The sequence below is a fragment of the Methylobacterium frigidaeris genome (assembly GCF_022179185.1).
Lineage (GTDB): Bacteria > Pseudomonadota > Alphaproteobacteria > Rhizobiales > Beijerinckiaceae > Methylobacterium > Methylobacterium frigidaeris.
Map to the genome: position 1 here is coordinate 56,463 of NZ_BPQJ01000007.1, position 56,779 is coordinate 113,241.

Consider the following 56,779-nt stretch of genomic DNA (forward strand, 5'->3'; position numbering starts at 1 on the left):
GCCACAAGCCCGAATGCATCACCAGCCGGGTGCGACCCGCCTTGCTGGGCGTGGCGCTCATCGTGCTGGTGATCGCCCTCCTGGTCTATGCGGGTGTGTTCGGCCCGCGCTGATACCGGATCGAGGAGGTGACGATGCCCTACTACGATCAAGCATCCCTTCGTGAGAAGCCCACCACGTCCGGCGATTGCGTCCTGGCGGTGGCCGTCGGCCTGGGCGGCATTCGGTGGCCGTCCTGTTCGCGCAGCGTTCAGGTGTCACGCGTGGCGTCGAAGCGCTGCGCGGACGGGACGAGCGCGGCATGGGCTGGGGGCAGCCGCGGTCCGATCTCGCCGCTGCCGCCCCGGCCGGCCCGGGGAGAGCCCGCGCGCACGGCAGGAGCGCCTGATGGACGAGGCGATCGAGGAGACCTTCCCGGCGAGAGATCCGGTTTCGCCGCACCAGATCACCCGATAGGCACCCGGACGGTCGTCGTGCCGCAGGGCGCCGGCGGTCCCACCCCGAACTTCGCCCCTCCGCGAGCGTAGTACCGCTACACTCGCCCCTCTCGAGAACCATGACCATGAGCTACGACACCGACGTTCCTCCGCACTTGTCGGCGCAGCGCGCCGATCCGCCGGCCCCGGTCGATGCCCCGAATCCCAACACGGCGATGCTCAAGGGCGACATCGATTCCGGTCGCAGCGGCGACAAGGTCGAGGTGTTCGATCCCGGCATGGCGATGCTCGGCACCTGCGAGGAAGCGGGCGGCAACGCTCTCTCGCCGAAGGACATCGCCCGGGCCCGCTTCGCCGAGATCAAAGAGCGGTGGCGCCTGTCTCCCCGCAAGCCGGGCTACGCGCACGATCATGTCGACCCGACGCTGGCCCTGTATGTCGGGTTCATCGGCGTCGCAGGCGTCTGCCTCTCCGCCGCAATCTGGTTCGTCCGAGCCGGCGTATGATGGGTTGAGGGGACGCGCCGAGCATCGCCGCGTCGCGACCCCGCCGCGATCACACAGGCCTGGCCTGAACGCTTGGCCCTGATCGCTCGGGGCAACCCGCGCCGAATCAGGGAGTCGCGGTGTCAGGCCCGCCGGAACGCCAGGGCCGCCCGGACCGGCGCCGCCACCAGGGTGAATACGGCCCCCACCGTTAGGACGAGGACGACGGAGAGAAGAGCGCCGAAGATGCCGATGAAACGCATACTGCCGCCTCGTTGGGTGGTGTCGAGCCGCATCGTCGGCGGCCGGGTCGCGAGCCAGAAGGCACTGCAAACAAGGCGGGAGTGAGGACTCGCAGCCACGCTCAAGCTTGAAACGCCAGGATCGCGACCGTCAGCCTCAGCCTCCTTCGAACGGATCAGCCTGTTCCGGTCGCCTGACGGTGGGAACGCGCTATCGCCCCACGACGTGCCTCTCCCGGATGCGTCTCCCGCGACACGCAGAGCGCCCGCCGGAGGGTTAGGACCTCGGCGGGCGCTCTGTCGAATCGGGGATTGGGGAATCCGCTGCTGGTCCCGGAAACGTGCGGCCCGGGGGACTGGTTCCGGCGGCCGGGAAAGAAGGGCGCGACGGGCCTCTCAAACAACCCGACGCTCTGACGGGAGCGGCCGCGACTCCGCGGGAAACACGAACGGCCGCTGGACGTCCATCGGCACGGCCCCTGCCGCGACGGAGAGTCAGGCGCGTTCGATGCTGGTGCCGTGGGAGGCTCGAGGCCCGCGGCGCTCTGCCGCCTGTCCGCATCGTCCCATAAAATGTCCGGAGCGTCCCATAAGTCGAAATACCGCAGCCGCCTGATCCTGCGCCCGTTGCTGACTCTGTTTCGTCAGAGCATATGGGCCACCTCATGGTTGCCGAGGCATTCCCGACTTATGCCGTGCTATCGCTTCAGGTTGAGCATCGACGGTCAGGTTCTCGAGGAGGGAGGCTGGCTCGAGCTGGCAGATCGATACGCTGCGTTAGAGAAGGCACACCAGCTCGCCCATGCGCTTCTCACCTTCGGTGATGGCAGGGTGCCGTGGGCAGACGGCGTTCTGGTCGTCGAAAGCAGCGACGGCAGCGAGCCATTCACCGTGCCCATCATCGACATGGCCGCGGGTGAGGTGAAAGCAACGCGCCACTGAGCGGCATGCTTCGCCCGGCGTCACCGAAGAGGCGGCAGCCCGGCACCCGGAGGGGGCGAAACGCGGGTATCAGGCTGCCGCCGAGCCGGGGCAGGCCGGAGCCTGCGGGCGTGCTCGCGGTCTAGCTGGGAGTTGCGCTCCAGTGATGTGCGATGGCGCACCGGGGGGACTGGCAAGGGTTTCCGAGAGGCCCTCCCTTCCGAGAGGATGGAGCCGTGACGGAGGAACAGATCCGTTTGCGTGTGATGTGCGCGAGCGCGGTCCGGATGGTTCGCGACCATGAGAGCAGGCGCGGTTGATGATCGGCCGGTCGGAGGAAGACGACACCGCGCCGCAAGCCCGGCTGGGCAGGGTCTTCACCGCTGGCTGCGCGGTGTCCTCGAAACCCGCGAGGCAGCGGGGGCGGGCAGGACAGGCGTTGACGATCGGAACGATCAGATCCCGTGCCGGATCGCGCGGGACGTCATTCATCAAGCCATGAGTCGTCTGCACGAGACGAGAGCGGCCCGTAGCGCCTCGGACTGCACGAAAAAATCAGGCCCAACAGGGACTTGGCAAGGTGTGGCGTCCCCGGCAGGGCTCGAACCTGCGACCCCAGGTTTCATACCACTTCGGCTTTCGCCGCCGCCGCGAGGCGTTCGTGGTCTGGACTATCCCTTCACCGTAGGCCTGCAAGGTGCCTTGCAGGAGCCCTTAGGTGCCGCCCGTCTAGTCTCTACACCTTCCCGGCCTCGCGACCGGGCTTGGCTCGGGATCGGCGTGAGGCCTGATGCGGCTCGACGCTTTCCCCGACTTTGAGCGGATCCGCCGCGCGGTTTCCCGGCGCGACGCCCAATTCGGTTTAGGAAACCTGTGCTCTGTCCAGCTGAGCTACGGAGACCCACGAGGAGCCTCTTACCATCTCGGCCGGTTTCCGCCAACCTTGCCGATGACGGATCGGCCAAGTCTCCGCCACGGGCCTCCGCCACGGGGTTCCACCATGAGAGGACGGATCGCGGCGGGCCTCCGCCACGCGCTCTTCGCCGGCGCCTTGGCCGGTACGGTGGAGGCGGCGAGCCCGCGCGGGCGCGAGCCGCCGGCCTGCCGGGGCCGAATCACCGGGCAGGACCGGATCGCGGCGGTGGCCGCGCGGGGTGAGCTTGTCCTCGCCTCCGGCCGGCGGGCGCGCCTCGACGGCCTGCGCTGGCCCGACGACCCGGCGGCGGCCGAGGCGGCGCGTGCCTGGCTCGCCGGGCTCGCCGGCCGGCCGCTCGCCACCCGCGAGGCGGCGGAGCCGGACCGCTGGGGCCGAATCACCCTGGACGCCGCCACCCGGGACGAGGCGCCGGTCGACCTCGCCGGCGGCCTCGTGGCGGCCGGGCTCGTCCAGGTCGATGCCGGGGAGGGCGACAGCCTGTGCCGTCCGGCTCTGCTGGCCCTGGAGGACGCGGCCCGCCGCGCCGGGCACGGGCTCTGGGCCGGGACGATGCCGGTGCCGACGGAGGAGGTGACCCGCCTCAAGGAGATGGTGGGCCGGTTCGCGGTAGTGGAGGGGCGGGTGCGCAACGTGGGCGAGCGCGAGCGCCGGACCTATCTCAACTTCGCCCCCTTCGGCGCGGAAGGTGTTACCGTCACGGTGTCGAAACGCACTTGGCGGATCATGCTCGAACGTGGTTTCTCTTCCGTCGCGCTTCGGGGGCGGCGCGTGCGGGCTCGCGGCATCGTCGAGCTGTGGCGCGGGCCGACCCTGGATATCGGCGCGGCCGAGATGATCGAGTTGCTGGACGAGGAGCAGGCGCCGCGGCGCTGATCGCCATGGGGTGGTCTTTCACGCGAACACAGTCGGGCGGGCGCGCGGCGGTCATACGGCCTGCGGCGGCCGTCGTGCCTGCGGTGGCTCTGACCCTGCTCGCCGCCGCCTGCACGGCCGACCAGACCGGCGCGCTGGCGCCGGTGGCGGCCGTCGTGCCGCCGGAGGCGCCGCGCACCACCGGCCGCGACCGGCCGGCCAACGACGCCGATCACGCCAAGCTCGTCGCCTCGTTCGGCGGCGAGTACCGGGCTCCGTCAGCGCTGCGCCTCGTCAGCGACGTCACCGACCGCTTGGTCAAGGCGACGGAGCGCCCGGACGAGACCTACGCGGTGACGCTGCTCGATTCGCCGGTGGTGAACGCCTTCGCGCTGCCGACGGGCCGTCTCTACGTCACCCGCGGGCTCCTGGCGCTCGCCGATGACACCTCCGAGCTCGCCGCGGTCCTGGCGCACGAGATCGCCCACGTGACCCTGCGCCACGCCAGCGCCCGCACCGAGATGGCGCTCCGCTCCGAACTCGTCAGCAAGGTCGTGGCCGACGTGCTCAACGACCCGGCGACCGGAGCGCTGTTGCAGGACCAGTCCCGCTTCGTGCTGGCCCGCTTCTCGCGAACCCAGGAATTCGAGGCCGACCAGACCGGGGTGCGCACGCTCGCCCGCGCCGGCTACGACCCGTTCGGTGCTGCGCGCTTCCTCACCGCGCTCAACCGCACCACGGCGCTGCGCGCCGGGGCCGGGCTCGCCTCCGAGCCCGACATGCTGGCGACCCATCCGAGCACGCCCGAGCGCATCACCCAGGTGACGCAGGCCGCGCGCCGCATCGGCGCCCCCGGCCTCGGCGTCGACGACCGCAACCGCTATCTCGCGGCGATCGACGGCATCGCCTACGGCGACAACCCCGCTGACGGGCTGATCCGTGGTCGCCGCTTCATCCATCCGCGCCTCGGGGTCGCCTTCGAGGCGCCGGAGGGCTTCGGGCTCGACAACACCGCCCGCGCGGTGCTGGGCACCACCCCGGACGGCAACCGCCGCCTCCTGTTCGACGCCGTCGAGACCAATGCCGGCCAAGGCCTCGAGGAGGTGCTGAAGGCGACCTGGAACGACGCGATCGAGACCGGCAGCTTCGAGAACCGAATGCTGAACGGCTTCCCGGCGGTCACTGCGGTCTCGAAGGGCAAGGAGTGGTTCTTCCGCCTCGCCGCGGTCCGGATCGGCACCAACACCTTCCGGATGATCATGGCGGCCAAGGGTACCACCGATCCGGAGCCCGCCTTCGGCCGCTGGCTTGCCAGCATCGCCCAGGTGACGCCGGACGAGGCCCGCAGCCTCAAGCCCCTGCGCATCCAGATCGTCACCGCCGCCCCCGGCGACACCGCCGAGAGCCTGGCCCAGCGCATGACCGCGGTGGACCGGCCGCTGGAGCGCTTCCAGGTCCTCAACGGGCTCGACAGGGGCGTGCCGGTGCGGGCCGGACTGCCCTACAAGCTGGTGGCGGAGTAGGGTAGGCGGTGAGCTGGTGCGAGTGGGCCGATTCTCCCACCGCCCTGCTTCTCAACCCGGACTGACCGTGCTATCTGGACGGCCGCCGCGGGTGTAGCTCAATGGTAGAGCAGCAGCCTTCCAAGCTGAATACGAGGGTTCGATTCCCTTCACCCGCTCCAGCATTTTCAGGCCGGAAAGCTTCTCCCTTACAGGGGTTTATCTCTCCGGCCGTACTCCTGGCTGGTATCGCCCCGTTGGAGTGATACCAGCCTGATACCAGTTTTAGCCCTTAGGAGCGCGGACGTAGCCAAGGGCGGCGCACCGGAGCTCCCGCCTGAGCGGGCCGCGGTTTGAGAACAGTCGGATGCGAGAGGTGTCCGAGGCCTCCTGGTCCCTCGCTACAGCGGTGCCGATATGCCTGCATCGCCAGGTGTAGCCACCGTTCCCGACCTCGCGCGGCGACCTAACGGGTGATAGGTATTCGAGCATGGCCGATGTAACCGCCTGAACCGCTCCGGGTTTTTCGGAGGCTGTTTGTCTTGGGTCAGGCGGCCAAGGCTTGGTCGCCGACGTGAGCATGATAGCGCGCTTCGGCCTCGGCGGGAGGGACGTTGCCGATGGGCGAGAGCAGGCGGCGGTGATTGTACCAGTCGACCCACTCCAGGGTGGCGTACTCGACCGCCTCGAAGGAGCGCCAGGGTCCGCGTCGGTGGATGACCTCTGCCTTGAACGAGCCGTTGATCGTCTCCGCCACGGCGTTGTCGTAAGAGTCGCCGACGCTGCCGACCGACGGCTCAATCCCTGCTCCGGCCAGGCGCTCGGTGTACCGTAGAGCTAAGTATTGCTTGGCAAGCGGTCGTCGCAACACCATCTTGTACGGCTGCGAGAACAGCGTCGAGTGCCTCCGTCGGCGTCTTCCAGTTCAGCGTTTTGCGCGGTCTGCTGCTGAGGGCTGCGGCCACAGCGGCAAGATCGTCCACGCCGTGAGCGCTCAGATCCGTTCCTTTCGGGAAGTACTGTCGCAGCAAACCGTTCGTATTCTCGTTCGTCACCCGCTGCCAGGGTGAGCGTGGATCGCAGAAGTACACCTGCAGACCCGCGTCGATCCGTAAGCGCGCATGCTCGGCCATCTCGGCCCCCTGGTCCCAGGTCAATGAGCGCCGCAGATGCTCCGGCAAGCGCGCGATCGTGCCGGTGATCGCCTCGCGGACCGCCGCGGGGGGCCTGTCGCACAGTCGGCTTCAGGCCGCAGAAGGGGGCTGCCCGCCCCCGCTTTCACGCTTTGTTCGCGACGGGAAGACCGAAGCAGGTGGCGAGCAATTGGTTCTGCTCCCGCACAGCCCATGCGCCCGCGAACCCGAAGCCCTTGCGCAACCACAGCATCGCCTCGAAGCCACAGATCGTGCGCCGGGCCGTGTTGAACGAGCGAAAGCCGCCAACCCGCGGCATGGCCCGTTTCACCCGGAAGTGGTCGCTCTCAATCCCTTGCTGCAGGTGCTTGGTGACGTGGTGGATGGGCGTGCGCGGCTGCAGCCCCTCCTTGCAGCTCTCGATGATCGCCGGCGGGTACGGGCCAGCGCCATCCGTGCCGATCCGGTCTGGAGCGAGGAGCGGCTCGGCCACGAGCAACTTACGGAAGAAGCGCTTGGCGCCATCGAGGTCGCGGTTGGCCGTGAGCAGGAAGTCGACCGCCTGCCCATGCTTGTCGATGGCCCGGTACAGGTAGCGCCACTGGCCCCGCACCTTGATGTATGTCTCGTCGACGCGCACCGAGCCGCAATGCGGTCTGCGGAACTGGCGCAGGGGGCGCTCGACGGCGGGCGCGTAGGACAGCACCCACGGGTTAATGGTGGAGTGATCGACCTCCATGCCTCTCTCCAGGAGCACCCCTTCGATGTCGCGGTAGCTGAGGGCGTCGCGCAGGTACCAGGAGACGGCCTAGACGATCAGGATGGCCTCAAAGTGCCGGCCCCGGAAGTCGCCGCGGACTTGCCGCTCCAGCTTGAGGGCGAGGGCGTTGAGGATCATGGGCCGGCTCCAGAGGGAGGCGGCGGGCTGGGCAGGTATGGTTAACGAGCCGTAAGCGGGGATCCGTTCGCGTTTGCGACAGGCCCCATTGGCCTGGGGGCGGGACCCGTTCACCTCGCGAGCTTCTCGAGGACGAGGTTTCCACTTCGGTTCAAGCCCGTGGGGATACTTCACTATCCTCTCACCAAGGCACGCCGCCGAGTGGAACGATGCAGCGCAGCACGAGTTGTTGCATTGCAGCATCGCGGCTCTTCCGTGGTGCTGCTGCCCTCCTAGGGCGTTTCCTCCCTGACTGAAGCCGCTCGCGAGGGCGGCTTCCTTTTTGGGCCGGAGATCGGCCAGGCCCCATCCCACATCGGCCGAACGGGACTTACGGTGACCGTGCGGTCAGGTCACGGTACCGCGGCGCCCGATTTCGCGCTATGGGCTGCGACGCGCGACCGGTCCCGGTCGATTTCCTCACGCTTGCCGCTCCCGGTATCATGGCGCACGAAGGCCCTCCCGTTCAGGGAACCCCGCTCCAAGTCGAGTTGGAGGAAGTCACACCGGGCGAGTTCATCATCTCGGTTGTCTGGCGAGAGAAGAAGCTCGGATCGTTGTATCTCAGGGGCGACCGCGACGACGCGGCGGCCTTCCTCGAGGCGGCCCGCGAGCGCATCGTGCTGGCGATCACCGGCGATGCGCCGAACGACGTCGGCGGGCAGGTGCAGCGGGAACTGGTCAACCTGAGCCGCATCATGCAGCAGCCGGGCGGCTGATCGTCGGCCCGGAGCCTCGGGTCGGCATTCGCTTCGTCGGAAAATGCTCGATGTCCGACTTGTCCTCGCAGGCATGACGAGCGACGGGCCCGCGGAGCGGCGCATGGCGGTGTCGCCGTGCGGGATGTGTTGGGCCGGGGCGCGTGCCGCAGGCGTCCCTCGACTCGACGATGTCGCCGGAGGCGCGACCGACGCGCCCCTGATGTCGCCCGTCCGCCGGGCCGGCCTCCCGCTGCGCCGTCATTTCCCATCCTCTCGCCGCTTGCGCTTGTCATCGATGGTCCTGCAAACGACTCCGCCGACCAGCAGGGTCGCGGGGGAAAGCCCGTGCCAAGCGCCGCCGTCACCCAGATCGCTGCCGCGGTGGTGAGGCCGGGCACCCGGCCGCCGCTCTCTCGTGTCACGGTCGCGTCCGGCGCCGGGAAAGCCGCTCCTCGTGATGATACCCTGGATCGCCCGGCTGGCATTCGCGTCGGTCCCATCGCCGGAAACGCCGGAGCCGGCCAGGGTCACCAGGGTCGCGCCGAGGATGGCGAAGTGCAGGGCTGTGACGGCGTGATCGGCGGATGCGGCGAAGGCGGCCGGGATCACCGCGTAAGCGCCCGCGCTCGCCGACCAGCACGGCAAATGCGTCTCGTCCCGGCGCCCGGCCCGGAGCACCGGAATGCCGCCCGAGAAGGCGCTGGTGGCGAAGGGGCTGCACAGAACCGGCTGGCGGGATCGGCTCCGGAAAGGGAGCGGTCTTTCCTGTCCCGTCAGCGGTCAAGGCCGGGTATGGGCCTGCACCGGACGCCGACACCCCTGCCTCGCCCGATCCGATGTATGCACAGCCATCCGCTATGACGAATGAAGCGTTCGCCGAAAGCGCGGGCATTTACGCGATTGCAACGGTCGGGAATCAACAATCGTCACGTCGCCTTCAACGCCGCGGCGCGACGCGCGGGCAGCCCTGCGAGCCGGGAGATGGCCGGGAAACCTGCGGATTACCGAGACGTCCATATCGGCAGCCTCATCGAGGAGCGGCGCCTGCGCGCCGGCCTGAGCCGGGAGGCCCTCGCCACCCCGCTCGACGTCTCGCTCTCACAGCTCGGCAAATACCTGAAGGGCGCCAACCGGCTGAGTGCCACCGACCTCGACATCCTCGCGCGCGTTCTCGGCGTGCCAGTCGGGTTCTTCTTCGAGAGCATGCCGGGTCGCGACCCGCCGCAGCCCGGGCTCAGCGACCGCCCGCAGGCGCGGCTGGAGGCGCTTGCGGATTGGACCGGCTTCGCTCAAGCCGTGGCACGGGCCGCCGATACCCATCTCGACGAGGATCGCCGCCAGGCCCTCGGCAGCCTCGTGCGCGCGGTTGACCATGCGCTCTCTGGGCAACAACCGTTCGATAAAGCGAACGACTCCGGTCCATCGGATTGACGTTCGGATTGCCGGCTGCCAGAACCCCGCGATCGAAGTGTCGGGCTCATTCGGCGGGTGCGCCGCGCTCGACGTGACCTGAGGGCTTCGCACGCCATGCCGCGTTCCAACTACCTGTTCACGAGCGAGTCGGTCTCCGAGGGCCATCCGGACAAGGTCTGCGACCGCATTTCCGACACCGTGGTCGACGCCTACTTGGCGGTGATGCCCGAAGCCCGCCTGGGCGTCGAGACCCTGGCGACCACGAACCGCATCGTCATCGCGGGCGAGGTGCGCGGCCCCGATTCGGTCACCTTCAAGGATCTGGAGGAGCTGACCCGCGAGGCCGTCAAGGACATCGGCTACGAGCAGGACGGCTTCCACTGGAAGAACAACGACGTCGCCATTCACCTGCACGCCCAGTCCGCCGACATCGCCGTCGGCGTAGACGCCGCGGGCAACAAGGACGAGGGCGCGGGCGACCAGGGCATCATGTTCGGTTACGCGACCGACGAGACGCCCGCCCTGATGCCGGCGCCGATCTATTATGCCCACAAGATCCTCAAGGACCTGGCCGACGCCCGCAAGGGCAAGCAGGGCGCGGCGGCGAAGCTCGGACCCGACGCCAAGAGCCAGGTCACCGTGCGCTACGCCGACGGCCGCCCGGTCGAGGCGACCCAGATCGTGCTCTCGACCCAGCACCTCGACGAGTCGCTCGACTCCGGTGCCGTGCGCGAGATCGTCGAGCCCTACATCCGGGCGGCTCTCCCGGAGTCGTGGATCACCGACGGCACCGTGTGGCACGTCAATCCGACCGGCAAGTTCGTGATCGGCGGTCCCGATGGCGATTGCGGCCTCACCGGGCGCAAGATCATCGTCGACACCTACGGTGGTGCTGCGCCCCACGGCGGCGGCGCCTTCTCGGGCAAGGATCCGACCAAGGTCGACCGCTCGGCCGCCTACGCGGCGCGCTACCTCGCCAAGAACGTCGTCGCCGCCGGTCTCGCCCGCAAGGCCACCATCCAGCTCGCCTACGCCATCGGCGTCGCCAAGCCGCTGTCGATCTACGTCGACCTGCACGGTACCGGAGAGGTCGACGAGGCGAAGCTCGAGTCGGTCCTGGGCCAGCTCGTCGATCTGTCGCCCCGCGGCATCCGCACCCATCTCGGCCTCAACAAGCCGATCTACGCCCGCACCTCGGCCTACGGCCATTTCGGCCGCGAGCCGGACGCGGATGGCGGCTTCTCGTGGGAGCGGACCGACCTCATCGGTCAGCTCAAGAGCGCCCTGGCCTGATCCCGTGCCCCGGTGCTAACGGGGTGCGAACACGCCCCCCTCTCGGCACCGGGATACCATGGACGACCACGACACCGACGCAGGCAGCGAGCGGAGCCGCGCCTTCTACGGCCGGCGCAAGGGCAAGCGCCTGCGTCCCGGCCAGGAGGAACGCCTCGCCGGCCTGCTGCCGCGCCTGCGCCTTCCCGAGACCGGTCGCCTCGACCCCCCGTCCCTGTTTCCCCGCCCGGTGGCTGAGACCTGGCTCGAGATCGGCTTCGGCGGCGGCGAGCACCTCGCCGCGCAGGCCCGGCTCAATCCCGGTACCGGGATCATCGGCTGCGAGCCCTTCGTCAACGGCGTGGTGAAGCTGCTGCGCACCCTCGACGACGAGGCGATCGACACCGTCCGGCTGTGGGACCGGGACGCCATGGAACTGCTGCCGCGCCTGCCCGACGCCAGCATCGGGCGCGTGTTCCTGCTCTATCCCGATCCGTGGCCGAAGCGCCGGCAGCGCAAGCGCCGCTTCGTCTCGGATGAGTCCCTGCGCGAGATCGCCCGGGTGCTCGTGCCCGGCGGCGAGTTCCGCTTCGCCTCCGACATCGACGATTACGTCGGCTGGACCCTGGTGCGCGCGGCCCGCTGCCCCTCCTTGCGCTGGACCGCCAACCGCGGCCCCGACTGGACCACGCCCTGGCCGGAGTGGCCCGGCACCCGCTACGAGGCCAAGACCACGGCGGAGGGCCGCAAGCCTACCTACCTGACCTTCGCGCGGGTATAGGGACCGAAGGACAACCTGGGGCTCATGTCGCGGCGCCCAGGCCCGTGCTAGGCTCAAGGCCATGACCGCCGTCGCCTCCGACACCCTGAAATTCGCCCGTGTCCTTCGGGAACGGGCCCACCTCTCCGCCGAGCAGGCGGAGGGACTGTCCGAGGTGTTCGCCGAGGCGGTCCAGGGCGGGATGCCAACCCGGGCTGACCTGCAGAGCCTCGAAGGCTCGGTGAAGGCCGAGTTCGTGGACGTCCGTTCCGAGATCGCAGCCTTCCAGTCTGAGGCCAGGAGCGAGTTCGCCGCCGTCCGGTCGGACGTCGCAGCCTTCAAGGTGGAGACTCGGAACGAGTTCGCCGCCGTTCGGCAGGAAATGAAGATCGAGTTCGCTGCCGTCCGGACCGAGATGGCAGCCTTCAAGTCGGACGCCAAGAGCGAGTTCGCCTCCGTTCGGTCCGAGATGAAGCTCCTCGAGCAGCGGATGACGATCAAGCTCGGCGCCATGCTGGTGGCGCTCGGCGGCATCCTGAGCGCGGCGATCGGGTACATGCCGGCCCGCTGAGGCGGGGCCTCATCCCGTCCCGCCGAGACGTGCTCCGGCGCACCGCGCGTGAGGCGCGAACGGCTGACCTTGCCGCCACGCGCGCAGAGAGGCATGGTTTCTCCGCGAAACCGCCAAGCCGGGCCGGGCGGGGCATGTCGGCTCGGGACGTCGCGCGGGGGAACGGGTGCGCTCCGCCCTCCGTCACCCCGTTCACCAGGATTGCGCCGCCTTGGACCAGAGGCCCGACGCCGCCACCGGCCTGCCGGACGAACTCTTCCCCCGCTTCGCGTTCGAGGGCGCGCCGGTCGGCCTCGCCTGCCTGGGCGGGCCGGACCGGCGCATCGTCGCCGCCAACCCGGCCCTCGGCGTGCTGCTGGGCACGAGCCCGGAGGCGTTAAATGGCCGCCGCCTCGCCGATCTCGACCACCCACACGGTCCCGCGACCGGCCAGGATGTCGCGGGCGAGGCCTGGTGGCGCCGGGCCGACGGGTCGCCCGTCCGGGTGCGCCTCCGGACGGGGCCGGAGCAGGACGGATGCCGGATCGTCGCGGTCGAGGCCATCGCGGAGGGCGCCGCCGCGGCCAAAGCCCAGCAGACCCATCTGGCGCTCGCCTCCGCCGGCCTCGGGGAGTGGAGCTGGAGCCCGGCCGACGGCCGCGTCACCCTATCGGACCGGGCCGCCGCGATCCTGGGCTACCCCGCTGGCGCGACGCCGAGCTGGGCGGAACTGCAGGACGCGGTCGGCCGCGACGACCTCGACCGGATCCGCGCCACGGTGCAGGACGCCGTCGCCAAGGCGATCCCCTACGCGATCGAGATGCGCTTCCGCCGGGCCAAGGACGGCCAGGAGGCCTGGATCTCTGCCCGCGGCCAGGCGAGCCTGTCCCCCGACGGGACGCCCACCGGCATGATCGGCGTGCTGCAGGACGTGACCGCCCGGGAGGAGGCGCGGCGCGCCCTGCACGACCGCGAGCAGCGGTTGCGGGTGGCGACGACGGTGGCGGCCCTCGGCATCTTCGAGTGGCACGTGCTCGACGACCAGTCGCTCTGGGAGAACGAGCGCATGTGGGAGATCTTCGGCCGCCGGCCGCAGGACGGCACCATCAGCATGCGCGAGTTCTTCCGCACGGTGGTCCATCCGGAAGACAAGGTAGCCTTCCGCCAAGCGGTCGCCGCGGCGCTCCACGGCGACGGGGTGCTGCACGCGACGACGCGCATCCGCCGCCCCGACGAGGGCGGCGGCGAGGTCTGGCGCACGATCGAGATGGCCGGCCGCTTCGAGCGCGACGGGCCGGCCGGCCTGCCGCGGCGCCTGATCGGCGTCGTCGCCGACATCACCGGCCGGCGGCTGGCCGAGGAGCGCCAGTCGCTGCTGATCCGCGAGTTGCACCATCGGGTGAAGAACACCCTGGCGACGGTGCAGGCCATCGTCGGCTCGACCGCCCGCACGGCGTCGAGCATCGACAGCTTCTACGAGGCCTTCGTCGGCCGCATCATGTCCCTCGCCCACACCCATTCGGTGCTGACCGAGGACGTGTGGCAGACGGCCTCCCTGCGCGGCCTTCTGGAGAACGAGCTGCGTCCCTACGCCGACGGCGAGATGCGGCCCGGCACCGGCGGGCGGGTGGAGCTCGACGGGCCGGCGGTCGACCTGCCCTCCGAGATCGCGGTGCCGATCGGCATGGCGATCCACGAATTGACCACCAACGCTGCCAAGTACGGCGCGCTGTCGAACCGCACCGGCCGGGTGCGGATCCGCTGGAGCGTCGAGCCGGGGGCGGACCGGCCGCGCCTGCGCTTCCACTGGCAGGAATCCGGCGGTCCCGCGGTGGCGCCGCCGACCCGCCAGGGCTTCGGCTCGCGCCTGCTGCAGCGGGTGCTGACGGCCCAGGTCCAGGCCGAGGTTGCCATCGATTACGCGCCCGGCGGCCTCACCCTGACCATGCTGGCGCCGCTGCCGGCACGCAACGCCGCACTCAACCCCTTGGCGACGCTGTAGAGAACGGTCCGGCCCTTCAGGCCCCGCGGGCCACGCCCTCACCGCCGGCGCCGCGGAACGCCTTCAGTTCCTCGATCGACGCGAAATGGAAGCGCCCGGCCGGCGTTTCGGCGTCGATCGTGCCGTCGGCATACATCGTGTAGGTGTTGCCGCCGGAGTCGTAGGTGCCGATCACCGTCTTGCCGGGCGGCTCCTCGGGGGGAAGCTCCTGATGAGGAGGCTCCTCGTGGGAAGGCTCCTCGTGGGAAGGCTCCTCGTGGGAGGGCTCCTGTGGCAAGGGCGCCTCTGCCACGGGCTCGGCGGCCGGGGGCTCCTGAGCCGGAGGGGAAGGCGGCGCGGCCTCGCGCGTCTCGCCGGCCCCGGGCCGGGGCTCCTCGACGGTCGGTTGCGGCTCGGATTCGTGCGGCAAGGATTCAGGCAAGACGGGATCGTGCGGGACGGGCTGGTGCGGGACAGGCTCCTGCCGCCCCGCCGGTGGGTCCGCGTCCTCGGCTCGGGTCAGGCGCAGCTCGCTCGCCGCAAGTCCGGCAGCCGCCACGGCGGCGCCGGCCGCCAGCGCCGCACCGCCGTCGAAGCCGGTCGGCTCGGCCGGGCGCGGCTCGGATGCGGGCGGCGGAGCGGCCGGGAATGGGATCGGCGGCAGGACGGGCTCGCTGCGGGCCGCCCGGACCGGCGCGGTCCCGATCTCGGCCGAAGGCTCGGCCACGGGGCGCGCCGCCAAGGCGCGGTCACCGAGACCGCGCTCGCCGAGGGCGCGCTCGATGCGCGCGAGCCGCGCCACCGCGGCAGTGATCCCGAGCAGCACCGCCCCGCCGCTCGACCCGACGGCGCCGGCGATCACCATGGTCCAGCCGACCTCGAGCCGCACGAAGGGGATGCCCTGCACCATCGCGGCGAGACCGCCGATCAGCATCAGGAGGGCGAGCACGGTCAACGCGACGATCATCGGACTCTCGGGCTGGCGATACGACGTAGGCTGCTCGGCGGATGGCGTGAGCAGCCGAACGGGCGGTCCGGGGCCATCGCCCCGCCCGCTACGGCCCAGATTTAGGCGCACCGCCCGCTTTTGCAAAATCGCCGCGCGTCCAGGGCTGCCAAAGCCCGGGATGCGGGCGCCGCAGCGGGTCGGCGGCGTTGCCGCGAGCGGGCGGCCGACTTAGGTAGACGCGGGTGCCGCGGCGGTGCCTCGTCGGAATCGCCGCGTCGAGCCCAAGCGATCCGGAGACACGCCGATGGCCTTCACGCTCCCCGAACTCCCCTACGCCTACGACGCGCTGCAGCCCTACATGTCGAAGGAGACCCTGGAGTTCCACCACGACAAGCATCACAAGGCGTATGTCGACACCGGCAACAAGCTCCTCGAGGGCTCGGAGCTCGCTGGCAAGAGCGTCGAGGAGGTGGTGAAGGCCTCCTACGGCCAGAACCAGGCCCTCTTCAACAACGCCGGCCAGCACTACAACCACATCCACTTCTGGCAGTGGATGAAGCCGAATGGCGGCGGCGCGATCCCGGGCGCGCTGGAGAAGAAGATCGCCGAGGACCTCGGCGGCACCGACAAGTTCAAGGCCGACTTCATCCAGGCCGGCGTGTCGCAGTTCGGCTCCGGCTGGGCCTGGCTCGCCGTGAAGAACGGCAAGCTCGAGATCATGAAGACTCCCAACGGCGAGAACCCGCTGGTGCACGGCGCCAAGCCGATCCTCGGCGTCGACGTGTGGGAGCACTCCTACTACATCGACTACCGCAACCGCCGTCCCGACTACCTCAAGGCGTTCATCGAGAACCTGGTGAACTGGGAGCACGTCGAGAAGATGTACGGCGAGGCGATCGCCTGACCGGCGTCGCAGACCGGTTGATCGAGAGCCCCCTCCCCGCCCGGGCGAGGGGGCTTTTCTATGCCGCGGGCCCCGGCACCAGCCGCAGGCCCTCGCGCTCCAGGAAGTCCGCGAACCGCGCCGACCCGAGATAAGCCAGCTCCAACGGCCGGCTCGCCACCACCGGGTCGAGGCTCCTCAGACCGTCGTCGATCTCCCCCGGATGGCACATCACAACCGGGGCCGGCCCGAGCGCCCGGAAGCTCCGCTCGAAGGCTTCCGCGAACCCCTCCCCATCCGCGAAGTCCGAGAAGCCGGAGAAGCCGCGATTGATGGAGAAGCCCGCCCGCCGGGCCGCGGGACCGAAGCCGAGGCCGAGCCCCGCCACCACGATCGCCTTGCCGGCCTCTGGCCGGGCGCGGATCGCGCCCAAGCGGTCGACCGGGTCGCGCAGCCAGCCCCGCCAGCCCCGCCCTGCCAGCGCCGCGAGGAGCGCCCCCCGCACCCCGGGCAGGACGTGGACGTGCTGGTGACCGTCGACGAAGTCCGGCAGGCGGCCCGTCGCCGCCGCGAAGGCGTCGAGCTGGCGCTCGATCTCGGGGCGGACATCCGCGGGCTTCAGCCCGCCCGACAAGGCGAGCCGCAGCAAACGCCCGAGGGGCGGCAGGCGCCCAATCGGCGCGAGGCGCGGCAGGGGGCCGAGCGGCGCGCCCGTCGTCAGGGTGAGGTGGAGGCCGAGGCCGACCGTGCCGCGAAGCTCCGCCAAGGCCGGCCCCGCGTCCCGGAACGCCGGGATATTGGTCATCGAGCCGGCGGCTGATATGCGCTCTCTCCGCGCCAGAGAGAGAATGCCCCGGCTGACGCCCGGGCTCAGGCCGTAATCGTCGGCGCAGAGCACGACCGGGCGCCGTTCAGGAAGCATGGCTTAGATCTCGCGCTCGAACCGCCGGTGCGTGCACCGGTCTGATCACCGAAAGCCGCCGGCTCCGCGCCGGGGGCGCGACACCGAAACGAGGGACAGCGCCGTGGAGCTGTTCAGACACCCCGAGCCGGTCGACCTGAGCGTCGTCATACCGGTCTTCAACGAGAGCGCCAACGTCGCCCCGCTGCTCGCCCGTCTCACGCCGGTGCTGGAGCGCCTGACGCCGGCCTGGGAGGTGGTGTTCGTCGACGACGGCAGCCACGACGACACCGCCGCGGTGGTGGCCGCCCACCACGCCGCGGAGCCCCGCATCGGCGCGGTCTCGTTCAGCCGCAACTTCGGCAAGGAGATCGCGATCGCGGCCGGGCTCGACCACGCGGAGGGCCGCGCGGTGGTGATCATGGATGCCGACCTCCAGCACCCGCCCGAGCTGATCGCGACCTTCTGGGAGCGCTGGCGCGAGGGCAACGTGATGGTCTACGCCCAGCGCACCGACCGCGACGACGAGAGCGCGATGCGGCGCGGCTTCGCGCGGCTGTTCTACCGGCTCTTCGCCCGCTTCGGCGAGATGCCGCTGCCCGAAGGAGCCGGCGATTTCCGCCTGATCGACCGCAAGGGCGTCGAGGTGCTGCGCTCCCTGCCCGAGCGGGCGCGATTCTCGAAGGGCCTGTATTCCTGGATCGGCTTCCGGTCGGTCGGCGTGCCCTACCAGGTCGAGGAACGCCAGCACGGCAGCTCGAAATGGAGCTTCCGCAAGCTGTTCCGCTTCGCCTTCGACGGCATCACCTCCTTCTCCACCGTTCCGTTGCGGGTCTGGACCTATCTCGGCGGCGCGATCGCGGGCGTGGCCTTCCTGACGGCCCTCTACTTCGTCGCCGACACCCTGCTGCGCGGCCCCGACGTGCCGGGCTACGCCTCGCTGATCGTCTCGGTGATGTTCTTCTCCGGCGTGCAGCTGATGTCGCTCGGCATCATCGGCGAGTATATCGGCCGCATCTTCGCCGAGGTGAAGCGGCGCCCGCTCTACGTCGTCGCCGAGCGGATCGGCCCGGCGGCCGCGGGCTACGACCGGCCGGTCCGGGACGATCGCCGGAGCGGACGGCGCGCGCGCTATTCCGGCACCGCGTGAGGCTTATCCGTCCCGCTTCCGGCGAGAACCCTGTGCTATTCACCGCCGCATGATTCGCAGCATCCTCTCGGTCGGCGGCTGGACGCTGGTCTCCCGGGCCACCGGCTTCCTGCGCGACGTGGTCATGGCCGCCGTGATGGGCGCAGGTCCCATCGCCGATGCCTTCGTGGTGGCCTTCCGCCTGCCCAACCACTTCCGGGCGATCTTCGGCGAGGGCGCCTTCAACGTCGCCTTCGTGCCGACCTACGCCGCCCTCGATGCGGAGGAAGGGGCGGCCCGCGCCTTCGCCGACCGCGTCTTCACCCTGATGCTGCTGGTCCAGGTGGCACTGCTGGTGCTCGCCCTGCCGCTGATGCCGGCGATCGTGCGAGCGCTCGCCCCCGGCTTCGCCGACGAGCCGGAGAAATTCGCGCTCGCCGTCACGCTCACCCGCATCACCTTCCCGTACCTGCTGTTCATCACCCTGGTGACGCTGCTGTCGGGCATCCTCAACGCCCGGAGGCGCTTCGCGGCGGCCGCCGCCGCGCCGGTGCTTCTCAACGTCTCGCTCCTGGCGGCGCTGGCCCTCGCCTTCCTGTTCCCGAATGCCGGATACGCCGCCGCCTGGGGCGTCGCGGTGTCGGGCGTGCTGCAGTTCCTCCTGGTCTGGGCCGATGCCCGCCGGGCGGGGCTCGCCCCCTCGCTCGTGCGCCCGACCCTGAAAGACGCCGGCATGCGCCGGTTCTTCCGGATGCTGGGGCCGGCGGTGATCGGCTCGGCCGGCGTGCAGATCGCGATGTTCGCCGACACGATCATCGCCTCGTTCCTGCCGACCGGCGCGGTCTCGGCGCTCTACTACGCCGACCGGCTCTACCAGCTCCCGTTCGGGGTCATCGGCATCGCGGCCGGCACCGTCCTGCTGCCGGAGATGAGCCGGCGCATCGCCGCGAAGGATCCCGACGGCGCCCACGCGGCGCAGAACCGCGCCACCGGCTTCTCGCTCGCCCTCTCGGCACCGTTCGCGGTCGCGTTCCTGCTGGTGCCGGACCTGATCATGACGGCTTTGTTCCAGCGCGGCGCCTTCGACTCCGAGGCGGCGTCCCGCTCCGGCGCTGTGCTGGCGGCCTACGGCCTGGCGCTGCCGGCGGCGGTGCTGATCCGCAGCATCGTGGCGAGCTTCTACGCCCGCCAGGACAGCCGCACGCCGGTGATGGCCTCCCTCACCGCGGTCGCCGTCAATGTCGGATTGAAGGTGGTGCTCACCGGACCCCTCGGGGTGATGGGACTGGCGCTCGCCACCGCCGCAGGCGTCTGGGTCAACGTGCTGATCCTGTTCTGCCTCGCCTATGGCCGCGGCTGGACGGCGCCGAGCCGCACGCTGATCGTCACCGCCTGCGGGGTTCTCGCCGCCTGCGCCGTGCTCGCTGCCTGCACCCTCGGCGGCCTGCCGCTGATCGAGCGCGTGATGCCGTCCCTGCCGCGCTTCCGCGAGCTCGCGGTGCTCGCGGCTCTCGGCGCCGCCGGGCTCGTCGCCTACGCGGCGACGCTGCTGGTGGCCTTGCGGCTGTTCGGGGTGCGGCTGCGGCGGGTGTAGAGGTTGGGGCTGGGACCGTCGCTCGCGCGTTAGCGGGGTCACGCCCCCGACGCACGAGGCCCCGCATGTCCCTTCCCGCCCCGCTCGACCGCGCCGAGGCGGTCGTCTTCGACGCCTACGGCACCCTGCTCGACGTCCATTCCGCCGTGCAGCGCCACGCCGCCGCGATCGGGCCGGAAGCGCAGACGCTGTCCGAGACCTGGCGGCAGAAGCAGCTCGAATATTCCTGGGTGCTCGCCCTGTGCGGTCGCTACGCGCCATTCTGGACGCTGACCGAGCGGGCGCTCGATTACGCGTTGGCCAAGCATCCGGGGGTGGATCGCGGCGCGCGGGGCGACCTGCTCGAGGCCTACAAGGCTCTCGACGCCTACCCGGAGGTACCCGGCACTCTCGGCGCCTTGCGCCGGGCCGGCCTCAAGACCGCGATCCTGTCGAACGGCGACACCGCCATGCTCGACGCGGCGGTGCGAGCGGCATGTCTCGGGGATCATCTCGACGTGGTGTTGTCGGTCGATCCCGCCGGCACCTTCAAGACATCGTCCCGCGCCTACGACCTCGCACCGGAGCGCCTGGGCGTCGCGCGGGAGAGGATCGTCTTCCTGTCCTCGAACCGCTGGGACATCGCCGGGGCGGCGGCCTATGGCTTCGCCCCGGTCTGGGTCAACCGGACGGGCCAGCCGGACGAGTACCCGGACCTCGCGCCGGTCCGGGTGATCCCCTCCCTCGGCGGGCTTCTCGCCTAGTCATACCCTCGCGCCTTCGCATCGACGTGTCGATGCAGAGGCGACCGGCGCATCAGCGCCGGCGCCCGTTCGGGCTTGCCTGGCACCTTCGAACGCGTCCGTTCGAAGGGCGCCGGCTGAATCACTCGCCGGCGACAGGCCGCACCGCGCCGGTCAGCGCGTCGGGGGCGGTCTCGCGACGGCGGTAGATCAGCAGGGTGGCGACGAGGCCGCAGGCTCCCGCGAAGGCCATCCACAGACCCGGCGCCGCCTTGTTGTCGAGCTTCTCGATCAGCCAGGTCGAGACGACCGGGGTGAAGCCGCCGAACAGCGCGGTGGCGAGGGAGTAGGCCAGCGAGAAGCCGGTGGTGCGCACATGCTTCGGGACGATCTCGGTCAGCGCCACAACCATCGCGCCGTTGTAGCTGCCGTACAGGAATGACAGCCACAGCAGCGTGAGCAGCATGTTGGTGAACGAGATGTTGGAGGTGAGCCACGCCAGCGCCGGGTAGGCGGTGAGCATCGCCAGCGCCGAGAAGGCGATCAGGATCGGCTTGCGGCCGATCCTGTCGGAGAGCGCGCCCATCACCGGCAGCCAGATCAGGTTCGACAAGGCGGTGCAGAAGGTGACGATCAGGCTGTCGGTCTCGGAGAGCTTCAGCACGCTCTTGCCGAAGGTCGGGGTGTAGACCGTGATGGTGTAGAACGACACCGTGGTCATCACCACGAGCAGCATGCCGAGCGCCACAATCTTCCAGTTCTGGCCGAGCGAGGCGAAGACCTCACCGAGCGAAGGGCGGTGCTTCTGGTGCAGGAACTCCTGCGTCTCCTCCAGCGAGCGCCGGATGTAGAACAGGAACGGCACGATCAGGCAGCCGATGAAGAACGGGATGCGCCAGCCCCACTCGGACATCTGGGCCGGCACCAGGGCGTGGCTCAAGCCGAAGCCGATCAGCGCCGCCACCATCACGGCGACCTGCTGGCTGCCCGACTGCCAGGAAACGTAGAAGCCCTTCCGGCCCGGCGTCGCCATCTCGGCGAGGTAGACCGACACGCCGCCGAGCTCGACGCCAGCGGAAAAGCCCTGGAGCAGACGGCCGATCAGCACCAGGAACGGCGCCGCGAGGCCGATGCTCTGGTAGGAGGGCACGAAAGCGATCAGCACCGTGCCGGCGGCCATGATGCCGAGCGTCACGATCAGGCCCTGGCGCCGGCCGATCCGGTCGACATAGGCGCCGAGGAAGATCGCCCCGAGGGGGCGCATCAGGAAGCCGGCGCCGAACGTCATGAAGGTGAGCATCAGCGAGGCGAACTCGTTCCCGGCCGGGAAGAACGCCTTCGCGATGTGGCTCGCGTAGATGCCGAACAGGAAGAAATCGAACATCTCCAGGAAGTTGCCGCTCGTGACGCGCAACACCGTGGCGACCTTCGACCCCTGCGGACCGTGGACCGGACCTGCCATGCTCTCCTCCCGAATGCGGGCTTCCTCGTCGGCCTCCTCTCTACAGCCAACGCCACCACGTTTGACAGAGAAATCTAATCCGAAGAAATCCGCACTTCCGGACATGAGCTGCACCCGAGCATCGGTGGAGCCCAAGCGTCAGGCAGGTTACGATTGGGAAAGGCTGCGCAGGGACGCCGCCAGGGAGGAACCACGACCATGAGGACACCGCGACGGAGAACCGCCCTCGCCCCCCTCGCCGCCGGCCTGCTCGCCGGGCTCGTCCTCGCCGCGCCGGCCCGTGCGGCGGATCTGCGGGTGATGATCTCCGGCGGCTTCACCGCCGCCTACCAGGCCCTGGTGCCGGGCTTCGAGGCGAAGACGGGGAACAAGGTCGAGACCGCCTACGGCCCTTCGATGGGCACGGCGCCGGAGGCGATCCCCGTGCGCCTGGCGCGCGGCGAGCCGGCCGACGTGCTGATCATGGTCGGCTACGCCCTCGATACTCTCGACAAGGAGGGCAAGGTCGCGCCCGGCAGCACGATCGCCCTCGCCGATTCCCGCATCGCCCTCGCGGTGAAGGCCGGGGCGCCGGTGCCGGACATCCACGACCTGGAGCACTTCAAGAAGGCGCTGCTCGCCGCCACCTCGATCGCCTATTCGGACAGTGCCAGCGGCGTCTACATCGAGAAGGAGATGTACCGGAAGCTCGGCCTGCACGACCAGCTGGCGGGGAAGAGCCGGATGATCGTCGCCGAGCGGGTCGGCAACGTCGTCGCCCGGGGCGACGCCGAGTTCGGCTTCCAGCAGCTGAGCGAGCTGAAACCGGTCAAGGGCATCACCATCGTCGGCCCGATCCCGCCGGAGGTGCAGCAGGTGACAGTGTTCTCCGCCGGGATCCCGAAGGGCGCCCAGCATCCGGAGGAGGCCAGGGCGCTGATCGCCTGGCTGTCCGCACCGGAGAACGCCGCGACCATCGCGGCGACGGGACTCGACCCGCTCAAGGCGCGCTGAACCGGCGCGCTAACTCCCGATTCACGACAAGGGAGAATGCGAGGAATCGGATTCACCAGCTCTTCACGCCACCCGGCGCCTGATGGGCCTCACACAACAGGTCTCGCGCTGCCCCAGACCGGGCGGCCAAGCGGGCGGGGACGGCATCATGCGGCAGGGTCGGACACCCGGAGCAGCGGCGCGCCTATCGGCGCCGCTGCTCCGGCAGGAGAAGCACGCGCATCAGCGTTACCTCGCGGCCCCGGGCTATCATCCGGGCGCCCTGATGATCGCGGCGGTGGGCCCTGCGCTCGGCGCGGCGATCGTGGCGGTGATCGCGTTCGGGTTGCGGGTGACGCTGTGACCGGGACCGACGGGTGGAGAACGACAGATATCGGAGCCCTTCACTTTCCCCGTTTGGCGATAAGCAGGACTAGCGAGGCGGGGACAGCGGCAGCGTGATGAACATCCGCTTCGACGCCTCGTCCGCACGAGCGAGATGGTCGATGGCGGATCGCGCCAGGCGAACATATACAAGCAAATGATCTGGATCGAGCACCCATCAGCTCCAGCTCGTCTTCTATCCTGGCAAAAATCACGAGCGGGAGCCTGCTCTCGCCAATTCGCGACAACTCGTCCCAATTCGAGTTCTAAAATTTACAGAAGCTGATCTCCGCTCAGTTCGGGCAGCCTTGCGCTGGGAAACACAACGACGATCGTGATCGCACCCTCGCCGCTGACGGTGTATTCCCGCTGAAGCCACGCATCCAGAGACGTGGTCTCGCCGACAACGCTCCTGGCGGCAGCCTTTGCCAAATTGGCCAACTCGCCGAGCGGACGCTCCATCAGCCCCTCCACTCCTGGTCGTGCGGGTCTGTCGACACTCTGAACCCCGCAGGGTCCCGCGTGAACGCGCGGCAGCTGGCCCCTGTCACGGGCAGCCGGATCGAGCGCCGAAGTGGCCGGCCGCGCTGATGACGCCATGTCACTCCCATTCCAGCTCGCCCCGCGCCAATCGGCCGAATTGCCGAACCCCCCTTCCCTCCCCAAGGTGAAGGCCCATGCGGCGCCATCTTCCCATCGTCCTCGCGACCCTCCTCGCCCTCGTGGCGACGGGCCTGCTCGCCTATCAATGGCTCGGGCAGCCGACGACCCTGCGGGTCGCCGTCGGGCCGGCGGGGAGCGAGGATGCGCGCCTGATCGCGGCGGTGGCCCAGTCGATCGCCCGCACGCACGAGGACGTGCGCCTGCGCCCCGTCACGACGAGCGGCGTCGCCGAGAGCGCCGGGGCGGCCGAGCAGGCGAAGGCCGATCTCGCGGTGGTACGCTCCGACGTCGGCATCCCGTCGAACACCCAGACCCTGGCGATCCTGCACCGGGACGCGGTGCTGCTGCTGACGACGGATACCGGCCTCTCCGCCGTGCCCGACCTGCGAGGAAAGCGGATCGGCATCGTGCGCAACCCGGCCGGCAACGCCCGGCTCCTCGCCAGCATCCTCGAACACTACGAGGTACCGGCCGACGCGGTGACGACGGTGCCCCTCGGCGACGGCCACGAGGCCGGCCAGGCGTTGCGCGAGGGCCGGGTCGATGCCGTGATGGTGGTGAGCCCGCTCACCGGCCGCACCGCCGGCGAGGTGGTGGCGAGCATCACCCGCGCCGGCAGCACGCCGACCTTCATCCCAATCGGCGAGGCGGCGGTGCTGGCCCGGCGCTGGCCGGCGCTGGAGAGCGTCGAGATCGCCCGTGGCACCTTCGGCGGCACGCCGCCGCGCCCGGCCGAGACCGTCACCACCGTAGGGGTCAGCCACCGGCTGGTGGCCCAGGCCCACCTGGCCGATTCGGTGGTGTCGGAACTGACGCGGCTCCTCTTCGTCAACCGGCCCGCCCTCGCGGTCGAGGTGCCGCTCGCCAATCAGATCGAGGCGCCCGACACTTCGAAGAGCGCCTCCCTGCCGGTCCATCCCGGGGCGCAGGCCTATTACGAGGGCGAGGTCGAGAGCTTCTTCGAGCGCTACGGCGACTGGTTCTACCTGCTGGTGATGTGCGTCTCGATCCTGGGATCCGCGGCCGCCACCCTGGTGTCACGGGCGGCCAACCGGTCCCGGGCCCGGGACATGGCACTCCTGCGCCAGCTCCTCGCCATCGTGCGGGCGAGCCGCGACGTCGAGGACGTGCTGGAACTCGCCGACCTCGAGCGGCAGGCCGACGAGATCCTGGCCGCCGCACTCGCCCGGGCCGGGGCCGGCGCGATCGACAATGCCGGCGTCGCGGCCTTCACTCTCGGCCTCGACCAGGCCCGCCGGGCCATCGCGGAGCGTCGCGCCATCCTGCTGGAGCGCCAGGCGCCGTGCCCCGACCGCGGGCCGGACCCGCTCTCCGCCGCGGCGGAGTGACGCGATCCGAGAGGAACGCCCCCTTGCGGAGAGGCGCCACACCTTATATTGCGACGCAACAGTTTTCCCCCGGCTCGATGCGTCCGGCTGCCATCCTGGCGGCCCGCGGCGTGCCGGGCTTTGTTTGCTTCGGACATCCCATGAAGCTGCGCAATATCGCCATCATCGCCCACGTCGACCACGGCAAGACGACCCTGGTCGACAAGCTGCTCCAGCAATCCGGGTCGTTCCGCGAGAACCAGCGGGTCGAGGAGCGGGCGATGGACTCGAACGACCTCGAGAAGGAGCGCGGCATCACCATCCTGGCCAAGGCCACCTCGGTGGTCTGGAAGGACACCCGCATCAACATCGTCGACACCCCCGGCCACGCCGATTTCGGCGGCGAGGTCGAGCGCATCCTGTCGATGGTCGATGGCGTGATCGTGCTGGTCGATGCGGCGGAAGGCCCGATGCCGCAGACCAAGTTCGTGGTCTCGAAGGCGCTCAAGATCGGCCTGCGCCCGATCGTTGCCGTCAACAAGGTCGACCGGCCGGACGCCCGCATCAACGAGGTGGTGAACGAGGTCTTCGACCTGTTCGCGGCGCTCGATGCCACTGACGAGCAGCTCGACTTCCCGATCCTGTACGGGTCGGGCCGCAACGGCTGGATGTCGACCTCGCCGGACGGCGATCAGGCCGAGGGCCTCGCCCCTCTGTTCGACCTTGTGCTGGAGCACGTGCCCCAGGCCAAGACCGAGGAGGGCCCGTTCCGGATGCTCGGCACGCTGCTCGAGTCGAACCCCTTCCTCGGCCGCATCATCACCGGCCGCATCGCCTCCGGCACCGTGAAGCCGAACCAGCAGGTCAAGGTCCTCGACCGCGAGGGCAAGGTGGTAGAGACCGGCCGCGTCTCGAAGATCCTGGCCTTCCGCGGCCTGGAGCGCCAGCCGATCGACGTCGGCGAGGCCGGCGACATCGTGTCGATCGCGGGGCTCGTGAAGGGTACCGTCGCCGACACCTTCTGCGATCCGCAGGTCGAGACCCCGATCCAGGCCCAGCCGATCGACCCGCCGACCGTGACGATGTCGTTCATCGTGAACGATTCTCCCCTCGCGGGCACCGAGGGCGACAAGGTCACGAGCCGCATGATCCGCGACCGCCTGTTCAAGGAGGCCGAGGGCAACGTCACGCTCAAGATCGAGGAAGCCGCCGACAAGGACTCGTTCTACGTCTCGGGCCGCGGTGAGTTGCAGCTCGCGATCCTGATCGAGACCATGCGCCGCGAGGGCTTCGAGATCGCGGTGTCCCGTCCCCGCGTCGTCTACGAGAAGGCCGAGGACGGCTCGATCCTCGAGCCGATCGAGGAGGTCGTGATCGACGTCGACGAGGAGCATTCGGGCTCGGTCGTGCAGAAGATGTCCGAGCGCAAGGGCGACATGCTCGAGATGCGCCCGTCCGGCGGCAACCGCCTGCGCCTCGTCTTCCACGCTCCGACCCGCGGCCTGATCGGCTATCAGAGCGAGCTGCTCACCGACACCCGCGGCACGGCGATCATGAACCGGCTGTTCAAGGCCTACGAGCCCTTCAAGGGAGAGATCGCCGGCCGCCGCAACGGCGTGCTGATCTCGAACGAGCAGGGCGAGGCCGTGGCCTATGCGCTGTGGAACCTTGAGGATCGCGGCCCGATGATGATCGAGCCGGGCTGGAAGGTCTATCAGGGCATGATCATCGGCGAGCACAACCGCGAGAACGACCTCGAGGTGAACGTGCTCAAGGGCAAGAAGCTCACCAACATCCGCACCACCTCGAAGGACGAGGCGGTGCGCCTGACCCCGCCGATCCGCATGACCCTGGAGCGCTCGCTGGCCTGGATCCAGGACGACGAACTGGTCGAGGTGACCCCGAAGTCGATCCGCCTGCGCAAGGCCGTGCTCGACCCGAACGATCGCAAGCGGGCGGAGCGGGCCAAGGAAGCGCTGAGCGCCTGATCGGCCGCGCGAAGACGGTTTGAGACGCAGTCCCTCGCCCCCCCGGGGCGGGGGATTTTTCGTGGCGGACGGTGGATGGCCGATCTAGCCCGTGTGGATTCCCGGTCCGTCCTCCCGTATCCCGGCCGTGAGGGCGGCGCGGGCGCGGCGGCAGGAGACCCGCGTGGAACACGAGATCTACCGCTGGCTCGGGATCCTGACCTCGATCCGGGCCGACGTGCTGGCACCGCTGGGCCTCGCCATCGCGGTCATCGTGACGGTGCACGCGCTGATGAACAAGCGCGAGGTCAGTGCGGCGATCGGCTGGATCGGCCTCGCCTGGCTCTCGCCGCTGCTGGGCAGCCTGCTCTACGTGATGTTCGGCATCAACCGGGTGAGCCGGCGCGCCCGCCGGCTGCCGGTGCTGCCGGGGCCGCGACCCGGCGCCCCACCACCGCCGGTGGCCGAGGTGCCGGACGCGTTCCAGCCGCTGAAGCAGGCGGTCGAGCGGATCAGCGGCCTGCCCCTCGTCGCCGGCAACCGCATCCAGCGTTACCGCCACGGCGACGAGGCCTATCCGGCGATGCTGGCGGCGATCGGCGAGGCGCGGACGAGCGTCGCCCTGTCGAGCTACATCATGCGCGACGACGACAGCGGCCGGGCCTTCGCGGCGGCCCTGGCGGCCGCGAAGGCCCGGGGAGTCGCGGTCTGCGTGCTGATCGACGGCATCGGCAGCGGCTACTTCTTCCCGGCGATGTACCGGCACCTGCGGGCCCTCGGGATACCGGCCGGCCTGTTCATGCACTCCGCCCTGCCCTGGCGGATGCCGTTCCTCAACCTGCGCACCCACAAGAAGCTCCTGCTGGTCGACGGCCGGGTCGGTTTCGTCGGCGGGGTCAACATCGCCGACGAGAACGTCATGGCGAAGGATCCGCCGGACCCGGTGCGCGACAGCCATTTCCGCATCGACGGACCGGTGGTCGGCCAGCTCGCCCAGGCGTTCTGGCGCGACTGGGCCTTCGTGAAGGGCGACGACCTGGAGGGGCCGGCCTGGTTCCCGGAGATCCCGCCGGCCGGATCCTCGCTCGCCCGGGTCGTGACCTCGGGGCCCGACGCCGACATCGAGAAGATCGAATTCGTGGTGCTGGAGGCTGTGGCCACGGCCCGGCGCTCGGTGCGCCTCGCCACGCCCTACTTCCTGCCGAGCGAGACGCTGCTGACGGCGCTCGGCCTCGCGGCGATACGCGGCGTCACCGTCGACGTCATCATCCCGCAGGCCAGCAACCACCGGGTGGTCGACTGGGCGACCCGGGCCCATGTCGGGCCGCTCCTCGAAGCAGGTGTCAGGATCTGGCTCGACCGGCCGCCCTTCGACCATTCGAAGCTGATGGTCGTTGACGACGCCTGGTGCTTCGTCGGCAGCGCCAACTGGGACAGCCGCAGCTTCCGGCTCAACTTCGAGCTCAACGTCGAGGTCTACGACACCGGCTTCGCGGCCGATCTCGACGGCTTGATGCGGGCCAAGATGGAGCAGCGCCTGACGGTCGAGGACCTCAACTCTCGCGGGATGGTCGTGCGCCTGCGCGACGCCGCCGTGCGATTGCTGCTGCCATATCTTTGAGCGGCGCGCGCTTCCGGAAATCCTCGGCCCGGTCGCGAAACGCCTCGATGCGCGCGCGCAGGGGCTCGCGCCGCCCTTGCGGGTTGCCGGGCTCGAGATGGACCACGATCGGCCGGTGATCGGAGGCGCCACGGGGCAGCACGGCCTGGCCGCGGCAGGTCAGCCCCCGCACCAGGCAACGATCAAGGCGTAAGGGGACGAGGTCGACCATGGCGTGGGTCGGGTGGCGCGGCCCGACATCGTGGAAGCCCGGGAGCAGGGCCGGCCCGACGATGTTGTAGTCGCCGAGCACCGCGGCCCGCACCGGCAGGTGCTGGGCGATGCGGCGCAGCTGGCGCCGGTTGAGCACCTGCCCGTGCGACAGGTGGACGTTGGCGACCCCGAAGGTGCCGAGATCGAGGATCTGGCAGACCCGGTCGATCAGGGCGCCGGAGGGCAGGACCACCACCTCGGGCGGGCGCGGCCAGGGCGTCGGGCTCCACATCGCCAGACCGTGGATGCGGCGGGGCAGCGGCGCCCAGGCATAGTGCCCGCCGACCCGAGCCTGCAGCTCGGTGATGTCGACGGTCGCCTCCTGCATCAGCAGCAGGTCCGGCTTTTCCTGCGCGATCAGCGCCTCGAGGGCGTCGACGGTCGCGCCGGTCCGCCGCAGCAGGTTCCAGCTGATGATCTTGCGCGGCCCGGCCCGGTGCGGGGCATGGGCGGCAGCAACCGGGGTCTCGGCGGGCAGGAGGCGTTGGGGGGGCAGCATAGCACCGCTGGGAAAGCGCTGGAATTGAGCCGGCACGATGGCGGAAGACGATTCGGGCCGGCTCGGCGCGCAGCGGCATACGCCGATTTGCCGATTCGGGAAACGTGCCTCAGGCGCCCGGGGGGCGCAGGCCGGGCAGGGCCTTCACGAGATCACGGAACTGGTCGCCGCGATCCTCGAAGCTGCGGAACTGGTCATAGGAGGCGCAGGCCGGCGAGAGCAGCACCACCGGCTCGGCCTTATCCTCCTGCTCCGTCGCCGCGGCGGCCGCGGCGACGGCCTGGCTGAGCGTCCCGCAGCGGCTGAACGGCACCTGTCCGTCGAGGGTCGCGGCGAAGTCCTCGGTCGCCGCACCGATCAGGTAGGCATGGACGACGCGGGGGAAGTACGGCGCGAGGCTCGCGATGCCGCCCTCCTTCGGCTTGCCGCCGAGGATCCAGTGGACGCGCTGGAAGGCCGAGAGCGCCTTCTCGGTCGAATCGGCGTTGGTGGCTTTGGAATCGTTGATGAACAGCACGGGGCCGCGGCGGCCGACCTCCTCCATCCGATGAGGCAGGCCGGGAAAGGTGGCGAGCGCCGCCGCGAAGGCGTCCGGCGGGACGCCCAGCTCGCTCGCCACCGCGTAGGCGATGGCGGCGTTCTGCCAGTTATGGGCGCCGCGCAAGGACCCGATGCCGGAGAGATCCGCCACCGGCTCCGCCGGCTCGCGGCGTCCGTCGATCACGATGCCGTTGCGGGCGAGGATGCCGGGCCCTTCCCCCGCCTCGCCGACATGGACGCGGGTCAGCGGACCCGTCCGGCGCCCGGCGATCGCCCGGCAGAACTCGTCGTCGACCCCGACGATCGCGTGTGCGGCGCCCGTCACCAGCCGCTCCTTGATGGCGGCGTAATGCGTCATGTCGCCGTGGCGGTCGAGGTGGTCCGGCGTGAGGTTGAGCAGCACGCCGATCGTCGGCGCCAGCGACGGCGTCAGGTCGATCTGGAACGAGGACAGCTCGATCACGTGGACCCGGTGGGCTGAGGGAGGCGCCAGCGACAGGATCGCCGTGCCGATATTGCCGCCCATCTGCACGTCGCGCCCGGCCTGGGCCAACACGTGGGCGATCAACGCCGTGGTGGTGGATTTGCCGTTGGTACCGGTGATGGCGACGAAGGGCGCTTCGGGGCATTTCGCGGCCCGCTCGCGGCAGAACAGCTCGATGTCGCCGATCACCGGCACGCCTGCGCCCCTGGCGAGGTTCACCGTCCAGTGCGGCGCCGGATGGGTCAGCGGCACGCCGGGGGCGAGGATGAGCGCCGCAAATTCCGTCCAATCCGCCTGCCGCAGGTCGCCGGTCCCGACGCCCCGCCGTCCCGCCGCCTCCATCCGCTCCGGGTTATCGTCGCAGGCGATCACCCGGGCGCCGCCGGCCTGGAGGCTCAGCGCCGTGGCAAGGCCCGAGCCGCCGAGCCCGAACAGGGCCACCGTCTGGCCGGCGAAGATGGTGGAGGGTATCATGCGTAATCCACCGGGTCCATCATCATGGCGCGGGATCCCCTCTCCCGTGTGGGAGAGGGGGGAAGCGCCTTCCTTCCAAGCGTTGGCGAAGATTGCAAGACGCGACTACCGCAGCTTCAGCGTCGCCAGCCCCAGCAGCGCCAGCACCACCGCGATGATCCAGAACCGGATCACCACCTGCGGCTCCTTCCAGCCCTTCTGCTCGAAATGGTGGTGGATCGGCGCCATCCGGAAGACGCGCTTGCCGGTGAGCTTGAACGACGCGACCTGGATGATGACCGACAGGATCTCCAGCACGAACAGGCCGCCGACGATCCCGAGCACGATCTCGTGCTTGGTCGCCACCGCGACGGTGCCGAGCAGGCCGCCGAGCGCCAGCGAGCCGGTATCGCCCATGAAGATCTGCGCCGGCGGCGCATTGAACCACAGGAAGCCGAGGCCCGCCCCGATCAGCGCGCCGCAGACCACCGCCAGCTCGCCGGTGCCCGGGACGTAGTTCACCTGCAGGTACGAGGCGTAGATCACGTTGCCGACGAGATAGGCGATGATCCCGAAGGTCGCCGCCGCGATCATCACCGGCACGATGGCGAGGCCATCGAGGCCGTCGGTGATGTTGACCGCGTTGCCTGCACCCACGATCACGAAGCCCGCGAAGGCGACGTAGAACAGGCCGAGATTGATGATCGCGTCCTTGAAGACCGGGAAGGCCAGCCGGTAGGCGAGGCCCGGCGCCGAGTATTCCGCGACCGCGACGCAGGCCGCGACCGCGATCAGGGCCTCGAGGGCGAGGCGGAACTTGCCGGAGAAGCCCTTGTGGCTCTGCTTCGTGACCTTGAGATAGTCGTCATAGAAGCCGATCGCGCCGAAGCCCAGCGTCACCATCATGACGATCCAGACGTAGTGGTTGCGCGGGTTGGCCCAGAGCAGGACCGCCACCATCACGCCGGCAAGGATCATCAGCCCGCCCATGGTCGGCGTGCCGCGCTTGGTCAGCAGGTGGGATTGCGGCCCGTCCTCGCGGATCGGCTGGCCCTTGCCCTGGCGCAGGCGCAGGAGCGAGATGATCCAGGGGCCGAACCAGAACACGAAGAAGCCCGCCGTGAACAGCGCGCCGCCGGTGCGGAAGGTGATGTAGCGGAAGACGTTGAGCGGCGAGAACACGCCGCTCAGGTCGGAGAGGAGGTAGAGCATCCCGGGGGCATCCGATCGTGGGCGAACGGCAGCGCCGGGGCGAGCCCGCGCTAGCGCGTCAGAAGTCCTTCGAAGGTGGCTCAGCCGGACCGGCCGACGGCGAGATCCTGGTCCGCGCCGCCCCCGTAGCGGGCTTTGAGCGCCTCGACAATCCTGCCCATGCGGGTGCTGTTCGAGCCCTTGACCATTACGGCGTCGCCGGGCCGCAGGACCTCGAGGACCGGATCGACGAGCTCGGCGGACGCCGCGCGGGCGCCGGCCCGCCGGGCGGTCGGCAGCGCCTCGAACAGCTCCTGCATCAGCGGGCCGGCGGTGAAGACGAGGTCGATGCCGTGCTCCTCGACCGCGTCGGCGAGCTCGCGGTGGAGGCGGGGCGCCTCGGCCCCGAGCTCCATCATGTCGCCGAGGACCGCGATGCGCCGGCCGGCCGTCTCGACCCCAGCGAGCGTGCTGAGCGCCGCCCGCACCGAGGCCGGGTTGGCGTTGTAGCTCTCGTCGACGAGGAGCGCCTCGCCGTCCCGGACCCGCAGGACGTGGCGGGCGCCGCGCCCGGCAGGGGGGCGCAGCTGCGCCAGCGAGAGCGCGGCGAGCGCGAGATCGGCGCCGAGCGCCTGCACGGCGGCGATCACCGCGAGGGAGTTCAGCGCCGTGTGCCGGCCCGGCGTGCCGAGCTGGTAGGTGAGGGCTAAGCCCATCGCCCGCACGTCGACGATCGACAGGTCGGGGCGCATCACGATCCGCTCGGCCCGCACGTCGGCCTCGCGGTGCTCGCCGAAGCTCACCACCCGGCCGGCGCGGGAGGCCAGGGCATGCGCCTTCAGGCGCTCGAAATTCGGATTGTCGCGGTTGATGATCGCGACGCCGCCGGGCTCCAGCCCGTAGAAGATCTCGCCCTTGGCATCGGCAATGCCGGACAGCGAGCGGAAATGCTCGATATGGACCGGCTCGACCGTGGTCACGATCGCGATCTCGGGCCGCACCAGGCGGGTCAGCGGCGCGATCTCGCCGGCATGGTTCATGCCGACCTCGAACACCCCGAACGCGCTCGAGGCCGGCATCCGGCTCAAGGTAAGGGGCACGCCCCAGTGGTTGTTGTAGGAGGCGACCGAGGCATGAGTGGCGCCCTGCGCCGCGAGCACGTGGCGCAGGGCCTCCTTGGTGCCGGTCTTGCCGACCGAGCCGGTGACGGCGAGGACCCGCGCGTCCGTGCGGGCCCGGGCCGCGACGGCGAGGCCGCGCATCGCCGCCAGCACCGCGTCCTCGTCGCCGGCCGGAACGGCGATCAGCGGCCCGGCATCGGTGAGGTCGGCCGCGCGCTCCTCGGACACCACCGCGGCGCCGGCGCCGCGGGCGAGCGCGTCGCGCACGAAGTCGTGGCCGTCGCGGGCCTCGCCGCGGATGGCGAAGAACAGGTCCGCGACCTTCAGGGTGCGGGTGTCGATCGAGATCCCGGACAGGTTTTGTTGCGCGGAATCGTCGGCGACGACGCGGCCGCCCATGGCGGCGGCGGCGTCGTCCAGGGTCCAGAGGGGCTCGGTCATGCGCGGGACTCCTCGATCGCGCTCAGGACCGCGTCGCGGTCGGAGAATGGCAGCGTCCGGTCGCCGATGATCTGGCCCGTTTCATGACCCTTGCCGGCTACGACCAGCACGTCGCCGGCCCGCAGGTCGCGAACTGCCGCGCGGATTGCCTCGGCCCGGTCACCGATCTCCTCCGCACCCGGCGCCGCCGCCAGGATCGCGGCGCGGATGGCGGACGGGTCCTCGCTGCGCGGGTTGTCGTCGGTGACGATGACCCGGTCGGCCTTCTCGGCCGCGATGCGGCCCATCAGCGGACGCTTGGCCCGGTCGCGGTCGCCGCCGCACCCGACGACGCAGACGAGGCGTCCGGTGGTGAAGGCGCGCAACGCGTCGAGGACGTTGGCCAGCGCATCCGGCTTGTGGGCGTAGTCGACGATGCAGAGCGCGTCCCGCACGGTGCCGATCCGCTCCAGCCGCCCCGGCACGCCGGTGAGGTGCCCGAGCGCCGCGATCACGTCGGCGTCGCGCCCGGCCCCGGCCGGGGTCGCCAGGACGAGGCCGGCGGCGAGGAGCGCGTTCTCGATCTGGAACGTCCCGACGAGGGGCAGGTCGATCGCGTAGGTCGCGGCCCCGACCGCGATCTCGAGGCGCTGGGCGAAGCCTTCCGTGCGGGCGGAGACGAGACGGATCCCCTCCCCGGCCCGGCCGGTGGTGACGAGCCGCACGCCGCGGTCCCGGGCCGCCGCGATCACCGCCTGGCTCTGCGGGCCGTCGGCGTTGACCACGGCCGTGCCGGTCTCCGGCAGCAGGGTCGTGAACAGCCGGAGCTTCGCCTGGAGATAGGCCTCCGGCGTGCCGTGATAGTCGAGGTGGTCGTGGCCGAGATTGGTGAAGCCGGCGGCCGTCAGGCGCACCCCGTCGAGGCGGCTCTGCTCGATGCCGTGCGAGGAAGCCTCCATGGCCAGTTCGGTCACGCCATCGCGGGCGAGCCGGTCGAGGGTCCGGTGGAGTGTGATCGGGTCGGGGGTCGTCAGCGAGCCGTAGGCGGCCCCACTCGTCGTGATGACCCCGAGCGTCCCGAGGCTCGCCGCCTCGCGGCCGAGGCGGCCGTAGATCTGGCGCACGAAGTCGGCGACCGAGCTCTTGCCGCTGGTGCCGGTGACCGCGACGACCGTCCCGGGCTGGCCCGGATGCAGCCGGGACGCCGCCCCCGCCAGCGCGACACGGGCATCGGGGACGGAGAGATACGCGATCCCCTCGGGCAGGTCGGCCGGACGCTCGCCTTCCGCCACCATCGCGACGGCGCCGGCCGCCGCCGCCTTGGCGGCGAAGAGCCGGCCGTCGGCGGCGGTGCCGGGCACGGCCAGGAACACGAAACCGGGCTCGACCCTGCGGCTGTCGGCGGTGAGGCCGGTGACGGGAAGGCCGGCGGCTTGGCCAGCACCTTGGCTAGCCTCAGGAAACAGGTCGCCGAGGGTGAGGCTCATCGTCCGTCCAGCTGGTTGACGTGGTAGGCGCCGAGCTTGACCATCAGCGGGAACGGTTTCACCGGCGGCTCGAATTGCGGCGGCAGGCCGAGGATCGGGGCGACGCGGGCGATCGTCCGGCCGGTCACGACGCCGGAGTTCCAGGCGGCGGTGGCGTAGGTGCCGGATTCCGCCGCCACGGCCTGCGGCTCGTCCATGATGGTGACGAACAAGTATTTCGGCTTGTCCATGGGAGCCGCCGCCATGAAGGTGGTGAACAGCCGGTTCTTGACGTAGCGGCCGCGGATCACCTTCTCGGCGGTACCGGTCTTGCCGCCGACATAGTAATAGGGAATCGCCGCCTTCTTGGCCGAGCCCTCGGTGGCGTTGAGGCGCATGATGAACCGCATCGCCTCGCTGGTCTGGGGCGAGAGCACCTGCGTCGCCTTCTCGCGCGCCTCGGCCTCGCTGCGCTTGAGGAAGGTCGGAGTCATCAGGAAGCCGCCATTCGCGATCGCCGCCACCGCGGCAGAGGCCTGGAGCGGCGCCACCGCGAGGCCGTGGCCGAACGCGATGGTGATGGTATTGATCTCGGTCCAGCGCGGCGGGATGATCGGCTCGGCGCTCTCCGGCAATTCGGTACGCAGGCGATCGAGCAGGCCCATCTTCTTCAGGAAGGCCTTGTGGCCGGGCACGCCGATGCCGAGCGCCATCTTGGCCGAGCCGATGTTGGACGAGTGCGTGAACACCTCCGGCATCGTGATGACCCGGTTGGTGCCGTGATACTCGTGGATCTTCTGCCGGCCCCAGTGCAGTACGCCGCCGCGGGTGTCGAAGGTCGAGTTGACGGTGAATTTTCCGGAGTCGAGCGCCATGGCGAGGGTCATCGCCTTGAAGGTCGAGCCCATCTCGTAGACGCCGACATTCATCCGGTTGATCCGGTCGGGATCGAGGGCGTCCTTCGGCTCGTTCGGGTCGAAATCCGGCAGGGAGGCGAGCGCGATCACCTCGCCGGTGGTGACGTCGAGGATCAGGCCGGCCGCCGCCTTGGCGCGGTAATGCTCCATGCCCCAGGCCAGCTCGTCGCGCACGGCGTGCTGGGCACGCAGGTCGATCGAGAGCTGGACCGGCGCCATGTCGGCCGACTTCTCGACGAAACCGAGGCTGTTGAGGTCGCGCAGGCCCTGGCGGTCGATGTACTTCTCCATGCCGGCGATGCCGACATTGTCGAGGTTGGTCACGCCGAGGATGTGGGCTGCCGCCGTGCCGTTCGGGTAGACCCGCTTGTGGTCGGACAGGAAGCCGACGCCCGGGATGCCGAGGCGGTGCACCTCGGCCTGCTGGCGCGGGGTGATCTCGCGCTTGACCCAGACGAAGCCCTTCTTCGACGACAGCTTCTCGCGCAGGTCGCGGGCATTGATCTCGGGCAGGACGGCGGTGAGCAGCTCGACCGCCTCGTCCTTGTCGTAGATGTTCTTCGGCTCGGCGAAGACCGAGACGGTGCGGATGTCGGTGGCCAGGATCTCGCCGTTGCGGTCGATGATGTCGGGCCGCACCTGGGTGCCGCCGCCGGCCTCGGCCCGGCGGGCGGACGCCGTGCCCGGATCATCCGGCAGGAGAGCGAAGCTGACGAGCCGGCCCATCAGGGCCAGGAACACTGCGCCGAAGACGAGGCCGACGAGACCGACGCGGGCGGCGCTGCGCTCCACCGAGAGGCGGAACATCGCGACGATGCCGCCGCGCAGCATCTCCGCGAGGCTGCGCCGCGACGCCGGGGCGAGCTCCTCGCCGGGCGCTGGCGCCGGCTCGACGTCGGGGCCTTGGGAATCGTGAGCCTGGAAGTCGTGATCCTGGGTCACGGCGCCTACCTCTTGGCCGTCGGGGTGACGGTGCGGGTGGGGGTGGACGTGGAGCCGGTGGTGCGGGGCTCCTCGCTGCGGGCGGCGGTGGTGGAGGGCGCGCGCTCCTTGGCGGCGGGCGTCGCCGTGGCGCCGAGGCCGAGGGCCTCGAGCTTGCGGGCGATCTCGTCGCCGCGATCGGTCTTGGCCGGCAGGTCGGCGAGGCGCCCGAGATGGGCCGTGCCGATCGGCTCGAGGTCGAGGTACTTGGTGACCGCGCCCTGCAGCCGGTCCGGCCGGGTGAGCAATTGCCACTCGGCGCGCAGGACCGCGATCGCGTCGCGCTCCTTGCGCAGGCGGGTCTTCAGCTTGGCGACCTGCTCGGCCTGGTAGAGCGTGTCGTACTTGATCGAGTAGGCGTAGATGGCCGAGGCGATCAGCCCGGCGATCGCCGCGAGGTGCAGGAGGCGGATCACCGGCGCCCTCCCCGCGTCTGGGTCTCGGGCAGGGAGGCCAGGGTTTCGAGCGCCGTGAGCGGCGGCGGCGCCAGCGCGTCGGTGCGCTCGCCGGCGCGGAGCTTGGCCGAGCGGGCGCGCGGATTGGCCCGGCACTCGGCCTCGCCGGCGGCGACCGGGCCCTTGGTGGCGAGGGTGAAGCTGCGCGGGGCGGGCTGCGCGGCCATCGGCAGGTGGCGCGAGGCCGCGACCGCCCGGCCGCTGCGGGCGGAGAAGAACTGCTTCACGATGCGGTCCTCCAGCGAGTGGAAGGTGACCACCGCGAGGCGGCCGCCCGGCCGCAAGGTGTGCTCGGCGGCGTGCAAAGCCCGTTGCAGCTCGCCGAGCTCGTCGTTCACCGCGATGCGCAGGGCCTGGAAGGTCCGGGTCGCCGGGTGGATGCCGCTGCCGGGCTCCGCCCGCACGACGCCGGCGACGACCTCTGCCAAGGCCGCCGTGGTCTCGATGCGGCCGCGCCGGCGCGCCTCGATCAGGGCGCGGGCCACCGCGCGGGCCCGGCGCTCCTCGCCGTAATGGTAGATCACGTCGGCCAGCGCCGCCTCGGAGGCCTCGTTGACGAGGTCGGCCGCGCTCTCGCCCGCCCGCTCCATGCGCATGTCGAGGGGGCCGTCATGGCGGAACGAGAAGCCCCGCTCCGCCTGGTCGAGCTGCATCGACGACACGCCGATATCGAGCACGACGCCGTCGGCTTCCGCGAAACCGTGGTCGCGCGCGATGGTGTCGAGGTCGCCGAAGCGGCCCTGGACCAAGGTCAGGCGCCCGGCCTCGGCCTCGACCAGGGCCTGGCCGGCGGCGATGGCGGTGGGATCGCGGTCGATGGCGAGCACGCGGTTCTGGGGATCGGCCGCCAGGATCGCCCTGGTGTAGCCGCCGGCCCCGAAGGTGCCGTCGATGACGGAAGCCGGCCCGGAGCCGAGGCGCAGGGCGGTCAGGACCTCGTCCAGCAGGACCGGGATGTGGGGAGCAGCCTCGGTCACGACCGGCGCCCCGACCCGACCGAGACGACGGGCGATCCCGCGCGCCGGGCGCGCCTTGAGGCGTGACGATCCATGGTGCTCCGCTGTCCGCACGAGCCGGGCCGAGGCCGGCCGGGATCGGCGCCAGGGCGCCGCTTTGCCCACGCCAGACATCGACGCGCGACCATCACGCCCGCTCTCGCGGGCCGTGGCCGCCGATGCTGGAATCGCCGTGGACGGGATGGCTCGGGGTATCATGGGCCTCTGGGGTCGTCAACGCGAGGGCACACGCGGCGGGCAGCACCCGCCCCGGTGCCATCAGAGACCAGCAAGGTTAACGAAGGCTTGTGACCACTGCGCGCGTCGCCGAAAAGTCGAGGCGGACATACCTGTTTGCCCGCCAGCGGCGGCTCTACCTCGGAGATGCCTCGCGGGCGCTGGATTTCAGCTGCCGCGGCCCTATGACGGAGTTTCGCGAACTGGGTATCAGCCGGCCTGTAAGCCGGGTTCTGTATGGCCCGAATGATCCGCGAGGATCCCCCGGACGTGGCGGCCATTCCTCTGGGACGGCCGTTGCCGGCCGCCTCGAGCAACCAACCCGGGCGACGGGCCTGAAGAAGGCCGTGCGCGATCGCTCGCGCGTGCCGCCCCTATTCGGTTTTGCTCCCGGTGGGGTTTGCCGTGCCGTCCGCGTTGCCGCGTCCGCGGTGCGCTCTTACCGCACCCTTTCACCCTGACCGGCGCGGGCCTCGCGGCCCGCCCGGCGGTCTGCTCTCTGTGGCACTGTCCCTGGGGTCGCCCCCGCCGGACGTTATCCGGCACCGTCTCTTCATGGAGCCCGGACTTTCCTCCCCGGATCCCGCGCGCGGGCGTACCCGCTGACAGGACCGGAGCGGCCGCCCGGCCGGCTGACGGCGCCGATGTGCGACGGCAGGGGCGCGGCGTCAAGGCAGGGGAGACCTGCGACGGGCGTGAGGCCCGGGTTGCCACGCCGCAGGGCCTCCCTACCTGCCGGTCTCAAGGCCGCCGCGACGCGGCCGCGAGAACGGAGGCAACCCTGATGAGCGGGAACATCGAGGCGGGCTGGACGCTCGAGACCGTGCAGCAGCTCAAGGCCATGGCGCGCGAGGGCGTCTCGGCCTCGGTGATGAGCCTGAAGCTCAAGCGCCCGGTCACGGCGATCCACGCCAAGCTGGCGGAACTCGGCATCACGCCTGCCGCGGAAGCCTAGATTCGACGCGTGGGCGGGCCGTCCTCGGCCCGCCCGCCGGCTGCTACCAGCTGCCGGTATTCTGCATCGAGGCCCAGGGCTCCTGCGGCGGCTTGGCGCCGCCCTTCTGCAGGATCTCGATCGAGATGCCGTCGGGCGAGCGCACGAAGGCCATGTAACCGTCCCGCGGCGGACGGTTGATGGTCACGCCGGCATCCTGGAGCTTCTGGCAGGTCGCATAGATGTCGTCGACCTGATAGGCCAGGTGGCCGAAGTTGCGCCCGCCGGTATACTCTTCCGGATCCCAGTTGTGGGTGAGTTCGAGCAGCGGCGACTTGGTGTCCTTCGCCCGAGCGGCATCCCCCGGGGCGGCGAGGAACACCAGGGTGAAGCGGCCCTTCTCGCTCTCGGTGCGGCGCACCTCCTGGAGGCCGAACTTGTTGCAGTAGAAGTCGAGCGCCCGGTCGAGATCGGCGACGCGGACCATCGTGTGCAGGTATTCCATGGCGCTCCGTCCTTCGTGTCGAGGCGCCGCGTGCCGGGCGCCGGATCCGGCGTCGTAGCTAGGGCGCCCCTCGACCGGCGGGGAGGGCCAGGATTCGGCGTTGATCCCGCGTTGCGCTGCGGCGGGCGCCGGTGCAAAGGCTCTCTCCTTCCGCCGCGCCCCGCGAGACCGCCGAGGACCGCCATGCAGACGATCGTTCGCCTCGCCGATTACCGCCCGAGCGATTACCTGATCGACCGCGTCGACCTCGACGTGCGCCTGCATCCGACCGAGACCCGGGTCACCGCGACGCTGGCGCTCCGCCCGAACCCGGCCGGCGCGCCCGGCGCGCCGCTCATCCTCGACGGCGACGAGCTGACCCTGCTCGCCATCGCCCTCGACGGGCAACCGACGGGCCCCGGCGCGATCGAGGTCACGCCCCGGGCGCTGACCCTGCACCAGCCGCCGCAGCGTCCCTTCGTGCTCGAGATCGAGACGCAGGTGAACCCGAGCGCCAACACCAAGCTGATGGGGCTCTACCGCTCGAACGGCGTCTACTGCACCCAGTGCGAGGCCGACGGCTTCCGGCGCATCACCTACTTCCTCGACCGGCCGGACGTGATGGCGGTCTACACCACCCGGATCGAAGGCAACCGGGAGGCGGCGCCGGTGCTCCTCGGCAACGGCAACCTGGTCGAGAGGGGCGAGGCCGGGCCGGAGCGCCACTACGCGGTCTGGCACGACCCCCATCCGAAGCCCGCCTACCTGTTCGCTCTCGTCGGCGGCCGCCTCGGCCGGGTCGGTTCGCGCTTCACCACGATGGAGGGGCGCGATGTCGAGATCGCCGTCTACGTCGAGCCCGGCAAGGAGGGCCGCGCCGACTTCGCCCTCGACGCGGTCGCCCGCTCGATGGCCTGGGACGAGCGCACCTTCGGCCGCGCCTACGATCTCGACGTCTTCAACGTCGTCGCGGTCTCCGACTTCAACATGGGCGCGATGGAGAACAAGGGCCTCAACATCTTCAACGACAAGTACGTGCTGGCCAGTCCCGACACCGCGACCGACGCGGACTACGCCAACATCGAGGCGATCATCGCCCACGAGTACTTCCACAACTGGTCCGGCAACCGGGTGACCTGCCGCGACTGGTTCCAGCTCTGCCTCAAGGAAGGCCTGACGGTTTTTCGCGATCAGGAATTCTCCTCCGACGAGCGCTCGCGCCCGGTTCACCGCATCGCTGAGGTGAGGACCCTGCGCGCCCGGCAGTTCCCGGAGGATGCGGGCCCCCTGGCCCACCCGGTGCGGCCGCAGGCCTATCGCGAGATCAACAACTTCTACACCGCGACGGTCTACGAGAAGGGTGCCGAGATCGTCCGGATGCTGCGCACCCTGCTCGGCCCCGAGACCTTCCGGGGCGGCATGGACCGGTACTTCGCCACCTGCGATGGCAAAGCTGCCACGGTGGAGGACTTCCTCGCTGCCTTCGCGGCGGAGAGCGGGCGCGATCTCACCGCCTTCTCCCGCTGGTACGAGCAGGCCGGCACGCCGACCGTCGCGGTGTCCGGGACCTACGACCCGGCCGCGCAAACCTACACCCTCGCCTTCCGCCAGAGCCTGCCGGTGGTCGCGACCGAGGCCGCCGCGGGGGCCGCGCCGCGGCCTCTGGTGATCCCGGTGGCGCTCGGCCTCGTCGCCCCGGAGGGCGGGTCGGTCGAGGCCGTGAGCGAGCGGGTGCGGGACGGCGTCTTCGTGCTGGAAACCGCGGAGGAGAGCCTCGTCTTCGCGAACGTCGCGGCGGCGCCGGTGCCTTCCCTGTTTCGCGGCTTCTCGGCCCCGGTGAAGGTCGAGCACGCCCTGACCCGGGACGAGCGCCTGACCCTGCTCGCCCATGACGGCGACGCTTTCAACCGCTGGCAGGCGGCCCAGAGCCTCGCCATGGAGGTGCTGGTCGACCGGGCGAAGGCCGGTGCGCCACTTAAGCCTGAGACCGGGCCGGCGGGCGCAGGCCTGACCCGTGCCCTCGCGACCTTCCTCGACGACGAAGCCCTGGCCGACCCGGCCTTCGCGTCCCTGGTCCTGACGCTGCCCGGCGAGCAGGAGGTGGCGCAGACCATCGGCGCCGAGGTCGATCCCGACGCCATCTGGCGCGCGCGCCAGAGCTTACGGATGCAGCTCGGCCGCGACCTCGGGCCCCGGCTCCTCGCCTTGCGCGACGCGCTCGCCGAGCCGCCGGGCGCGCCCTTCAGCCCCGACGCCGCCAGCGCCGGCCGCCGGGCCCTGCGCAACGCCGCTCTCGACCTCGTGACCGCCGCCGATCCCGAGGCCGGCACCGCCCTGGCGCTCGCGCAGCTCGATGCCGCCACGACCATGACCGACCGCCTCGCGGCGCTCGCGACCTTGAGCCTAGTGCCGGGCGAGGCCCGGGAGGAGGCGCTCGCCCGCTTCGGCGAGGCCTACCGCCACGAGCCACTGGTGCTCGACAAGTGGTTCGCCCTGCAGGCGATGATCCCGGAGGCCGGCACTCTCGCGCGGGTCCGCGGGCTGATGAACCACCCCGCCTTCTCCCTCGGCAACCCGAATCGGGTCCGCTCGCTGGTCGCCAGCTTCAGCCTCAACAATCCGACCCAGTTCCACCGCCCGGACGGGGCAGGCTACGACCTGACGGCGGAGGTGGTGCTGGCCCTCGACGGAAAAAATCCCCAAGTCGCGGCACGGCTGCTAACTGCTTTCAATACTTGGCGTATGGTCGAGAGCGAGCGTCGCCTGCGGGCGGAAGCCGCCTTGCGGCGGGTGGCCGATGCGCCGGGTCTCTCTCCCGACGTCAGCGACATCGCCGGGCGATCGCTCGCACCCGTGAAATAACGCATAACCTCTTGTGATTGCAGGGAGAACCGCGCGCTTTGCGGAACCCGCGATCATTCCGATCGCTGGTTAACACTTCATTTCTGCGGCGCGAGGCGCTGGACAAAATGCTTGTGGAAATGCCAGATTGAGGCTCGATTCGGGGGCCAGCCGGGAACCTCCGCGGCATCTGTCTTTTTGTTCCGTTGGGGGTTTGGGTATGCTGGAGGCGGATCCCGCCCCCTTCTCTGCGCGTGCCGCGACGATCCTCGGGATCAGCCGAGTTTCGAAGGCCGCGCACCAGCGCCTCGCCCATGCGGAATCCTGGCTTCGGTTTGCCGTCCCGGCGATGCTGGCGGCCTTTCTCCTCTGCCTTGGCACCGTCACCGCCCTGCAGCTCTCCGGCCACCGCGAGGAGGTGGTCGCGGACGCGCGGCGCGACATCGACCTGGTCGCCCGCCTGCTGGCCGGGACCCTGCCGGCCGCCCTCGCCCGGACCTCCGGCGCCTCCGAGGCGATGGCGCCGTCCGTCCTGCGCGAGCGGCTGGTCCGCCAGGTGCCGCCCGGCGGCCTGCCGGCGGGCCGCAGCGTGCTCCTGATCGGCGCCGACGACGCGATCCTCGCCGCCCTGCCGGAGCAGCCCGGCCTGCCGCGCAATTTCGGCGAGTTCGTCGGCGAGGTGCAGGTGCTCGGCATCATGGGCGAGCGCGCCGGCGTGCTCCCGGTGGTGCTTGGCAGCGGCGAGCGGGCGTTGGCGACGGTGCGGCCGGTCCCGGGCGGAACCGGGATCACCCAGGTCGCGGTGGTACAGACACTCGATTCGGTCACAGCCCTCTGGGCCGGGCGGGCCCGCATCGCCGCGGTGCTGGTCGGCGCCGTGACGCTGGTGGTGGTCTGCACCGGCCTCGCCTACGCCCTCCAGGCCGACCGGGCCCGCGCCGTCGACCGGGTCTGCGAGCAGGTGCGCCAGCGCCTCGACACGGCGCTCGGCCGCGGCCGCTGCGGCCTGTGGGACTGGGACATCCCGCGGGGCCGGATCTACTGGTCGGACTCGATGTACCAGCTCCTCGGTTACGTGCGGGAGCAGGAATTCCTGTCCTTCGGCGACGTCAACGCCCTGGTCCATCCGGACGACACCGACCTCTACGGCCTCGCCCGCCAGCTCGCCGCCCGCGACACCACCGTCGATCACGAGTTCCGCATCCGGGCCGCCGGCGGCGAGTGGGTCTGGCTCAAGGCCCGGGCCGAGATCGTGCAGGATCTGGAAGACAATGGCCGCCATCTGGTGGGCATCGTCATCGACATCTCGGAGCAGCGCCGCCTCGCCGAATCCACCGCCACCGCCGACATGCGCCTGCGCGACGCCGTCGAGGCGGTGTCCGAGGCGTTCGTGCTGTGGGACGCGCAGAACCGTCTGGTCCTGTGCAACTCGAAGTTCCGGCGCCTGCACGCCCTGACCTCCGACGAGGCCCAGCCCGGCCGCCGATACGACGCCATCATGGGGCGCGCCGCCCTGCCGACCGTGCGGCGCGAGATCCCCGCCGGCGAGTTCCCGGAAGCGGGAGCCCGCACCTTCGAGGCCGAGCTCGCCGACGGGCGCTGGCTGCAGATCAGCGAGCGCCGCACCAAGGACGGCGGCTACGTCTCGGTCGGCACCGACATCACGGCCCTGAAACGGCACCAGGAGCGGCTCGTGGAATCGGAACGCCAGCTCATCGCCACCATCGCGGACCTCAAGCGCTCGCGCCGGACCCTCGAGATCCAGACCCAGCAGCTCGCCGACCTGGCCGAGCGCTACCTCGACCAGAAGGCCCAGGCCGAGAGCGCCAACCGCTCCAAGTCCGAGTTCCTGGCCAATATGAGCCACGAGCTGCGCACCCCCCTCAACGCCATCCTGGGCTTCGCCGAGGTGATGGAGAGCGAGGTGTTCGGGTCGCTCGGGTCCGAGAAGTACCGCGAATATTGCCGCGACATCCGCTCGAGCGGCCACTACCTCCTGTCGGTGATCGACGACATCCTCGACATGTCGCGGATCGACGCCCGCCGAGTGAAGCTCGCCAAGCAGCCGGTCGCCGTGAGCGAGGCGCTGGAGCGCGCCCTCAAGCTGATCGCCGAGCCGGCCCGGGCCAAAGGCCTCACCGTCAGCGTCGAGATGAGCGCCGACACCCTGGTGATGGCCGACGAGCGCGCCCTGCACCAGATCCTGGTCAACCTCCTCCAGAACGCCGTGAAGTTCACCCCCGAGGCCGGCCGGGTGGCGGTGCGCACCCGCCGCGCCATCGACGCGGTTCACATCTTCGTCGAGGATAGCGGCATCGGCATCCCGAAGGCGGCGCTGCCGAAGCTCGGCTATCCCTTCGAGCAGGTCGAGACCAACTTCGCTCGCAGCTACAAGGGCTCCGGTCTCGGCCTCGCCATCGCCCGCTCGCTCGCCGAGCTCCACGGCGGGGGCCTCCGCATCCGCTCCGAGGAGGGCACCGGCACGATCGTGCTGGTGCGCCTGCCGCGGCCCGGCCTCAACGACGCCGCCGAGGCGCGCGACGCGGCGGCGGAGATCGGGGCGTAATCGGTACCGAGGCCACCGAGCGCGCCTCAGCACGTCCTAGTCTCGACCGGCACCCGCTCGACCCGCGCCAGCAGGCAACCCGGCCGCGCCGTGTGGATGTTCACGAAGGCCGTGCGAGGGTCGTCGAGTGCGCGCGCGAGGGGTGCGTCGACCTCCGAGCCGGCGCAGACCTGGCCGAGATCGTAGAGACATTGGTGCTGGGCGTCATAGGCGCGAACGGAGACGAGCGGGTTCGCCCGCACGATTGGCGCGACCTCGCCGACGGACTCGGCGCGGGGGCAGTCCGCCTCGTGCAGGAAGATCGGGCTCGGCGTCCAGTAGATTCCCAGCGGCTTCGGCAGGTCGTACGATCCGAGCAGCATGTGCTCGCCGGGCTCGGCGAGACGCAGGCAGTGCCGGCATGGGAAACCTCCGCCCGGCGTCGCGACGACCCGACGGAGCGGGTTGCCGCGGTCGTCCATGCCGGTCGCCCGGAAGCGGTCGGCCGTCTCGGTCGCGATCGGGATGCATCGAAAAGCGGTCATTCGGTCACCTCCTGGGATGAACCCTAAGGGTTCGGGAGGAGACGTTTCATCCCGCTTCTTGCGCCCGAATCGTGCGCCCTGCCGGTTGCGCCGAGCCCCGGGCTCCGCTGCGCGGGCCCGGGTCATCGCATTGGCGGCCCTCGGGAAATCCAGGCCTCAGGCCGCCCGGACCGTGGCGAGGAAGCGCGCAACCTCGGCACCGAGATGCTCTGACTGGCGCGACAGCTCGGTGGCCGAGGCGAGCACCTGGGTTGCCGCCGCCCCCGTCTCCTCTGCGGCTCCGGCGACGCCCGCGATGTTGCCGGTGACCTCGCCGGTTCCGGTGGCGGCCTGGGACACGTTGCGGACGATCTCCTGGGTCGCGACGCCCTGCTCCTCGACCGCGGCGGCGATCGCCACCGTCACCGTGTCGATCTCGCGGATCCGCGCGGTGATCGCGGTGATCGCCGAGACCGTCTCGCCGGTGGCGCCCTGCACCGCCGCGATCTGCTGGCCGATCTCCTCCGTCGCCCGGGCGGTCTGGGCGGCGAGTTCCTTCACCTCCGCCGCCACCACGGCGAAGCCGCGGCCGGCGGCCCCGGCCCGGGCAGCCTCGATCGTCGCGTTCAGCGCCAGCAGGTTGGTCTGGGCGGCGATCGAGGAGATCAGACCGGCGACATCGCCGATGCGGCTGACGGTCTGGCTGAGCTCGCGCACCCGGGCGCCGGTCCGGTCAGCCTCCGTCACCGCGGCCTGAGCGAGGTTGGCTGAGCCGTCGACCTGCCGGCCGATCTCCTGCACCGATGCCCCCAGTTCCTCCGCCGCCGCCGCGACCGTGCCGACATTGGAGGCGGCCTGCTCGGCGGCCGCCGCCACGGTGGCGGACTGGCTCGCGGTCTCGGTCGCCGTCGCGGTCATCTGACCGGCGGTCGCCTGCAGCTCGGTGGCCGAGCTTGCGACCCGGCCGACGATGCCGCCGATCGCCTGTTCGAACCCGTCGGCGAGGGCCATCATGGTGCGCCGGCGCTCCTCGGCCGCGGCCGCGTCGGCGATCCGCTGGATCTCCGCCTGCTCGGCGGCCTTCTGTGCCACCATCGCCTTGATGCCCTCGACCGAGCGACCGATGGCGCCGATCTCGTCGCCGCGGCGCGCCTCGGCGATCTCGGCGTCGATCTCGCCGCGCGCCATCCGCTCGAGCACGCCGACCAGCCGGCCGATCGGCCGCGTCACCCCGAGCACCGCGACCAGGCCGACCGCGAGGAGGCCCAGCACGAGGCCGAGGCCGGTGACGGCGACCAGCCGGGTGCGAGTGGCGTTGGTATCGACGGTGAGGTCGGCCGATTTGGTGTCGACGTAGCTCTGGATGTCGGTGCCGAGGGTGCGCGACGCCCGGATCAAATCGCTCAGCATGGGATCGACATTGCGCCGGAACAGCGCCACCGCCTCGGCGTTGCGGCTCGCCATGGCGAGCGTGCGCACCTCACCGATCCTGATCGCGAAATCGTCGAGGCCGCGGGTGAGCGCGTCGACCTGGCCCGTGAAGGTATATGCTTGGGTGCGGAGCTCCGCGAGGGACGTCCTCATCAGGGCGATACCGTCGTCGAACTCTGCGCTCGCCCGACGTATCTGTGCCTCATCGGTCTCGGCGATGATGCGGAACACGGCGTAACTCAGGGTGTAGAGGGTACGGTTGAGACGATTGGCACTGGCCGGCGCCCGAGCCTCGCGCGCGAGGTAAGCCGTGTAGGCGTCGTCGATCTGGGTCATGCGCGCCTGCGCATACCAGACGCAGCCGCCGACAACGGTAGCGATCAGCAGGATGGCCGCAGTTAGCTTATGCAAAATTTTGAATCTGGCGAGCACGATCACAGTCCTTGGCAGAATGCTGTTGGACTGAATAAGACGATAAATTTCCTAATCTTACGTAAATCAAGGTTTTGAGGGCTGCGCGAGACCCAGAAGATCGGACCAGCATCTCATAAGACCAAACTATAGGATAAAAGTTCTGTATAAACCCATGTATATATTTGTCTTATACTATGCTAGGGCATTCCAGGACTAGAGTTAAGAGCCAGCATCCGTTCACATCATGAGAAAGAAACACGCAGGCACGCCGCATCCGACGAACGTCGCAGCCGCCGGCGCCAGCCCCGGAAGGGGGCCCGCGTAGAACCCTCGAACCTTCGGGAGGTTCCTGCCGAAACGTCGGTTCCCGGCGAAAACTTGCGGGCCGAGCAGCGAAACGCTGCCGCTCGGAACCGGCGCCGCTTCACCCCAGGATCGCGCCGAACGCCTCGCGCACCCCGGCTCGTGTCTCCGCGAGCTGCGCGACCAGAGCCGGCTCGTCGGGCTGGCCGAGCGCCGCGGCGAGGCGCGCGCGGGCCGCCGGCGGGGCGGTGCGGCCGAAATCGCCCTCGACCATCAGGCGTTGCCAATGGTGGACGTCGTCGAGGAGCCGGTAAGCGGTGACCAGGCGACCGGCTTGGCCTGGATCGAGGAGGCCGCGGGTGCCGGCGCGCTCCAGCACCCCCGGCGCGTCGAGCCCGACGAGATCGGGATGCGCGGCCGCGTGGGACAGGACTAGGCCTTGCGCCAGAAAATCGAGGTCGAGGAGCCCGCCGGGGGCGAGCTTCAGGTCGAGTGGGCCGTGATCGCCCTTCTCGCGCTCGATCAAGGCACGCATCGCCCGCACCTCCCCGGCGACGGCGCTTGCGTCGCGCGGCTGGCGCAGGACCGTCGCGGCGGCCTCGTCGGCCTCCTGCATCAGGCTCGCGTCGCCGGCGATGGCCCGCGCCCGGGTCAGCGCCATGTGCTCCCAGAGGGCCGCCTCGTCGCGCCAATAGGCCGAGAAGCGCTGCCACTGGTTGGCGATCGGTCCCTGGCCGCCGCTCGGGCGCAGGCGCAGGTCGATCTCGTAGAGCCGACCGCGCCGGGTCGGCACGGTGAGCGCCGCGACGAGGCGCTGGGTCAGGCGGTTGTAGTAGACCGCCGCGTCGAGGCGGCGCCGGCCGTCGCTCTCGCGCCGCTCCTGATCGAAATCGTACAGGACCACGAGGTCGAGGTCGGAATCGGCCGTCAGCTGGCGCGAGCCCAGGCGCCCGAGGCCCAGGATCGCGAAGCGGCCCCCCGGCACCCGGCCGTGCTCCTCCGCGAAAGCGGCCTCCACAGCTCCGAGGGCCGCCGCGATGGCGGCCTCGGCGATGCCCGCATAGGACCGGCCGGCGCCAGAGGGCGGCAGGATGCCGGAGAGGAGCCGGGCGCCGGTGACGAAGCGCAGCTGCCGGGCGGCGTCGCGACTGCGGTCGAGGAAGTCCTCGAGGTCGCGGGGCCGGCCGAGGCCGGCGCGGAACTGCTCGGCCAGGACGTCGGATTCCGTGACCGGCGCCACGAAGGCGGGGTCGATCACCGCGTCGAGGACGTGCGGGCTGAACGCCACCGTGTCGGCCAGCCGCGGCACGGTGCCGAGCAGGTCGGCGAAGAGCAGCCGCAGCCGCTCGTGCGAGCGAAGGATGGTGAGGAGTTCGACCGAAGCCGGCATCCGCCCGAAGGCGCGATCCAGGGCGGCCAGCGCCCCGTCGGGATCGGCGGTGCCAGACAGAGCCTGGATCAGGGCCGGAACCAGCTCCGTCAGGACTTCCCGGGCCCGCGGGCTCGTCACCGCCGGACGGCGACCGAAATGCCAGCCGCGGACCGTCTCGGTCGCCTGCTCGGGGTTTCGGAAGCCGAGGCGGCGCAAGGTCGCGAGGGTTTCGGGATCGTCCTCGACGCCGGTGAAGACGAGATCGCCCACCTCCGCCGCGAGGTCCGGCTCGGCCTCGAACAGCAGCGCGTAATGCCCCTGCACCCGGCGCGCCTCGGCGGTCAGCGCCTGCCCGAAGGCGGCCTCGTCCGGGTAGCCGAGGAAGCGGGAGAAGCGCGCGAGCTTGCTCGGCTCCTCCGGCAGGCGCTGCGTCTGCTCGTCCGCCACCATCTGCAGCCGGTGCTCGACCGTGCGCAGGAAGCGGTAAGCCGCGGACAGCTCGTCGCGGGCCTCCGGGGTGATCCAGCCTTCGTCGTGGAGCGCCGACAGCATCTCCAAGGTGCGCCGGCCGCGCAGGGACGGGCGACGCCCTCCGAAGACGAGCTGCTGGGTCTGGACGAAGAATTCGACCTCGCGGATGCCGCCGCGCCCGAGCTTGATGTCGTGGCCGGCCACCGCGATGGCGCCGTGGCCGCGCACGGCGTGGATCTGCCGCTTCATCGCGTGGACGTCGGCGATCGAGGCGAAATCGAAGTATTTGCGCCAGATGAAAGGGCGCAGCTCGGCGAGGAAGGCCTCGGCCCGCTGGAGGTCGCCGGCGACGGGCCGGGCCTTGATGAAGGCGGCCCGCTCCCAGTTCTGGCCCAGCGTCTCGTAATAGGTGTAGGCGGACGGGAGCGACAGGGCGGTCGGGGTCGAGCCGGGATCGGGCCGCAGGCGGTAATCGACCCGGTGGACGTAGCCGTCGGCGGTGCGCTCCTGCAAGAGCTTGGCGACCGTCTGCGCGATCCGGCTGAAGAACGGCGTCGCCTCGACGCCCTCGCGCAGGGGCGCGACGTCGGGATCGAACAGCACGATCAGGTCGACGTCGCTCGAGTAGTTCAGCTCGCCGGCCCCGAGCTTCCCCATGCCGAGGACGATGAGGCCCGATCCCTCCTGCGGCCGGGCCGGATCGGGCGGGAGGAATCGGCCGGTGCCGGCGGCCTGGACGAGCGCGGCATCGACGGCGGCGCTCACCGAGGCGTCGGCGAAATCGGAGAGCGCCGCCGTCACCTGCTCCAGGGACCAGACGCCGCCGATGTCAGTCAGCGCCACCAGCAGGGCGTGGGCGGCGCGATTGCGGCGAAGCGTTCGGGCGACGTCGCCCCAGGCAAGGCCGGCCCCGCGCTGGTCGGCGAGGATCGCGGCGTTCGAATCCTCCGGCGGGCGCTCCAGCAGGCCGGCGAGCCGCGCGGGGTCGCGGGCCGCGAGCCCCCACAGGAACGGCGAATGGTCGGCGAGGCCGAGGAGGAGGTCGCGGCCCGGGCCGCCCTCGCCCAGCAGGGCCGCGAGGTCCGGCGCCGCGGCGAGGAGGTCGTCGAGGCGGGAGCTGGCCCGCTCCGGCTCGGCAAGGCGGGGCGCCCGGGTCAGGCGCGCGAGGAGCGGGCCGGTCACGCCGTCATCTCCCGCGGGGCCTGCTCGCGCAGGGCCGGCATCCGCAGGGTGGCGCGCAGGCCCGGGGCGTTGTCCTCGAGGGTGAAGCTGCCCTGGTGCAGGCGGGCGACGGCGTTGACGAGGCTCAAGCCCAGCCCGAAGCCCGGCCGCGTGCGGGCGGATTCGAGCCGCACGAAGCGCTCCAGCACCCGGCCGCGCTCCGCCTCCGGGATACCCTCGCCCCGGTCGGCCACGGTGAGCACCACGCTGCCGTTCTCCCGCCGCGCCGCGACGCAGACCACGGGCCCGGCCGTCGACTCGACGGTTTTCTGCCCGTATTTCAGGGCGTTGTCGATCAGGTTCGCCATCGCCTGTCCGATCAGTTCGCGGCTGCCGTGCAGCACCAGGCCGTCCTCGATCTCGGCCTGCAGGGCGACGCCGCGTTCCTCCGCTACCGCTTCGTACAGCTCCGCGACCTCGAGGGCGACCGCCCCGGCATCGAATTCGGCCAGCCCCTCGCGGGCATTGCCGGCCTCGAGCCGGGCGATCATCAAGAGGGCGTTGAACACCCGGATCAGGTTGTCGCTCTCCTCGATGTTCGCTTCCAGCGCCGCCCGCAGGGCGTCCGGGTCGCGGCCTTCGCGCAGCGCCGCGTCGGCCTTGTTGCGCAGGCGGGTGAGCGGGGTCTTGAGGTCGTGGGCGATGTTGTCAGAGACCTCGCGCATGCCGCGCATCAGCTCGCCGATGCGGTCGAGCATCGCGTTGAGGTTGCTCGCCAGCCGGTCGAGCTCGTCGCCGGTGCCGGCGAGCGCCAGCCGCCCGTCGAGATCGCCCGCCATGATGCCGCGGGTGATCTCGGTCATGTGGTCGACGCGCTTGAGCACGCGCTGCGCGATGAACCAGCTTCCCAGGAAGCCGAGGCCGACCACCAGCATCAGCGACCAGGCGAAGGCCCGCCCGATCACCGCGCGCAGGCGGTCGCGCTCCTCGACGTCGCGGCCGACGAGCAGGCGGAACCCCCCCGGCAGGGTGAAGATGCGCACGATCGCCCGGTGGTCGAGGCGGTCGCCGTCGGTGTTGCGGGCATAGGCCGTCTCGGTCTGGCCCGGCTCGGCGAGGGTTCCCGGGGGCAAGGCCTCGACATTGCCGACGACGTGCTCGCCGGCCGGCGTGGTGACGAGATAGAGCGAGGCGCCTGGCTCGCGCGAGCGACGCTCGACCACGCTGACGAGACGGCGGATGCCGCCCGTGGCGTACTGGTCGGAGAGGCCGTTGATCTCGGCCTCGATGGTCGAGACGATCTGGTCGTCGAGGACCCGCCGGGCGTTCCAGGCGACGTAGCCCAGCGCGAAGAACGCGAAGGCGGCGAAGACCAGAAGGTAGGCGAGCGAGAGCTTGAACGCGGTGGTGCGGAACAGCGTGCCGAGGCGCGCCAGGATCCCGTCATGCCTTCCGTCATGCCCGGCGGGCGCGGCGGGCGCGCTCACGCCTCGCCGCCGGCGCGGACCATGTAGCCGGCCCCCCGCACGGTGTGGATCATCGGGCGCTCGAAGCCCTTGTCGACCTTGGCGCGCAGGCGGGAGACGTGGACGTCGATGACGTTGGTCTGCGGGTCGAAATGGTAGTCCCAGACGTGCTCGAGCAGCATCGTGCGGGTGACGACCTGGCCGGCATGGCGCATCAGGTACTCGAGCAGGCGGAATTCCCGCGGCTGGAGCGGGATCTCCTGGCCGGCCCGGGTGACCCGGTGCGACAGCCGGTCGAGCTCGAGGTCGCCGACGCGGTAGCTCGTCGCCTCCGCCGCCGCACCGCCGCCGCGTCGGCGGGCCAGGACCTCGATCCGGGCCATCAGCTCGGAGAAGGCGTAGGGCTTGGGCAGGTAATCGTCGCCCCCGGCCTTGAGGCCCTTCACCCGGTCGTCGACCTGACCGAGCGCGGAGAGGATCAGCACCGGCGTCTCGACGCCCTGCTCGCGCAGGGAGCGGATCAGCGACAGGCCGTCGAGCTTCGGCAGCATGCGGTCGACGACCAGAACGTCGTAGGCGCCCTCGCGCGCCAGCGCGTAGCCGTCGAGCCCGTCATCGGCGGTGTCGGCGACGTGGCCGGCCTCGCGGAAGGCCTTGGACAGGTAGCTGGACGCCTCGCGGTCGTCCTCGATGATCAGGAGGCGCATGTCGGGCATTCTACGGCAGATCCCCGGCGCGCGGGAGGGTTCCGTTCCTGGATCCTGGCGCCCTGGACCCGGGGCGGGCCCCGCCCGACGTGCCGCTGTCTCGGGGGGATGGATCACGGCACGTCGGGCATCGCCGCCGGGGGTCGGCAGGCCGAGCGGGGGGCTCGACCTGCCGTGGCGCGATGCACCGGGTCGTCTGGGGGGCGACGATGATGACCCGGCGCCTCGGCCCTCGGGGCCTTGAAGCGCGGCGACGCCCGGGGGGATGAGGGCGCCGCCGCGTCCGGCGACGATGCCGTTATGGACTCCTCCGGCTTACGCGGGTGTCTCCGCTCCATGAACTGCGCGTAATCTTTGCCGGAGCGGGGCGCCCCGCTCCGGACTCGCGCGTCGTACCCATGCGCCTTCGCATCGACCCGTCGCTGGGAAGGCGACCGGCGCATCAGCGCCGGCGCCCATTCGGGCTTGCCTGGCATCTTCGAACGCGTCCGTTCGAAGGTGCCGGCGGTATCACACCACCGGCGGCGCCGTGGCGGCGGCGTCCGGCGCCGGCGACTTGGTGCCGGAGACAAGGGGCCCGTCCCCGTGCACCAGCGTCATCACCAGGGCGATTACCGCGAGGACCGCCGCGACGACCGCCGGCACCAGGAAGGCGCGCTCGCCAAAGGCGCCGTGCAGCAGGCCGCCGGTGATCGCCCCGACGGTCAGGGCGGCCCAGAGCGGCGCCTGGATCCAGAAGGACGGCGAGGGATGGCCGAGCAGGAGGTTGGCGAGCCCGGTGCCGAAGCGCACCACCGCGCCGGTCACGTAGGTGAGCGCGAGGCTGCGCCCCTCCTCGTCCTGCAGCACGGCGTTCTGCATGCCGAGCGCCAGCACGATCGGATAGGCGTGGAGCGGGAACTCGAACGGCCCGCGCGGCATGACGAGGCCGACGCAGAGCAGCAGCGCCTGGAGGCCGAGCAGCACCGCGAGCCGCCAGTAGCCGACGGCGGCGGCGAGCAGCGTGCCGAGAAAAGCCCCGAAGCAGAACAGCGCGATGGTGCTGCCGACCCGGGTGACGTTGCCCCATTCCCCCAAGCTGACCGCAGCGCCGAGGCGGGTGGTGTTGCCGCTCATGAACGACATGAACAGCTGCGAGAATTCGAGGAACCCGATCGCGTCCGCGCAGCCGGCCAGCGCCGACAGGGCCAGCGCGAACGGAACCCGCGTGCTCGCGGCGGCCGGAAAGGCCTTCGTGTCCTTCTCTGCTGCCATTCAGTCCGTCTCCTGTGCTGCCGTCGGGGCAGAAATCGATCCGACTCAGAACAGGGTGGGAGCGTGACGGTTCCGCTGCACCGCGTCAGAACGTAGCGTCAAGCCAATTCGCGGCCGATCGCCTCAGGCGATCACAGCGTGCTGTCTCTCGCGAGGCGGAGGCGGGCTTCGCTCAGGCGCGGCGCAGGCCGGGCAGCACGTCGGCGAGGGCGTTGTAGTCGAAGGGCTTCGACCAGGCGGGAATGGCCCCGTAATCGGCTGGTATCGCCGCGGCGTCGTAGCCGGTGGCAAAGACCATCGGCACGCCGCGCCGGCTCAGCTCGGCGACCAGCGGGTAGACCAGCTCCCCCCGCAGGTTGATGTCGAGGACCGCGAGATCGAGGTTCTGGGAGACCATGAGGGCCCGCGCCTCCTGGATCGTCGGCACAGGACCCACCACCTCGGCACCATGCCGGATCAAGGCCCGCGAGATATCGTCGGCGATGAAATACTCGTCCTCGACCACGAGAACCCGAAGGGGATCGAGCCTTTCCTGTCCTGCCATCGGCTGATCCTCGCCTCGTCCGGCGCGTCCCGCACGAGCGCCGTCCGGGAGCACACTAACACGATGGGGCGAGTTCCGTCGCGCGCGCAACATCCAGATGGCGAACAGGCGGGGAGAACCGGGGCGCCCACCGCCTCGTGTGACCGCGCGATGCGGAATTCGGGCGCCGCGAGGGCTGCCAGGAGCGCGATGAGCCGCAGGTCTTCTCCTCTTCCCACGAGCGCCGCACGGGGTGCCGGTCCTGGCGCTGGGCAGCGTCCTCTACAAGCGATGTCAGTAGAGCCGCGTCCGGTAGGATTCCTCCATCAGCCGCTCGGCCTCGGCGACGCCGATCGCGCCGGTCTGCTCGGACAGCACGCGGCCGAGGCTCGGGAAGCTGTCGCGCGGCACCTGCGCGGCGGGGTCCCACAGCCGCGCGCGCATCACCGCCTTGCCGCAATGAAAGAAGACCTCGCGCACCGCGACCACGAGCCCGGTGGTCGGCACCTTGCCCTGGGCGACGAGCGGCGTCAGCAGGGCGGGATCCGTGGTGAGGCGGGCGGTGCCGTTGACCCGCAAGGTCTCGGTCAGGCCGGGCACGAGGAAGATCAGGCCGATGCCCGGCGCCGCCAGCAGGTTGCCGAAGCTGTCGGCGCGGTTGTTGCCGCGGCGGTCCGGGATCAGGAGGGTGGCGTCGTCGAGCACCTGGACGAAACCCGGCGCATCGCCTCGCGGGCTCGCATCGGCGCGGCCCTCCTGATCCGCGGTGGCGACCACCAGGAACGGCGAGAGCGCGATGAAGGCGCGGGCATGCCGGTCGAGCCGGGGCTGCACCTTGCCCTCGGCCAAGCGGCTGACCGGGCCCATATGGTCGCGCAAGGTGGCCTCATCGCGAATCTCGTCCATCCTGGCCCCTTCCCGATGCTGCGGCGTCTTGTCCGCCATGCCGTGACCCGCGCGGACGCCCTATCTCCCCGCGAAGGTGCGGGTTCCGGGCGGTCGACGCAAGCGATGAGAGTTCTCGGTGTCACGCCAGCCCGCCTCGGCCTCATGGTCCTCCTCTGCCTCCTCGCCCATCCGGCGGCGGGGCTGACGCCGAAGGATCTGTCCCGCGTCGGGCTGGCGCCGCCCCCCGGGGCGCGGGCGCCGCTCGACGCCGCCTTCACGGACAGTGCCGACGGCCGCCGCCTGACGCTCGGCGAGGCACTCTCCGGGCGGCCCGCCCTGCTGATGCCCCTCGACTATGCCTGCCGCAACGTCTGCGACCCGATGCTCGCCGTCGCCGGCACGGCCCTCGGCGCCACCGGCCTCGCGCCGGGCACGGATTACCGTCTGGTGACGCTCGGCCTCAATCCGCGGACCGATGCCGCCACCGCCCGCGCCATGGTGGCGGAACAGCTCGGTCAGGGAACGCTCCTCGCCGGCACCGTGGTGCTCACCGGTTCGCCGGGGCCGGTCGAGGCGGTGACGCGGGCGGTCGGCTACGCCTACGCCTATGACCGGGACACCGATTCCTACGCCCACCCGGCCGGCGCCCTGGTCCTCACCGGCGACGGCCGGGTCGCCCGGGCGCTGTCGCCGCTGGCGATGACCGCCCGCGACCTGCGCCTCGCCCTGGTCGAAGCCGGCGAGGGCCGGGT

At 70.7% G+C, this 56,779-nt stretch carries 46 protein-coding genes, 1 tRNA gene, 1 other RNA gene and 3 pseudogenes (2 of these 51 only partly in view); 25 read left to right on the plus strand and 26 right to left on the minus strand.

All coding sequences use genetic code 11. From position 1 onward, the window contains the following. The 6 genes from MFF64_RS37830 to MFF64_RS09525 all read left to right on the plus strand — a co-directional run. On the plus strand, window positions 1–113 hold the 3' portion of the coding sequence (locus tag MFF64_RS37830) for a hypothetical protein (protein WP_273557147.1). The gene continues 13 nt to the left of window position 1, outside the view; 113 of the gene's 126 nt are visible here — the last part of the coding sequence; its start codon lies off the left edge, out of view; it ends in the stop codon at window positions 111–113. Window positions 114–562: 449 nt separating this feature from the next. Continuing rightward, on the plus strand, window positions 563–943 hold the full coding sequence (locus MFF64_RS09505; protein ID WP_099901565.1) for a hypothetical protein: 381 nt from the start codon (window positions 563–565) through the stop codon (window positions 941–943). Window positions 944–1,875: 932 nt separating this feature from the next. After that, window positions 1,876–2,106 (plus strand): hypothetical protein, encoded by a 231-nt coding sequence (locus MFF64_RS09510; protein WP_133123075.1) that lies wholly within the window; start codon window positions 1,876–1,878, stop codon window positions 2,104–2,106. Between the two features lie 979 nt (window positions 2,107–3,085). After that, the gene (locus tag MFF64_RS09515; protein WP_238190548.1) at window positions 3,086–3,895 is read left to right on the plus strand and encodes a DNA-binding protein; all 810 of its coding nucleotides are present in this window, start codon (window positions 3,086–3,088) and stop codon (window positions 3,893–3,895) included. 5 nt (window positions 3,896–3,900) lie between these two features. Next, a complete protein-coding gene (locus tag MFF64_RS09520) occupies window positions 3,901–5,397 on the plus strand; it encodes a M48 family metalloprotease (RefSeq protein WP_099900225.1) in 1,497 nt (498 codons plus the stop codon). Window positions 5,398–5,484: 87 nt separating this feature from the next. Further along, window positions 5,485–5,558, plus strand: a tRNA-Gly gene (locus MFF64_RS09525). Between the two features lie 365 nt (window positions 5,559–5,923). Here MFF64_RS09525 and MFF64_RS09530 read toward each other — a convergent pair. The 3 pseudogenes from MFF64_RS09530 to MFF64_RS09540 form a co-directional block, all read right to left on the minus strand. Beyond that, window positions 5,924–6,223 (minus strand): annotated as a pseudogene (locus MFF64_RS09530) (integrase core domain-containing protein); the annotation flags it as partial. Next, window positions 6,174–6,593, minus strand: a pseudogene (locus MFF64_RS09535) (IS30 family transposase); the annotation flags it as partial. The pseudogenes MFF64_RS09535 and MFF64_RS09530, both read right to left, overlap by 50 nt. A 61-nt stretch (window positions 6,594–6,654) precedes the next feature. Continuing rightward, window positions 6,655–7,407 (minus strand): annotated as a pseudogene (locus MFF64_RS09540) (IS6 family transposase). Between the two features lie 422 nt (window positions 7,408–7,829). Here MFF64_RS09540 and MFF64_RS09545 point away from each other — a divergent pair. Then, entirely contained in the window at window positions 7,830–8,165 is a 336-nt protein-coding gene (locus tag MFF64_RS09545; RefSeq protein WP_133123397.1) for a hypothetical protein, read from the plus strand. Window positions 8,166–8,405: 240 nt separating this feature from the next. On the opposite strand, the gene MFF64_RS09550 is transcribed toward MFF64_RS09545, so the two are convergent. Next, a complete protein-coding gene (locus tag MFF64_RS09550; protein ID WP_133123398.1) occupies window positions 8,406–8,756 on the minus strand; it encodes a hypothetical protein in 351 nt (116 codons plus the stop codon). Window positions 8,757–9,011: 255 nt separating this feature from the next. Between MFF64_RS09550 and MFF64_RS09555 the strand changes: the two genes are divergently transcribed. The 5 genes from MFF64_RS09555 (at window position 9,012) to MFF64_RS09575 (ending at window position 14,144) form a co-directional block, all read left to right on the plus strand. After that, complete coding sequence (locus MFF64_RS09555) at window positions 9,012–9,578, plus strand: helix-turn-helix domain-containing protein (protein ID WP_238190549.1); 567 nt, start codon at window positions 9,012–9,014, stop codon at window positions 9,576–9,578. 96 nt (window positions 9,579–9,674) lie between these two features. Then, a complete protein-coding gene (metK, locus tag MFF64_RS09560) occupies window positions 9,675–10,853 on the plus strand; it encodes a methionine adenosyltransferase (RefSeq protein ID WP_238190550.1) in 1,179 nt (392 codons plus the stop codon). Window positions 10,854–10,911: 58 nt separating this feature from the next. Next, window positions 10,912–11,613, plus strand: coding sequence for a tRNA (guanine(46)-N(7))-methyltransferase TrmB (gene trmB / locus MFF64_RS09565; protein WP_099902089.1), 702 nt, complete (start codon window positions 10,912–10,914; stop codon window positions 11,611–11,613). A gap of 61 nt (window positions 11,614–11,674) precedes the next feature. Further along, entirely contained in the window at window positions 11,675–12,163 is a 489-nt protein-coding gene (locus MFF64_RS09570; protein WP_238190552.1) for a coiled-coil domain-containing protein, read from the plus strand. A 211-nt stretch (window positions 12,164–12,374) separates the two neighbouring features. Next, the gene (locus MFF64_RS09575; protein ID WP_238190554.1) at window positions 12,375–14,144 is read left to right on the plus strand and encodes a sensor histidine kinase; all 1,770 of its coding nucleotides are present in this window, start codon (window positions 12,375–12,377) and stop codon (window positions 14,142–14,144) included. A 16-nt stretch (window positions 14,145–14,160) separates the two neighbouring features. On the opposite strand, the gene MFF64_RS09580 is transcribed toward MFF64_RS09575, so the two are convergent. Further along, window positions 14,161–15,090: a hypothetical protein gene (locus tag MFF64_RS09580; protein WP_207768105.1), complete on the minus strand. Its 930-nt coding sequence runs from the start codon at window positions 15,088–15,090 to the stop codon at window positions 14,161–14,163. Between the two features lie 286 nt (window positions 15,091–15,376). Between MFF64_RS09580 and MFF64_RS09585 the strand changes: the two genes are divergently transcribed. Further along, the gene (locus MFF64_RS09585) at window positions 15,377–15,976 is read left to right on the plus strand and encodes a superoxide dismutase (protein ID WP_099903092.1); all 600 of its coding nucleotides are present in this window, start codon (window positions 15,377–15,379) and stop codon (window positions 15,974–15,976) included. 58 nt (window positions 15,977–16,034) lie between these two features. Here the strand turns inward: MFF64_RS09585 and MFF64_RS09590 are convergent, their stop codons facing one another. Continuing rightward, window positions 16,035–16,877, minus strand: coding sequence for a ChbG/HpnK family deacetylase (locus MFF64_RS09590; RefSeq protein WP_099903090.1), 843 nt, complete (start codon window positions 16,875–16,877; stop codon window positions 16,035–16,037). A gap of 103 nt (window positions 16,878–16,980) precedes the next feature. On the opposite strand from MFF64_RS09590, the gene MFF64_RS09595 reads away from it, so the two are divergent. The 3 genes from MFF64_RS09595 to MFF64_RS09605 all read left to right on the plus strand — a co-directional run bounded on the left by MFF64_RS09595 (window position 16,981) and on the right by MFF64_RS09605 (window position 20,322). Then, window positions 16,981–18,006 (plus strand): glycosyltransferase family 2 protein, encoded by a 1,026-nt coding sequence (locus tag MFF64_RS09595; RefSeq protein ID WP_238190562.1) that lies wholly within the window; start codon window positions 16,981–16,983, stop codon window positions 18,004–18,006. A gap of 49 nt (window positions 18,007–18,055) precedes the next feature. Then, window positions 18,056–19,579 carry a murein biosynthesis integral membrane protein MurJ gene (gene murJ / locus MFF64_RS09600; RefSeq protein ID WP_099905993.1) on the plus strand — a complete coding sequence of 508 codons (1,524 nt, stop codon included), beginning with the start codon at window positions 18,056–18,058 and terminating at the stop codon, window positions 19,577–19,579. Window positions 19,580–19,644: 65 nt separating this feature from the next. Next, complete coding sequence (locus MFF64_RS09605) at window positions 19,645–20,322, plus strand: haloacid dehalogenase type II (RefSeq protein WP_099905994.1); 678 nt, start codon at window positions 19,645–19,647, stop codon at window positions 20,320–20,322. 121 nt (window positions 20,323–20,443) lie between these two features. On the opposite strand, the gene MFF64_RS09610 is transcribed toward MFF64_RS09605, so the two are convergent. Beyond that, the gene (locus tag MFF64_RS09610; protein ID WP_099905996.1) at window positions 20,444–21,763 is read right to left on the minus strand and encodes an MFS transporter; all 1,320 of its coding nucleotides are present in this window, start codon (window positions 21,761–21,763) and stop codon (window positions 20,444–20,446) included. Window positions 21,764–21,961: 198 nt separating this feature from the next. Between MFF64_RS09610 and MFF64_RS09615 the strand changes: the two genes are divergently transcribed. Together MFF64_RS09615 and MFF64_RS09620 are read left to right on the plus strand one after the other, a co-directional pair. Then, on the plus strand, window positions 21,962–22,756 hold the full coding sequence (locus MFF64_RS09615) for a substrate-binding domain-containing protein (RefSeq protein WP_099905997.1): 795 nt from the start codon (window positions 21,962–21,964) through the stop codon (window positions 22,754–22,756). Between the two features lie 148 nt (window positions 22,757–22,904). Further along, complete coding sequence (locus MFF64_RS09620) at window positions 22,905–23,099, plus strand: hypothetical protein (RefSeq protein ID WP_099905999.1); 195 nt, start codon at window positions 22,905–22,907, stop codon at window positions 23,097–23,099. Window positions 23,100–23,392: 293 nt separating this feature from the next. On the opposite strand, the gene MFF64_RS09625 is transcribed toward MFF64_RS09620, so the two are convergent. Further along, on the minus strand, window positions 23,393–23,581 hold the full coding sequence (locus tag MFF64_RS09625; protein WP_133123639.1) for a hypothetical protein: 189 nt from the start codon (window positions 23,579–23,581) through the stop codon (window positions 23,393–23,395). Between the two features lie 215 nt (window positions 23,582–23,796). Between MFF64_RS09625 and MFF64_RS09630 the strand changes: the two genes are divergently transcribed. From MFF64_RS09630 to MFF64_RS09640, 3 genes are all read left to right on the plus strand, one after another. After that, window positions 23,797–25,131, plus strand: coding sequence for a TAXI family TRAP transporter solute-binding subunit (locus MFF64_RS09630; RefSeq protein WP_238190564.1), 1,335 nt, complete (start codon window positions 23,797–23,799; stop codon window positions 25,129–25,131). Window positions 25,132–25,271: 140 nt separating this feature from the next. Continuing rightward, entirely contained in the window at window positions 25,272–27,098 is a 1,827-nt protein-coding gene (gene typA, locus MFF64_RS09635) for a translational GTPase TypA (RefSeq protein ID WP_238190566.1), read from the plus strand. Window positions 27,099–27,261: 163 nt separating this feature from the next. Next, window positions 27,262–28,698: a phospholipase D-like domain-containing protein gene (locus MFF64_RS09640; RefSeq protein WP_099905615.1), complete on the plus strand. Its 1,437-nt coding sequence runs from the start codon at window positions 27,262–27,264 to the stop codon at window positions 28,696–28,698. Here the strand turns inward: MFF64_RS09640 and MFF64_RS09645 are convergent. The 9 genes from MFF64_RS09645 to rnpB form a co-directional block, all read right to left on the minus strand. Continuing rightward, window positions 28,631–29,449 (minus strand): endonuclease/exonuclease/phosphatase family protein, encoded by an 819-nt coding sequence (locus MFF64_RS09645; protein ID WP_099905613.1) that lies wholly within the window; start codon window positions 29,447–29,449, stop codon window positions 28,631–28,633. The genes MFF64_RS09640 and MFF64_RS09645 overlap by 68 nt on opposite strands. Window positions 29,450–29,558: 109 nt before the next feature. Beyond that, a complete protein-coding gene (gene murD / locus MFF64_RS09650) occupies window positions 29,559–30,947 on the minus strand; it encodes a UDP-N-acetylmuramoyl-L-alanine--D-glutamate ligase (protein ID WP_099905611.1) in 1,389 nt (462 codons plus the stop codon). A gap of 105 nt (window positions 30,948–31,052) precedes the next feature. Beyond that, window positions 31,053–32,138 carry a phospho-N-acetylmuramoyl-pentapeptide-transferase gene (gene mraY, locus MFF64_RS09655; protein WP_099905609.1) on the minus strand — a complete coding sequence of 362 codons (1,086 nt, stop codon included), beginning with the start codon at window positions 32,136–32,138 and terminating at the stop codon, window positions 31,053–31,055. 80 nt (window positions 32,139–32,218) lie between these two features. Continuing rightward, window positions 32,219–33,679, minus strand: a complete 1,461-nt coding sequence (locus tag MFF64_RS09660; protein ID WP_238190568.1) for a UDP-N-acetylmuramoylalanyl-D-glutamyl-2,6-diaminopimelate--D-alanyl-D-alanine ligase — start codon at window positions 33,677–33,679, stop codon at window positions 32,219–32,221. After that, window positions 33,676–35,145, minus strand: a complete 1,470-nt coding sequence (locus MFF64_RS09665) for a UDP-N-acetylmuramoyl-L-alanyl-D-glutamate--2,6-diaminopimelate ligase (protein ID WP_099903506.1) — start codon at window positions 35,143–35,145, stop codon at window positions 33,676–33,678. The genes MFF64_RS09660 and MFF64_RS09665 overlap by 4 nt, the downstream gene beginning before the upstream one ends. After that, the gene (locus MFF64_RS09670) at window positions 35,142–36,983 is read right to left on the minus strand and encodes a peptidoglycan D,D-transpeptidase FtsI family protein (protein WP_438823061.1); all 1,842 of its coding nucleotides are present in this window, start codon (window positions 36,981–36,983) and stop codon (window positions 35,142–35,144) included. Before MFF64_RS09670 ends, MFF64_RS09665 begins: the two co-directional genes overlap by 4 nt. Window positions 36,984–36,988: 5 nt before the next feature. Continuing rightward, a complete protein-coding gene (gene ftsL, locus MFF64_RS09675; RefSeq protein ID WP_099902740.1) occupies window positions 36,989–37,438 on the minus strand; it encodes a cell division protein FtsL in 450 nt (149 codons plus the stop codon). Then, window positions 37,435–38,607, minus strand: coding sequence for a 16S rRNA (cytosine(1402)-N(4))-methyltransferase RsmH (gene rsmH, locus MFF64_RS09680; RefSeq protein ID WP_099902738.1), 1,173 nt, complete (start codon window positions 38,605–38,607; stop codon window positions 37,435–37,437). Before rsmH ends, ftsL begins: the two co-directional genes overlap by 4 nt. A 308-nt stretch (window positions 38,608–38,915) precedes the next feature. After that, window positions 38,916–39,345: RNase P RNA component class A (gene rnpB, locus MFF64_RS09685), an RNA gene on the minus strand. A 148-nt stretch (window positions 39,346–39,493) separates the two neighbouring features. On the opposite strand from rnpB, the gene MFF64_RS09690 reads away from it, so the two are divergent. Next, the gene (locus tag MFF64_RS09690; protein ID WP_165795732.1) at window positions 39,494–39,664 is read left to right on the plus strand and encodes a hypothetical protein; all 171 of its coding nucleotides are present in this window, start codon (window positions 39,494–39,496) and stop codon (window positions 39,662–39,664) included. A gap of 43 nt (window positions 39,665–39,707) precedes the next feature. Here MFF64_RS09690 and MFF64_RS09695 read toward each other — a convergent pair whose 3' ends face one another. Beyond that, complete coding sequence (locus tag MFF64_RS09695) at window positions 39,708–40,148, minus strand: VOC family protein (protein WP_099903030.1); 441 nt, start codon at window positions 40,146–40,148, stop codon at window positions 39,708–39,710. Window positions 40,149–40,331: 183 nt separating this feature from the next. On the opposite strand from MFF64_RS09695, the gene pepN reads away from it, so the two are divergent. Together pepN and MFF64_RS09705 are read left to right on the plus strand one after the other, a co-directional pair. Further along, entirely contained in the window at window positions 40,332–42,989 is a 2,658-nt protein-coding gene (pepN, locus tag MFF64_RS09700; RefSeq protein WP_238190573.1) for an aminopeptidase N, read from the plus strand. 199 nt (window positions 42,990–43,188) lie between these two features. Next, window positions 43,189–45,534, plus strand: coding sequence for a PAS domain-containing sensor histidine kinase (locus tag MFF64_RS09705; protein ID WP_238190575.1), 2,346 nt, complete (start codon window positions 43,189–43,191; stop codon window positions 45,532–45,534). Between the two features lie 26 nt (window positions 45,535–45,560). Here MFF64_RS09705 and MFF64_RS09710 read toward each other — a convergent pair whose 3' ends face one another. The 8 genes from MFF64_RS09710 to MFF64_RS09745 form a co-directional block, all read right to left on the minus strand. Beyond that, window positions 45,561–46,058 (minus strand): DUF1203 domain-containing protein, encoded by a 498-nt coding sequence (locus MFF64_RS09710; RefSeq protein WP_099902499.1) that lies wholly within the window; start codon window positions 46,056–46,058, stop codon window positions 45,561–45,563. Between the two features lie 156 nt (window positions 46,059–46,214). Continuing rightward, a complete protein-coding gene (locus MFF64_RS09715; protein WP_099902501.1) occupies window positions 46,215–47,804 on the minus strand; it encodes a methyl-accepting chemotaxis protein in 1,590 nt (529 codons plus the stop codon). 502 nt (window positions 47,805–48,306) lie between these two features. Then, on the minus strand, window positions 48,307–51,210 hold the full coding sequence (locus MFF64_RS09720; protein WP_099905923.1) for a bifunctional [glutamine synthetase] adenylyltransferase/[glutamine synthetase]-adenylyl-L-tyrosine phosphorylase: 2,904 nt from the start codon (window positions 51,208–51,210) through the stop codon (window positions 48,307–48,309). Then, window positions 51,207–52,676, minus strand: a complete 1,470-nt coding sequence (locus MFF64_RS09725; protein ID WP_099905925.1) for a sensor histidine kinase — start codon at window positions 52,674–52,676, stop codon at window positions 51,207–51,209. Before MFF64_RS09725 ends, MFF64_RS09720 begins: the two co-directional genes overlap by 4 nt. Next, the gene (locus MFF64_RS09730; RefSeq protein WP_099905927.1) at window positions 52,673–53,362 is read right to left on the minus strand and encodes a response regulator transcription factor; all 690 of its coding nucleotides are present in this window, start codon (window positions 53,360–53,362) and stop codon (window positions 52,673–52,675) included. Before MFF64_RS09730 ends, MFF64_RS09725 begins: the two co-directional genes overlap by 4 nt. A gap of 510 nt (window positions 53,363–53,872) precedes the next feature. Beyond that, the gene (locus MFF64_RS09735; protein WP_238190579.1) at window positions 53,873–54,616 is read right to left on the minus strand and encodes a YoaK family protein; all 744 of its coding nucleotides are present in this window, start codon (window positions 54,614–54,616) and stop codon (window positions 53,873–53,875) included. 172 nt (window positions 54,617–54,788) lie between these two features. Beyond that, window positions 54,789–55,160: a response regulator gene (locus MFF64_RS09740; RefSeq protein WP_099903940.1), complete on the minus strand. Its 372-nt coding sequence runs from the start codon at window positions 55,158–55,160 to the stop codon at window positions 54,789–54,791. A 273-nt stretch (window positions 55,161–55,433) separates the two neighbouring features. After that, window positions 55,434–56,045: a pyridoxamine 5'-phosphate oxidase family protein gene (locus tag MFF64_RS09745; RefSeq protein ID WP_099903942.1), complete on the minus strand. Its 612-nt coding sequence runs from the start codon at window positions 56,043–56,045 to the stop codon at window positions 55,434–55,436. 105 nt (window positions 56,046–56,150) lie between these two features. Between MFF64_RS09745 and MFF64_RS09750 the strand changes: the two genes are divergently transcribed. Continuing rightward, a protein-coding gene (locus tag MFF64_RS09750; RefSeq protein WP_238190581.1) for a thioredoxin domain-containing protein crosses the window boundary here: on the plus strand, window positions 56,151–56,779 show its 5' portion. 175 nt of this gene lie beyond the right edge of the window; the window shows 629 of its 804 coding nt (coding positions 1–629); the start codon lies at window positions 56,151–56,153; its stop codon lies off the right edge, out of view.

What these genes read in the sequence shown, in the direction of transcription:
- MFF64_RS09620 (WP_099905999.1), top strand. Translation starts at nt 22,905, where the DNA reads ATGCGGCAGGGTCGGACACCCGGAGCAGCGGCGCGCCTATCGGCGCCG.
- MFF64_RS09710 (WP_099902499.1), bottom strand. Translation starts at nt 46,058, where the DNA reads ATGACCGCTTTTCGATGCATCCCGATCGCGACCGAGACGGCCGACCGC.
- MFF64_RS09745 (WP_099903942.1), bottom strand. Translation starts at nt 56,045, where the DNA reads ATGGACGAGATTCGCGATGAGGCCACCTTGCGCGACCATATGGGCCCG.
- MFF64_RS09585 (WP_099903092.1), top strand. Translation starts at nt 15,377, where the DNA reads ATGGCCTTCACGCTCCCCGAACTCCCCTACGCCTACGACGCGCTGCAG.
- MFF64_RS09555 (WP_238190549.1), top strand. Translation starts at nt 9,012, where the DNA reads ATGAAGCGTTCGCCGAAAGCGCGGGCATTTACGCGATTGCAACGGTCG.
- typA (WP_238190566.1), top strand. Translation starts at nt 25,272, where the DNA reads ATGAAGCTGCGCAATATCGCCATCATCGCCCACGTCGACCACGGCAAG.
- MFF64_RS09695 (WP_099903030.1), bottom strand. Translation starts at nt 40,148, where the DNA reads ATGGAATACCTGCACACGATGGTCCGCGTCGCCGATCTCGACCGGGCG.
- mraY (WP_099905609.1), bottom strand. Translation starts at nt 32,138, where the DNA reads ATGCTCTACCTCCTCTCCGACCTGAGCGGCGTGTTCTCGCCGCTCAAC.
- MFF64_RS09520 (WP_099900225.1), top strand. Translation starts at nt 3,901, where the DNA reads ATGGGGTGGTCTTTCACGCGAACACAGTCGGGCGGGCGCGCGGCGGTC.
- MFF64_RS09690 (WP_165795732.1), top strand. Translation starts at nt 39,494, where the DNA reads ATGAGCGGGAACATCGAGGCGGGCTGGACGCTCGAGACCGTGCAGCAG.
- murD (WP_099905611.1), bottom strand. Translation starts at nt 30,947, where the DNA reads ATGATACCCTCCACCATCTTCGCCGGCCAGACGGTGGCCCTGTTCGGG.
- trmB (WP_099902089.1), top strand. Translation starts at nt 10,912, where the DNA reads ATGGACGACCACGACACCGACGCAGGCAGCGAGCGGAGCCGCGCCTTC.
- MFF64_RS09715 (WP_099902501.1), bottom strand. Translation starts at nt 47,804, where the DNA reads ATGACCCAGATCGACGACGCCTACACGGCTTACCTCGCGCGCGAGGCT.
- MFF64_RS09740 (WP_099903940.1), bottom strand. Translation starts at nt 55,160, where the DNA reads ATGGCAGGACAGGAAAGGCTCGATCCCCTTCGGGTTCTCGTGGTCGAG.
- MFF64_RS09705 (WP_238190575.1), top strand. Translation starts at nt 43,189, where the DNA reads ATGCTGGAGGCGGATCCCGCCCCCTTCTCTGCGCGTGCCGCGACGATC.
- MFF64_RS09660 (WP_238190568.1), bottom strand. Translation starts at nt 33,679, where the DNA reads ATGACCGAGCCCCTCTGGACCCTGGACGACGCCGCCGCCGCCATGGGC.
- MFF64_RS09615 (WP_099905997.1), top strand. Translation starts at nt 21,962, where the DNA reads ATGAGGACACCGCGACGGAGAACCGCCCTCGCCCCCCTCGCCGCCGGC.
- MFF64_RS09610 (WP_099905996.1), bottom strand. Translation starts at nt 21,763, where the DNA reads ATGGCAGGTCCGGTCCACGGTCCGCAGGGGTCGAAGGTCGCCACGGTG.
- murJ (WP_099905993.1), top strand. Translation starts at nt 18,056, where the DNA reads ATGATTCGCAGCATCCTCTCGGTCGGCGGCTGGACGCTGGTCTCCCGG.
- metK (WP_238190550.1), top strand. Translation starts at nt 9,675, where the DNA reads ATGCCGCGTTCCAACTACCTGTTCACGAGCGAGTCGGTCTCCGAGGGC.
- MFF64_RS09545 (WP_133123397.1), top strand. Translation starts at nt 7,830, where the DNA reads ATGGGCTGCGACGCGCGACCGGTCCCGGTCGATTTCCTCACGCTTGCC.
- MFF64_RS09515 (WP_238190548.1), top strand. Translation starts at nt 3,086, where the DNA reads ATGAGAGGACGGATCGCGGCGGGCCTCCGCCACGCGCTCTTCGCCGGC.
- MFF64_RS09730 (WP_099905927.1), bottom strand. Translation starts at nt 53,362, where the DNA reads ATGCGCCTCCTGATCATCGAGGACGACCGCGAGGCGTCCAGCTACCTG.
- rsmH (WP_099902738.1), bottom strand. Translation starts at nt 38,607, where the DNA reads ATGTCTGGCGTGGGCAAAGCGGCGCCCTGGCGCCGATCCCGGCCGGCC.
- MFF64_RS09665 (WP_099903506.1), bottom strand. Translation starts at nt 35,145, where the DNA reads ATGAGCCTCACCCTCGGCGACCTGTTTCCTGAGGCTAGCCAAGGTGCT.
- MFF64_RS09505 (WP_099901565.1), top strand. Translation starts at nt 563, where the DNA reads ATGAGCTACGACACCGACGTTCCTCCGCACTTGTCGGCGCAGCGCGCC.
- MFF64_RS09580 (WP_207768105.1), bottom strand. Translation starts at nt 15,090, where the DNA reads ATGATCGTCGCGTTGACCGTGCTCGCCCTCCTGATGCTGATCGGCGGT.
- MFF64_RS09605 (WP_099905994.1), top strand. Translation starts at nt 19,645, where the DNA reads ATGTCCCTTCCCGCCCCGCTCGACCGCGCCGAGGCGGTCGTCTTCGAC.
- MFF64_RS09645 (WP_099905613.1), bottom strand. Translation starts at nt 29,449, where the DNA reads ATGCTGCCCCCCCAACGCCTCCTGCCCGCCGAGACCCCGGTTGCTGCC.
- MFF64_RS09590 (WP_099903090.1), bottom strand. Translation starts at nt 16,877, where the DNA reads ATGCTTCCTGAACGGCGCCCGGTCGTGCTCTGCGCCGACGATTACGGC.
- MFF64_RS09570 (WP_238190552.1), top strand. Translation starts at nt 11,675, where the DNA reads ATGACCGCCGTCGCCTCCGACACCCTGAAATTCGCCCGTGTCCTTCGG.
- MFF64_RS09735 (WP_238190579.1), bottom strand. Translation starts at nt 54,616, where the DNA reads ATGGCAGCAGAGAAGGACACGAAGGCCTTTCCGGCCGCCGCGAGCACG.
- pepN (WP_238190573.1), top strand. Translation starts at nt 40,332, where the DNA reads ATGCAGACGATCGTTCGCCTCGCCGATTACCGCCCGAGCGATTACCTG.
- MFF64_RS09630 (WP_238190564.1), top strand. Translation starts at nt 23,797, where the DNA reads ATGCGGCGCCATCTTCCCATCGTCCTCGCGACCCTCCTCGCCCTCGTG.
- MFF64_RS09625 (WP_133123639.1), bottom strand. Translation starts at nt 23,581, where the DNA reads ATGGAGCGTCCGCTCGGCGAGTTGGCCAATTTGGCAAAGGCTGCCGCC.